The 57141-nt window shown below is 49.0% G+C and carries 52 protein-coding genes (1 of these 52 running past the window's edge); 25 read left to right on the top strand and 27 right to left on the bottom strand.

Annotation, left to right across the window (positions count from 1 at the left end):
* The 4 genes from pgl to pgi all read left to right on the top strand — a co-directional run.
* Positions 1–121 carry the final stretch of a 6-phosphogluconolactonase gene (gene pgl, locus HMPREF2871_RS01935; protein WP_049335412.1) on the top strand. The gene continues 575 nt to the left of window position 1, outside the view, so the window shows 121 of its 696 coding nt (coding positions 576–696); its start codon lies beyond the left edge, outside the window; it ends in the stop codon at positions 119–121.
* The gene (locus HMPREF2871_RS01930) at positions 102–1082 is read left to right on the top strand and encodes a glucokinase (protein ID WP_039861966.1); all 981 of its coding nucleotides are present in this window, start codon (positions 102–104) and stop codon (positions 1080–1082) included. The genes pgl and HMPREF2871_RS01930 overlap by 20 nt, the downstream gene beginning before the upstream one ends.
* Positions 1083–1159: 77 nt before the next feature.
* Complete coding sequence (gene hexR, locus HMPREF2871_RS01925) at positions 1160–2008, top strand: DNA-binding transcriptional regulator HexR (RefSeq protein WP_049344391.1); 849 nt, start codon at positions 1160–1162, stop codon at positions 2006–2008.
* Positions 2009–2151: 143 nt separating this feature from the next.
* The gene (pgi, locus tag HMPREF2871_RS01920) at positions 2152–3795 is read left to right on the top strand and encodes a glucose-6-phosphate isomerase (RefSeq protein WP_049344390.1); all 1644 of its coding nucleotides are present in this window, start codon (positions 2152–2154) and stop codon (positions 3793–3795) included.
* A gap of 51 nt (positions 3796–3846) precedes the next feature.
* Here pgi and HMPREF2871_RS01915 read toward each other — a convergent pair whose 3' ends face one another.
* From HMPREF2871_RS01915 to HMPREF2871_RS01890, 6 genes are all read right to left on the bottom strand, one after another.
* Positions 3847–4944, bottom strand: coding sequence for an NnrS family protein (locus tag HMPREF2871_RS01915; RefSeq protein ID WP_049344389.1), 1098 nt, complete (start codon positions 4942–4944; stop codon positions 3847–3849).
* Between the two features lie 120 nt (positions 4945–5064).
* Positions 5065–5679: a CadD family cadmium resistance transporter gene (locus tag HMPREF2871_RS01910; RefSeq protein ID WP_036491903.1), complete on the bottom strand. Its 615-nt coding sequence runs from the start codon at positions 5677–5679 to the stop codon at positions 5065–5067.
* A gap of 309 nt (positions 5680–5988) precedes the next feature.
* Positions 5989–6681 (bottom strand): ATP-binding cassette domain-containing protein, encoded by a 693-nt coding sequence (locus tag HMPREF2871_RS01905; RefSeq protein ID WP_009310824.1) that lies wholly within the window; start codon positions 6679–6681, stop codon positions 5989–5991.
* On the bottom strand, positions 6681–7478 hold the full coding sequence (locus HMPREF2871_RS01900; protein WP_049344387.1) for an ABC transporter permease: 798 nt from the start codon (positions 7476–7478) through the stop codon (positions 6681–6683). The genes HMPREF2871_RS01905 and HMPREF2871_RS01900 overlap by 1 nt, the downstream gene beginning before the upstream one ends.
* A gap of 212 nt (positions 7479–7690) precedes the next feature.
* On the bottom strand, positions 7691–8668 hold the full coding sequence (locus tag HMPREF2871_RS01895) for an ABC transporter substrate-binding protein (protein ID WP_049335420.1): 978 nt from the start codon (positions 8666–8668) through the stop codon (positions 7691–7693).
* Between the two features lie 57 nt (positions 8669–8725).
* Positions 8726–10645, bottom strand: a complete 1920-nt coding sequence (locus tag HMPREF2871_RS01890; RefSeq protein ID WP_049335422.1) for a TonB-dependent receptor — start codon at positions 10643–10645, stop codon at positions 8726–8728.
* 309 nt (positions 10646–10954) lie between these two features.
* Here HMPREF2871_RS01890 and fumC point away from each other — a divergent pair, with 309 nt between their 5' ends.
* Positions 10955–12343, top strand: a complete 1389-nt coding sequence (gene fumC / locus HMPREF2871_RS01885; protein ID WP_004519360.1) for a class II fumarate hydratase — start codon at positions 10955–10957, stop codon at positions 12341–12343.
* A 50-nt stretch (positions 12344–12393) separates the two neighbouring features.
* Here fumC and HMPREF2871_RS01880 read toward each other — a convergent pair whose 3' ends face one another.
* Positions 12394–12918 (bottom strand): hypothetical protein, encoded by a 525-nt coding sequence (locus HMPREF2871_RS01880; RefSeq protein ID WP_004519361.1) that lies wholly within the window; start codon positions 12916–12918, stop codon positions 12394–12396.
* Positions 12919–13085: 167 nt separating this feature from the next.
* Positions 13086–14465, bottom strand: coding sequence for an argininosuccinate lyase (gene argH / locus HMPREF2871_RS01875; protein WP_049344385.1), 1380 nt, complete (start codon positions 14463–14465; stop codon positions 13086–13088).
* A gap of 92 nt (positions 14466–14557) precedes the next feature.
* Here argH and HMPREF2871_RS01870 point away from each other — a divergent pair, with 92 nt between their 5' ends.
* Both HMPREF2871_RS01870 and acnB read left to right on the top strand, forming a co-directional pair.
* The gene (locus HMPREF2871_RS01870) at positions 14558–15595 is read left to right on the top strand and encodes a sensor histidine kinase (RefSeq protein ID WP_049344383.1); all 1038 of its coding nucleotides are present in this window, start codon (positions 14558–14560) and stop codon (positions 15593–15595) included.
* Between the two features lie 199 nt (positions 15596–15794).
* Complete coding sequence (gene acnB, locus HMPREF2871_RS01865) at positions 15795–18380, top strand: bifunctional aconitate hydratase 2/2-methylisocitrate dehydratase (protein ID WP_049344382.1); 2586 nt, start codon at positions 15795–15797, stop codon at positions 18378–18380.
* Positions 18381–18563: 183 nt separating this feature from the next.
* Here the strand turns inward: acnB and HMPREF2871_RS01860 are convergent, their stop codons facing one another.
* Positions 18564–19958, bottom strand: coding sequence for a DEAD/DEAH box helicase (locus HMPREF2871_RS01860; RefSeq protein WP_100066635.1), 1395 nt, complete (start codon positions 19956–19958; stop codon positions 18564–18566).
* A gap of 430 nt (positions 19959–20388) precedes the next feature.
* Here HMPREF2871_RS01860 and HMPREF2871_RS01855 point away from each other — a divergent pair, with 430 nt between their 5' ends.
* Positions 20389–20724: a hypothetical protein gene (locus HMPREF2871_RS01855; protein ID WP_004519367.1), complete on the top strand. Its 336-nt coding sequence runs from the start codon at positions 20389–20391 to the stop codon at positions 20722–20724.
* 208 nt (positions 20725–20932) lie between these two features.
* Here the strand turns inward: HMPREF2871_RS01855 and clpX are convergent, their stop codons facing one another.
* Entirely contained in the window at positions 20933–22198 is a 1266-nt protein-coding gene (gene clpX / locus HMPREF2871_RS01850) for an ATP-dependent Clp protease ATP-binding subunit ClpX (RefSeq protein WP_004519368.1), read from the bottom strand.
* 289 nt (positions 22199–22487) lie between these two features.
* Here clpX and HMPREF2871_RS01845 point away from each other — a divergent pair, with 289 nt between their 5' ends.
* Together HMPREF2871_RS01845 and HMPREF2871_RS01840 are read left to right on the top strand one after the other, a co-directional pair.
* Complete coding sequence (locus tag HMPREF2871_RS01845) at positions 22488–23420, top strand: serine hydrolase (protein ID WP_063068055.1); 933 nt, start codon at positions 22488–22490, stop codon at positions 23418–23420.
* A 108-nt stretch (positions 23421–23528) separates the two neighbouring features.
* Entirely contained in the window at positions 23529–24302 is a 774-nt protein-coding gene (locus tag HMPREF2871_RS01840; protein WP_004519369.1) for a M48 family metallopeptidase, read from the top strand.
* Positions 24303–24365: 63 nt separating this feature from the next.
* Here HMPREF2871_RS01840 and HMPREF2871_RS01835 read toward each other — a convergent pair whose 3' ends face one another.
* Positions 24366–24860, bottom strand: coding sequence for a DMP19 family protein (locus HMPREF2871_RS01835; RefSeq protein ID WP_039862028.1), 495 nt, complete (start codon positions 24858–24860; stop codon positions 24366–24368).
* A 113-nt stretch (positions 24861–24973) separates the two neighbouring features.
* On the opposite strand from HMPREF2871_RS01835, the gene HMPREF2871_RS01830 reads away from it, so the two are divergent.
* Positions 24974–25171, top strand: a complete 198-nt coding sequence (locus tag HMPREF2871_RS01830) for a zinc-finger domain-containing protein (RefSeq protein ID WP_003745781.1) — start codon at positions 24974–24976, stop codon at positions 25169–25171.
* A 3-nt stretch (positions 25172–25174) separates the two neighbouring features.
* On the top strand, positions 25175–25531 hold the full coding sequence (locus tag HMPREF2871_RS01825; protein ID WP_004519372.1) for a hypothetical protein: 357 nt from the start codon (positions 25175–25177) through the stop codon (positions 25529–25531).
* Between the two features lie 6 nt (positions 25532–25537).
* Here the strand turns inward: HMPREF2871_RS01825 and mutY are convergent, their stop codons facing one another.
* Positions 25538–26572: an A/G-specific adenine glycosylase gene (gene mutY / locus HMPREF2871_RS01820; protein WP_049335426.1), complete on the bottom strand. Its 1035-nt coding sequence runs from the start codon at positions 26570–26572 to the stop codon at positions 25538–25540.
* A 162-nt stretch (positions 26573–26734) separates the two neighbouring features.
* On the opposite strand from mutY, the gene HMPREF2871_RS01815 reads away from it, so the two are divergent.
* A complete protein-coding gene (locus HMPREF2871_RS01815) occupies positions 26735–27775 on the top strand; it encodes a zinc-dependent alcohol dehydrogenase family protein (protein WP_049335428.1) in 1041 nt (346 codons plus the stop codon).
* Positions 27776–27844: 69 nt separating this feature from the next.
* Here the strand turns inward: HMPREF2871_RS01815 and trmA are convergent, their stop codons facing one another.
* The 7 genes from trmA to HMPREF2871_RS01780 all read right to left on the bottom strand — a co-directional run bounded on the left by trmA (position 27845) and on the right by HMPREF2871_RS01780 (position 35981).
* A complete protein-coding gene (gene trmA / locus HMPREF2871_RS01810; protein WP_049335430.1) occupies positions 27845–28930 on the bottom strand; it encodes a tRNA (uridine(54)-C5)-methyltransferase TrmA in 1086 nt (361 codons plus the stop codon).
* 117 nt (positions 28931–29047) lie between these two features.
* Positions 29048–30550, bottom strand: coding sequence for a phosphate acetyltransferase (pta, locus tag HMPREF2871_RS01805; protein WP_049344381.1), 1503 nt, complete (start codon positions 30548–30550; stop codon positions 29048–29050).
* Between the two features lie 149 nt (positions 30551–30699).
* Positions 30700–31776, bottom strand: coding sequence for a peptide chain release factor 1 (gene prfA, locus HMPREF2871_RS01800; protein WP_049344380.1), 1077 nt, complete (start codon positions 31774–31776; stop codon positions 30700–30702).
* 155 nt (positions 31777–31931) lie between these two features.
* A complete protein-coding gene (locus HMPREF2871_RS01795) occupies positions 31932–33200 on the bottom strand; it encodes an Nramp family divalent metal transporter (protein WP_049344377.1) in 1269 nt (422 codons plus the stop codon).
* Positions 33201–33487: 287 nt separating this feature from the next.
* Complete coding sequence (locus HMPREF2871_RS01790) at positions 33488–34255, bottom strand: TatD family hydrolase (RefSeq protein WP_049344375.1); 768 nt, start codon at positions 34253–34255, stop codon at positions 33488–33490.
* A 13-nt stretch (positions 34256–34268) separates the two neighbouring features.
* Positions 34269–35252 (bottom strand): asparaginase, encoded by a 984-nt coding sequence (locus HMPREF2871_RS01785; RefSeq protein WP_049344373.1) that lies wholly within the window; start codon positions 35250–35252, stop codon positions 34269–34271.
* 66 nt (positions 35253–35318) lie between these two features.
* Complete coding sequence (locus HMPREF2871_RS01780; RefSeq protein ID WP_049344371.1) at positions 35319–35981, bottom strand: DedA family protein; 663 nt, start codon at positions 35979–35981, stop codon at positions 35319–35321.
* Between the two features lie 249 nt (positions 35982–36230).
* Between HMPREF2871_RS01780 and ubiD the strand changes: the two genes are divergently transcribed.
* Positions 36231–37709 (top strand): 4-hydroxy-3-polyprenylbenzoate decarboxylase, encoded by a 1479-nt coding sequence (ubiD, locus tag HMPREF2871_RS01775; protein ID WP_049344369.1) that lies wholly within the window; start codon positions 36231–36233, stop codon positions 37707–37709.
* A gap of 267 nt (positions 37710–37976) precedes the next feature.
* Here ubiD and HMPREF2871_RS01765 read toward each other — a convergent pair whose 3' ends face one another.
* Positions 37977–40070 (bottom strand): AsmA family protein, encoded by a 2094-nt coding sequence (locus tag HMPREF2871_RS01765; RefSeq protein WP_070588331.1) that lies wholly within the window; start codon positions 40068–40070, stop codon positions 37977–37979.
* Positions 40071–40248: 178 nt separating this feature from the next.
* Entirely contained in the window at positions 40249–40518 is a 270-nt protein-coding gene (rpsO, locus tag HMPREF2871_RS01760) for a 30S ribosomal protein S15 (protein ID WP_003679932.1), read from the bottom strand.
* Here rpsO and HMPREF2871_RS01755 point away from each other — a divergent pair.
* On the top strand, positions 40517–40726 hold the full coding sequence (locus tag HMPREF2871_RS01755; RefSeq protein ID WP_039861972.1) for a hypothetical protein: 210 nt from the start codon (positions 40517–40519) through the stop codon (positions 40724–40726). The two genes, rpsO and HMPREF2871_RS01755, sit on opposite strands and share 2 nt — an antisense overlap.
* Before the next feature lie 3 nt (positions 40727–40729).
* Here HMPREF2871_RS01755 and HMPREF2871_RS01750 read toward each other — a convergent pair whose 3' ends face one another.
* Together HMPREF2871_RS01750 and nirK are read right to left on the bottom strand one after the other, a co-directional pair.
* Entirely contained in the window at positions 40730–41485 is a 756-nt protein-coding gene (locus HMPREF2871_RS01750; RefSeq protein ID WP_003745813.1) for a formylglycine-generating enzyme family protein, read from the bottom strand.
* 173 nt (positions 41486–41658) lie between these two features.
* A complete protein-coding gene (nirK, locus tag HMPREF2871_RS01745; RefSeq protein ID WP_070629744.1) occupies positions 41659–42828 on the bottom strand; it encodes a copper-containing nitrite reductase in 1170 nt (389 codons plus the stop codon).
* A gap of 399 nt (positions 42829–43227) precedes the next feature.
* Here nirK and HMPREF2871_RS01740 point away from each other — a divergent pair, with 399 nt between their 5' ends.
* The 3 genes from HMPREF2871_RS01740 (at position 43228) to HMPREF2871_RS01730 (ending at position 47441) form a co-directional block, all read left to right on the top strand.
* On the top strand, positions 43228–45483 hold the full coding sequence (locus tag HMPREF2871_RS01740; protein ID WP_070607932.1) for a nitric-oxide reductase large subunit: 2256 nt from the start codon (positions 43228–43230) through the stop codon (positions 45481–45483).
* A 95-nt stretch (positions 45484–45578) separates the two neighbouring features.
* Positions 45579–46478 (top strand): 50S ribosomal protein L3 N(5)-glutamine methyltransferase, encoded by a 900-nt coding sequence (gene prmB, locus HMPREF2871_RS01735; RefSeq protein WP_004519392.1) that lies wholly within the window; start codon positions 45579–45581, stop codon positions 46476–46478.
* Positions 46479–46751: 273 nt separating this feature from the next.
* Entirely contained in the window at positions 46752–47441 is a 690-nt protein-coding gene (locus HMPREF2871_RS01730; protein ID WP_224783375.1) for a toxin-antitoxin system YwqK family antitoxin, read from the top strand.
* Between the two features lie 45 nt (positions 47442–47486).
* On the opposite strand, the gene HMPREF2871_RS01725 is transcribed toward HMPREF2871_RS01730, so the two are convergent.
* Entirely contained in the window at positions 47487–48047 is a 561-nt protein-coding gene (locus HMPREF2871_RS01725; RefSeq protein ID WP_049335447.1) for an adenine phosphoribosyltransferase, read from the bottom strand.
* Positions 48048–48215: 168 nt separating this feature from the next.
* Between HMPREF2871_RS01725 and gmk the strand changes: the two genes are divergently transcribed.
* The 3 genes from gmk (at position 48216) to HMPREF2871_RS01710 (ending at position 51355) form a co-directional block, all read left to right on the top strand.
* The gene (gene gmk, locus HMPREF2871_RS01720) at positions 48216–48833 is read left to right on the top strand and encodes a guanylate kinase (protein ID WP_049335449.1); all 618 of its coding nucleotides are present in this window, start codon (positions 48216–48218) and stop codon (positions 48831–48833) included.
* Positions 48834–48885: 52 nt separating this feature from the next.
* Complete coding sequence (gene rpoZ / locus HMPREF2871_RS01715) at positions 48886–49092, top strand: DNA-directed RNA polymerase subunit omega (protein ID WP_003682294.1); 207 nt, start codon at positions 48886–48888, stop codon at positions 49090–49092.
* A 106-nt stretch (positions 49093–49198) separates the two neighbouring features.
* Positions 49199–51355, top strand: a complete 2157-nt coding sequence (locus HMPREF2871_RS01710) for a RelA/SpoT family protein (RefSeq protein ID WP_049344042.1) — start codon at positions 49199–49201, stop codon at positions 51353–51355.
* A gap of 119 nt (positions 51356–51474) precedes the next feature.
* Here HMPREF2871_RS01710 and HMPREF2871_RS11840 read toward each other — a convergent pair whose 3' ends face one another.
* The 3 genes from HMPREF2871_RS11840 to HMPREF2871_RS01700 all read right to left on the bottom strand — a co-directional run bounded on the left by HMPREF2871_RS11840 (position 51475) and on the right by HMPREF2871_RS01700 (position 52981).
* Positions 51475–51636: a hypothetical protein gene (locus HMPREF2871_RS11840; protein ID WP_049344044.1), complete on the bottom strand. Its 162-nt coding sequence runs from the start codon at positions 51634–51636 to the stop codon at positions 51475–51477.
* 73 nt (positions 51637–51709) lie between these two features.
* Positions 51710–52171, bottom strand: a complete 462-nt coding sequence (recX, locus tag HMPREF2871_RS01705; RefSeq protein WP_049344046.1) for a recombination regulator RecX — start codon at positions 52169–52171, stop codon at positions 51710–51712.
* Positions 52172–52267: 96 nt separating this feature from the next.
* Positions 52268–52981, bottom strand: coding sequence for a phosphoglycolate phosphatase (locus HMPREF2871_RS01700; protein WP_049344048.1), 714 nt, complete (start codon positions 52979–52981; stop codon positions 52268–52270).
* Positions 52982–53422: 441 nt separating this feature from the next.
* Between HMPREF2871_RS01700 and HMPREF2871_RS01695 the strand changes: the two genes are divergently transcribed.
* The 4 genes from HMPREF2871_RS01695 (at position 53423) to HMPREF2871_RS01680 (ending at position 57087) form a co-directional block, all read left to right on the top strand.
* Entirely contained in the window at positions 53423–54688 is a 1266-nt protein-coding gene (locus HMPREF2871_RS01695) for a Glu/Leu/Phe/Val family dehydrogenase (RefSeq protein WP_049344050.1), read from the top strand.
* A gap of 160 nt (positions 54689–54848) precedes the next feature.
* Entirely contained in the window at positions 54849–55664 is an 816-nt protein-coding gene (locus tag HMPREF2871_RS01690; protein WP_049344051.1) for an FKBP-type peptidyl-prolyl cis-trans isomerase, read from the top strand.
* Between the two features lie 97 nt (positions 55665–55761).
* Positions 55762–56388 (top strand): phosphoribosylglycinamide formyltransferase, encoded by a 627-nt coding sequence (purN, locus tag HMPREF2871_RS01685; RefSeq protein ID WP_049344053.1) that lies wholly within the window; start codon positions 55762–55764, stop codon positions 56386–56388.
* A 30-nt stretch (positions 56389–56418) separates the two neighbouring features.
* Entirely contained in the window at positions 56419–57087 is a 669-nt protein-coding gene (locus HMPREF2871_RS01680) for a membrane protein (RefSeq protein ID WP_049344055.1), read from the top strand.
* Positions 57088–57141: the final 54 nt, after the last annotated feature.

The raw sequence follows: 57141 nt of genomic DNA, 5'->3' as shown, positions 1-57141 counted from the left end.
TCAAGGCGCAGAGAAAAAAGCAGTATTTGATAAAGCTGCCGCAAGGGCCGATACCGAATATCCGACCAGTCTGATTCTCAATCACCAAGGAATTAACTGCCATGTCTACTATGCACACTGAAGCTTATCCTCGTTTGGTTGCCGATATCGGCGGTACGAATGCCCGTTTTGCGCTTGAAACTGCACCACAAGTGATTGAAAAGGCTGAAGTCTTGCCTTGCCAGGATTACGACACCATTGTCGATGCCGCCAAAACTTATTTGGAACGCGCAGGCAGTCCGAAAGTTTTGCACGCCGCCTTTGCGATTGCCAATCCGATTTTGGGCGACTGGGTGCAGATGACCAACCACCACTGGGCATTCTCCATCGAAACCACCCGCCAGGCTTTGGGTTTTGAAACGTTGATTCTGTTGAACGACTTTACCGCCCAGGCTTTGGCGGTAACAAAAACCGATAAGAAAGACTTGATACAAATCGGCGGTCAAAAACCAATCGAATTTGCGCCTAAAGCCGTTATTGGTCCGGGTACCGGTTTGGGTGTCAGCGGTTTGGTGCACAGCGCTGCCGGCTGGGTAGCGTTGGCAGGCGAGGGTGGCCATACCAGCTTCCCGCCGTTTGACGATATGGAAGTATTGATTTGGCAATACGCTAAAAACAAATACGGCCATGTTTCTGCCGAGCGTTTCTTGAGCGGCGCAGGTTTGAGCCTGATTTACGAAGCATTGGCCAAACGCGACAACATCAAACAATGCCGTCTGAAGCCTTCTGAAATCACCGATAAGACATTGAGCGGAACATCGCCGATTTGCCGTCAGACTTTGGATATTTTCTGCGCCATGCTGGGTACGGTTGCTTCCAATTTGGCTTTGTCATTGGGTGCGCGCGGCGGCGTGTATTTGTGTGGCGGCATTATCCCGCGCGTGTTGGATTACTTTAAAACGTCTCCATTCCGCAGCCGCTTTGAAAACAAAGGCCGCTTTGAGGCTTATCTTGCCGCTATTCCCGTGTATGTCGTATTGAGCGAATTTCCGGGCATCGTCGGCGCGGCGGTCGCATTAGACAATCATTTAAATAACGTTTAAACACACAAACGGCGGTGCAGGGCAGGGTACGAAAATGTACCTTGTCCTGAACGTCAAAGAATCAAAGGGTAGAGTATATGTTAAGCAAAATCAGCGAATCATTGTCCAATCTCTCCGGCGCAGAACGTAAAGTTGCCGAATCTGCGCTGGCCGAGCCTAAATGGTTCGTTCATGCCGCTGTGGCGGAAATCGCCGAGCGTGCATCCGTCAGTCAGCCGACTGTAATCCGTTTCTGCCGCAGCTTGGGTTACAAAGGCTTGCCTGAGTTCAAACTCGCTTTGTCTGCCAGCATCGGCCACGAAGGCATGCCTTACGTTCATGAAGAGTTAAACGCCGATGACAACATGGGCAGCGTGGTCGAAAAAGTATTGGGCAATGCCGCAGCCTCCCTTTTGGGCGAGCGCCGCTTCCTGAAAGAATCTGAGCTTGAAAACGCGATTGCCATTCTGATGCACGCGCGACGCGTTGAGTTTTATGGTGTCGGCAATTCCGGCATCGTTGCCCAGGATGCGCAACACAAATTCTTCCGCTTCGGTATGTCCACCGTTGCCTATGTCGATACGCATACCCAGCTGATGGCGGCTTCCGTATTGACTGAGCAGGATGTATTGGTGGCGATTTCCAATACCGGCTCATCTATCGAATTGTTGGACGCGGCCAGTATCGCCAAAGAAAACGGTGCAGCCGTTATCGCGCTGACCCGCAATGATTCGCCGTTGGCCCAAATGGCCGACTGCGTATTGAGCATTGCCACTCAGGAAAATGCCGAGCTTTATACGCCTATGGTGTCCCGTCTTCTGCAGCTGGCCGTTATCGACATTCTTGCCATCGGCTTGGCCTTGCGTTTGGGCGACACTGCCAGCGCGCAACTGCAAAAAAGTAAAAAAAGCATACATAACAAACACATCGAATACGATAAAGATTGATTCTTCACTGATATCTTCAGACGGCCTCAACCCACATCAAGGCCGTCTGAAACCTCAAAAAACGGAAACCACCCCGTTCCCGTTTCAGACGACCTCACGGCCGTTTTCTCAACAAAACTGTCCACTATCCAGGAGAGCATCCGATGAAACACCTTCACGATTTACCAGCTTGGTCAAAATTATGGATACATTTTGACGAAACCAAAGAACAACACATGCGCGAAATGTTCGAGCAAGATCCCGAACGTGCCGAGCGCTACTGGCTGCAGGTTGGTGGCCTGACTTTGGATTATTCTAAAAACCGTATCAACGACGAAACCATGTCGCTTTTGTTCGAGTTGGCGCGTGAAGCAGGCGTACCGGAGCGGATGCAGCAAATGTTCCACGGCGAAAAAATCAATACGACGGAAAACCGCGCCGTACTCCACGTCGCCCTGCGCAACCGCACCAATGCCCCCATCGTCGTAGACGGTGAAGATGTGATGCCTAAGGTCAACCATGTCCTGCAACGCATGGGCGAGTTCGCGCATGAAGTCCGCAGCGGCAGCTGGTTGGGCTATACCAATCAAGTCATTACCGACGTCGTCAACATCGGTATCGGCGGCTCCGACCTTGGCCCTCTGATGATGTGTACCGCGCTCAAGCCTTTCGGCCATCCGCGCCTGAACATGCACTTCGTCTCCAATGTGGACGGCTCCCAACTGCGCGACGTATTGTCCAAAGTCCACCCTGAAACTACGCTGTTCATCATTGCGTCCAAAACCTTTACCACCCAAGAAACCCTGACCAACGCCCTGACCGCGCGTAAATGGTTCTTGGATCATGCAGGCGATGAAAGTGCCGTGGCCAAACACTTCGTTGCCGTATCGACCAACCAAAAAGCAGTTGCCGAATTCGGTATCGATACCGCCAATATGTTTGAATTTTGGGACTGGGTCGGCGGACGATACAGCCTGTGGTCGGCCATCGGCCTGCCGATTATGCTGTATCTCGGCGAAGAAAACTTCATCGAAATGCTCAACGGCGCGCATCTGATGGACCAACACTTCATCAATACGCCGCTAGAGCGCAATATGCCCGTCATCCTCGCCCTTATCGGCATCTGGTACATCAACTACTACGGCGGCGGCAGCCACGTTATCGCGCCTTACGACCAACATCTCCACCGCCTGCCCAAATTCATCCAGCAGCTCGACATGGAGAGCAACGGCAAACAAGTTACCCTTGACGGTAAACCGGTCGGTTACGAAACTTCCCCGATTATTTGGGGCGAAACCGGTATCAACGGCCAGCACGCCTTCTTCCAACTGCTGCACCAAGGTACGCACATCACGCCGATTGACCTCATCGCCTCTCTTGAAAAACGCAGCAATTTGCAAGGCCATCACGAAATCCTGTTGGCCAACGTCTTTGCCCAAGCCGAAGCCTTTATGCGCGGCAAAACGCCTGACGAAGTCCGCGCCGAGCTTCAAGCCCAAGGCATGGAAGCAGAGCGTATCGAAGAGCTGGTTCCGCACAAAACCTTCTCCGGCAACCGTCCAACCAACCTCATCCTCATGGACAAAATCAACCCGCGCAATATGGGCAGCCTGATTGCCATGTACGAACACAAAACTTTCGTTCAAGGCATTATTTGGGGCATCAACAGCTTTGACCAATGGGGTGTAGAACTCGGCAAACAACTGGCCAAAACCATTCTTGCCGAATTGACCGGCGAGACCGAAGTGCAAAAACACGACAGCTCCACTACACGCCTGATTAATCTTTATTTGAACGCCAACAAATAAAGCATTTATTTAAAGCAAAGGCCGTCTGAAATTTTCAGACGGCCTTTTGTTTTATTCCGGATCATCCGTAAACGCATTTTCCCGAAATATCGGTACAAACGTGAAAAGATACAGTACGAACACGGCGATGGTCAGAAGCGCAGGAACGGTAATGAAAAATATCGGGTTCACGTTCATCAAGAAAGCGCGCGAGACGGCAGTCATAAAGAGCAGGGGGACGGCAATGCGGCAGAGCTTAGGGTAGTCGAGTTTGGTAAAGCCACTGTGCCACAGTCCGGCGGTCAGCCACACCATCATCACGCCACCCATCATGCCACCGAGGGTAATCAGGTGTAATGGGGCGGAGGAGGGCAGATTTTGCAGTTTCTCCACGCCTGTCCACAGATAGCCTGCGGCGGCAAAGAGTTGGAGCAGGTAATAAGTGCGGACGTAGTGTTTGCGCAGGAGTTCGTGATGGTGAAGCTCACGCAGCTTGGCGAGCAGGATGAAGCCGACGGCAAGCGCGGTAAAACCGGCGGTTTGCGCGGGCAGCCAAAGTTCGGCGGCGGCGTGCAAGAGCAGGAAAGTAATGGCGATGTTTTTATAAACGATATTTGGAATAAAAACAGGGTCTTTCAGACGGCATTCTTTAAGGGCTTCCGCGCCCAAAAGAATGCTGACGCGGACGGATACAAACATGACCGCCGCCATGTTCAGATGTACTTGAACGCGCAGTAAGTTCAAATCGCCAGTTGCGGCGTAGGCCGTCTGAAAAATAGTAAACGCGGCAAGCAGCATTAAGAGGGCGAAGTTGTCAGTATTGCGGTCGAGCCAAATCAGCCAGGCGCAAAACAGCAGCAATACCAGCCAATAGGCGGCAACGAAAAACGAGGCAGTTTGCGGCGAAAAGGGCAGTATGGCAGATGCGGCGAGCAGTAATGCCGCCATCAAAGTAGCGACAGGTTTCAGACGACCTTTATAACCCGTCCATTCGAGCATGGCTGCAGTCAGGAAGCCGCCGTATGCCGCAGGCAGCATGAGTTCTAAGAAGATTTGGCGGTGCAAAATGACGGCACCGAGGCTGATGAAAAACACCAACGCGCCGAGTATGGCAAACACCGCCGCACCGACGAAAAACGGCCGCATGGGGTGGGTGAAAAACTTATTCATGATTTGGCTTGATTCTGCATGAAGATGCTTTCGGATATAGATTTATTGGGAGGACAGGGTTGTATCTTGTATTGAAGAAGCAAGCCGAAGGTTTGTCAGATACTCAAATGCCCGTATCATTCATATTATTGATATTATTGTTTGAATTGTATTATTTTCAATAATAATAAATAATCCTAAACCAATATAAATAACAGCCATTATCCAACGACTAAACTTCTCTACAATTTCACCAACACCTGAAATATTAGCCAATCTTTGTGCTGTATATACTAAAACAAAAATCAATATTAAAAATACAAGAAGAGTAACTAATAAGTCGACAAGATCTAAAGTCACAAAGTAAGGAACAAAAAGTCCAATATTATCTGCACCACAACTAGCAACTGTAACCAAAGCAACAATACCGACTAATTTTGACAACCCTTTTTCATCCAATTCTTTTTTAGCTCTTTTTTCGCCCTCACAATCGTCGTAAATAGCAACTTTAATACCTAAGTAAATCGGTATTAAACCTAATAAACCCAACACCCATTTTTCCGGAACATAATGCAAAACAAAAGCTAGAAATAAACTAACTAATATTAAAATTACAGAACCTAAATATTGTCCGATATAAATATCTCGATATTCTTTTCTAGTATTTGCTCTAGCAAAAAATATTAATAGTATTACCAACAAATCTACTGCTGTAGCAATATATAAAACAGCAGCAGTAATCACAGTCGAAAACATAAAGCACCTCATAATGAATCCCCTGCCCCCTTGGCACCACGGCTTTTTCAAAAACCGAATCGCGTTCGGATAACAGATTCGTATCTTTCGCTAAAGAGGCAAGCCTGCGGCTTGCTTACCCTCTCCCTAGCCATCTCCCACGGGGAGAGGGAATTGGGCTGTCGAGCCTGAACATTTTCAGGTTTACCTGACATCTGATTCCCAATTCTACGGCTCTCTGATTTTGAGAAACCTGATCCCCTTTCCCCGTGGGAGAGGGTTAGGGAGAGGGCAACGAACCGCAAGGTTTGTCAGAAATTTAAATTCCTATCACTCATAATAATGAATCCCCTGAAACTCTCTTGCCACCACGGCTTCTTCAAAAGCCGAATCGCGTTCGGACAGCGGCGTAGGCAGGGTAATCACGTTTTGCACGTTCATGCCCTTAGTGGAAAGCAGCATGATTTCATGGCTCAGGCGTGCGGCTTCGAAGCGGTCGTGCGTTACCAGCATACACGCCATGCCCTGCCGCTCGATTTTTTCTACCAGCATGGCGACCAAAATATCGCGCAAATCGCGGTCCAAACCGACGAACGGCTCGTCCAGCAAGGCAAGGTCGCAGCCGCACAGCAGCAGGCGCAAAAATGCTACCCGTTTCGCCATGCCGCCGGACAATTCGGTCGGATATTTGTTCAAATCGCCCGCAGTCAGCCCGACTTTCGCCGCCAGCGCGATGATTTCGCCTTCATCGGGTTTGTCCATAAAAATAGCGATATTCTGCATCGCGGTCAAGTTTCCCGGCAGGCGGTTTTCCTGAAATAGAAAACCCGTTTTGCGGAAAGTATTGCGTATCGTGCCCGATTTCGGCGTTTCCAAGCCCGCAATCAAACGCAAAACCGTCGTCTTGCCACAGCCGCTCGGCCCGAACAAAGCTTTCACTTCGCCATGTTGCAGGTTCAAACTGAAATCGCGCACGATGGGGTCGCGGAGAATTTCAAAACGCACGTTTTCAAGACAGAGCATCATCTCCTCCACGGCATAAACAAAATTTCCAAAGGTTTGGTAATCAGGTATTCAAACAGTGACACAAACACGATAACCAACACCACATAAGCCATCACCGTCGAAGTCTCCAGCATCGCCCTTGCGTCTGCAATCCGCGCGCCCACGCCTTCGCTCGCGCCCAAGAGTTCCGCCATAATCACCACCTTCACCCCCATCGCCACCGCCACGCCGACACTGGAAATCACATAACCCGTCAGATGCGGGATATACAGATAACGGATTTTTTTCAGACGGCCTAATTTATAAGCGTCAAACAATTCCTCATGCTGCTTGTTCACGCTCGCCATCCCGACCGCCGCACTCGCAAACGTCAGCGGCGCAACCAACACAATAATGGTAAACAACACGCTCGGATTGCCGAAACCGAACCAAAACAGAGCCATCACCACCCAAATAATCGGCGGCATCGCCAACAAAATCGTAATCACAGGCTTGAGCAACGCCATCGCCGTCTTAAAACTGCCTGCCACCAGCCCCGCCGCCAATCCTGCTACCAAAGCAATCGAAATCCCCACCACCGACCGCCACAGCGAAATCCCGATTTCGTTTTCCTGAAAATGTTTCAATAAAGCCAAAGATTTTTGAAACACCTCCACCGGCGCAGGCAGCATAAACTCGCCGAACACGGCACTGCCCCACGCCCACAACGCCACCACTACCATCGCCACGCCTAGACCGGCAAAGCCGCTCCAAAGGTAGTCGATGATGTAAAACAGCGCAGGCTGCGGTTTGCGGATTTTGTCGGTTTTAATCATGGTTTGGGTGTTGGTTTGTCGTTATGTTTTGGCAAGGATAGGCCGTCTGAAAAAAGTAGGTCGGATACTCGTATCCGACAGCCCCCATTTAGCCGAAATGTCGGATTCAAGAATCCGACCTACGCTGCTGATAATGTCCTAACAGGCCGTCTGAAAAATGATAAGTCAAATTTCAATGGCTTTCACTATTTTCAGACGGCCTCTCTCCTCTTTTAAGCTAAGAAGAACCCGTTATCCGGCAGCTTGCCGCCCAAGAGTTTCGGGTTGAACTGCATCAGGATTTCGTAAAACTTCAAAATCTCGTTCTTCACTTCGCTGCCTTTGGTTACCGTCAGCCGCGCGCCGTCCAAGCCCATGACTAGGGCGGGTTCGGGGGCGGGGAGGTAGTTTTTGCCGATTTTCGCGGCGCTCTGACGGTTGGCGAGTATCCAGTTGAGCGCGTTTTTCAAATCCTGATGGAAGATGTCGAACTGCGCTTTGTGTGCGTGGAAATATTCTTCGTTGGCGATGATGCCTGCCATCGGAATCAGCGGTTTGGTGTCAAACGCCTGTCCCCATGCTTTCACCAAGTCAAATCCACGCACGACGTTTACGCCCATGGTTTTGCCTTTAAGTAGGCTGGCGGTTGCCATCGGTTCGGGCAGGATGGCAGCGTGGTAGTCCTTGCTCAAAAACAGTCCGACTGCTTCCGGCGGCGTGGCGGTGTAAGTGATGCCGACTTTGTGCGCGTCGATTTTCAGTTTTTTCAGTAAGGCTTGCAGCACGATGTCGGGCATATCATTTTTAAACGGTACGAGGATTTTTTTGCCGACCAAATCCTGAGGCGAGGCAATCGCACTGCCTTTGCACATCAGCTGCGTGATGCCGTTGGTCAAAATATTGACCATGCCGACTTTCTGCCCTTGGTTGCGCAGGTTTACGCCGACATTGCTCGGGCTCATCATCACTTTAAATTGTCCGCTTGCTACGCCTGCGCGCAGTTGGTCGGGCGAACGCCAGATTTTCAGCGATACATCTGCCTGTTTCGCCAGCTTGCCTTGCAACGCCGCTACGGCAATGGTTACGCTGGGCATTGCCGGTGCGCCGTACACGGTAAATTGTTCTTTACCGGCTGCCAACAATGAAGGCGAAACGCCTGCGGCTGCCAGAGCGGCGGTCATTTTTAAGAAATCGCGTCTTTTCATGTCCATTTTTTATCTCCTAATTCTTAATAAGCCAGTGTAGGCATTCTTTCAGACGGCCTGATTTTAAAAAGCCGCATGCAAACTCAACCAATATGTCCTGCCCGGTGCATACACCACACTGGGCGACAGGGCGAGGACGTGGTCGCCGCTGATGTGTTCGGCGTATTTTTTGTTGAACACGTTGTTTACGCCCAAGCGCAAGCCGTATTTGTCTTTGATGTTTACGCCTGCGTAAAGGTCGGCAACGGTAAAGCCTTTGGCGGCTTCGCGTTTGTCTATGCCCAGACCTCTTGCCGCGTCAAAATCGCCGCGCGTTTGTTTGGCGACAAAGCGTGTTGCTGCGCCGATGTTGTAGCTGCCGTGGGCAAAGTAGTTTTTGTAGTCGGCTTGGACGGCGGCTTCAAACGGACGGATTTGATAGAGCGGCCTGCCGTCGGTTTCATTGTGTCCGTAGTTGTAGGTGGCTTTGATGCCTGCCGCCCAATGCGGATTGAAGTTGTAACGCGCGTAGGCTTGCGCGGTAAACAATCGTGCATCCACGTTGCGTGTGATGATGCCGCTGCCTTTGGAAGCCGTGCCGCTTTGTCCGTGTGCGCGGTCAAAAATAATCAGGTCTTTGACTTTGTCCGCCACAAGTGTGCCGCCCACGTTCCAGCCTGCGCCTGCCAACGAGTTCATATAGCCGTTGTAGTAGTCGTTGCGGCTGTCGGCGGTGAGCTTGATGCGGTTGTGTTTTTCGGTTTTCAGCAGGGGATTGCCTGCGATGGCGGCGGCTGGGTTTTGGTTCATCAGCATGCCGTTCATACGGTTTTGCACGATGGCGGCAAGCGAGTTGAAGCGTTCGGTGTTGTCGCCGATGCGTTCTAAGTGAGCAAGGGAAACGCCGTATTTTTGCGTTTCAGACGGCGTAAAATCGTATTTGAGTTCACCTGAAAAGGCATGACGGCGCACTTTGCCGTTGAAGTCGTAGCCGTAATGGGTTTTCCAGATTTGCTGCGATGAGGCGAAGGCAAGGTTGCGGTTCATCGGATGGGCGGGTTGCGCCGTATTTTTGCGTACGTCCGCTTTGTTGATTTCGTAGCTCAAACCCAAGCCCAGTTTGTGTCGGTCGTCAAACTTGTAAGACAAGGTATCGGCAATGCGCCAGCGGTCGAGGTGTACATCGGCGAAACGGTAGCCGTTGAGGAAATCGCGCATGGCGGTGTGGGCGTTGCGCTCGCCGTTTTGGCTGTCGTTGCGGTAGCTAACGGCGGCGGTGTTGTGGAATTTGCCGAAGTTCGCATCGTGTTTGAGCGAGAAGTCGTACACTTTGCGGTCAAGCTCTACGAATACTTGCTGCGGCGTATTGTTTTGGCGCAGGGAGTAATTGTCGGCATGGCGTTTGAGTTTGATGATGCCTGCTTCCGCGCTGACCGTATTGCTCAAATCGGCATTGCCCCAACGCGCGTTGAGTTTGGCGATGTGGCGTTCGGTATCCAATGCGTCGTTGACGAACTGCGGTTGGCGGTCGTTGTTGATGTCGTCGTGTAGGTAGGTGAGGCGGTATTCCTGATTTTCAGACGGCACGAAACCGAGTACCAAAGCTTGATTAAAACGGCTATATTTCCAATCGGTCTGATTGCTGTCGCCGTCTTTATAGCCGTTGGCCTTGGTGTGATTGAGGTTGACCACGCCGTACACTTTTGCTCCACGCGCTTGCGCGGTAACGGAATTGTAAAAACTTTTGCCGTAGAAGCCGCTGTTTGCTTTCAGCGGACGGAAGGCTTGGTCTATGTTTTCGGTAACAAAGTAATGATCGCTGCGGTCGGTGCGGTCGAATTGGTTTTCGGGGAAATAGCCTTGTGCGGCGGTTGGTGCAATCGGTTTGGGAGGGGAGAAGGTTTTGACAGGCTGGATTTCGTCTGGGTCTGCCAAGGTTTCGGCAAAGCCGTTTGCGGCGGCAAAACTGCTCATTAACAAGCAAATCAAATGGTTTTGTTTCATGATCTATATCCTGATAATCATTTTTATTTATTATGCTCTTAGAGAGAAGCAAAGTAAAGAAACGATAAGGTATTTATTGTCGATAAACACCTAGCGCAAAATACAAATCGGCAAGAAGGAGAATTTTTAGAAGAGGGGAGTGGCGGCGCAGGTTGTATTTGCTCCGAAATCGGGTTTTGTCTACTATTAATATTTCAGGGTAATAAAGCAAAAGGCCGTCTGAAAACCCCTCTCTTTTCAGACGGCCTTTTGCTGGGTATAATAAATTTAAGAATCATTATTATTTCTGTTTAAATATAGGAGAAACGCATGAGTACCCGTACCGAACACGACACCATGGGCAATGTCGAAGTCCCGTCCGAAGCCTATTGGGGCGCGCAGACCCAGCGCAGCCGCAACAATTTCAAAATCGGCGGCGAAACCCTGCCGCAGCCGTTGATTTATGCTTTGGCGCTGGTAAAAAAAGCCGCAGCCGCCACCAATGTTTCCCTCGGCAGGATTAAGCCCGAACAGGCAGATTTGATTACGCAGGCGGCAGATGATGTGTTGAACGGCAAGCTTGACGGGCAGTTCCCATTGGTAGTGTGGCAGACCGGCTCCGGCACGCAGTCCAATATGAACATGAACGAAGTGCTGGCGAACCGCGCCAACGAAATCGCTGGTACGGGTTTGGCAGCGTACCAGCCCGTCCATCCCAACGACCATGTGAACCACGCGCAATCGACCAACGATGCGTTCCCGACCGCCATCCACGTTGCCGCCGCGATTGAAATCAACCGCCACCTTATTCCGGCGGTAAAAGCCCTGCGCGATACATTGGACAAAAAAGCCAAAGAATTCGCCCCTATCGTCAAAATCGGCCGCACCCATTTGCAGGACGCGACGCCGCTGACTTTGGGACAAGAATTTTCCGGCTACGTTTCCCAGCTCGATCACGGTTTAGGCCGTCTGAACGATGCGCTTAAAGACTTGTATGAACTCGCTTTGGGCGGCACGGCGGTCGGCACGGGCTTAAACAGCCATCCCGAATACGCCGAAAAAGCCGCCGCCAAACTCGCCGAACTGTCCGGCCTGCCATTTGTCAGCGCGCCGAACAAATTTGAAGCCTTGGGCGGACGCGATGCCGCCGTTGCCGCTTCGGGCGCATTGAAAACGCTGGCGGCAAGCCTGAACAAAATCGCCAACGACATCCGTTGGCTGGCAAGCGGCCCGCGCTGCGGTTTGGGCGAAATCAAAATCCCCGAAAACGAGCCGGGTTCGTCCATCATGCCGGGCAAAGTCAACCCGACCCAATGCGAAGCAATGACCATGGTGTGCTGCCAAGTGTTCGGCAACGACGTCACCATCGGCATGGCAGGCGCATCGGGCAACTTCGAGCTGAACGTCTATATGCCCGTTATCGCTTACAACCTCTTGCAATCCATCCGCCTGTTGGGCGATGCGTGCAACAGCTTCAACGAAAACTGCGCCGTCGGCATCGAACCCGTACCGGAAAAAATCGATTATTTCTTGCACCATTCTCTGATGTTGGTTACTGCGTTAAACCGCAAAATCGGCTACGAAAACGCCGCCAAAGTCGCCAAAACCGCCTATAAAAACGACAAATCGTTGCGCGAAACCGCCATCGAATTGGGCTTGTTGACAGGCGAAGAGTTTGACGAATTGGTCGTTCCTGCCGATATGGTTCATCCGCGTTAAGCTTTAATAATGAAACATGCCGTCTGAAAATGTTTTCAGACGGCATGTTTTTATGCTGCGCTTGTCTTTTCTTCGAATAGGGCAAAAATCATTGGCGTCAGATTGACGACCATTAGAAATATTATTGAGCTCAAAAATGTACGCCAGGCGTAATGCCACGCATCCTTTCTATCTGCTTGGGGTAGGAGCGATGCAGAATAGCGGTTGTGTAGGGTTTTTGCGGTGTCACTGTTTTCTAAATAGTCCAACGAAAGTACCAATAATTTGCCCGTGTCCTTATGCTGTAAGAATTTGGCATGTTCAACCCAGATGCCCGGCTTGGCGTGTTCGCATAAAGATTCAATGCCGACGCAAGAGGCTAAGCTGTTTTGGTTGTTTTGCAAAATCGACAGCTCGTTTTTTTCAGCCTGCATGGTGGCGGCGGAGATTTGATGAAGGTATACGCTCATGCCGTTGCTCTCTATTGCTTGAAAATCATGGAGCTGGCTGAATCCGCCATTTTCCCAGGCAACGAATACGGCATAGCATCCGCAGCATAGGCAGATCATAACCAATTTTAAGACAATGTTTTTCATCCTTGCTCCTTTTGTTTGAAGATGGCGGCAAAGTCAGGAGGCGTGTTTTCTCGTTTGAAGGTAAGTTTAGGTTTATCTGTTTTTATTGTGCGGTTGAGTGTAACACGGGTAATCAAAAGGCCGTCTGAAAATTTTCAGACGGCCTTTTATTATGTATTTAGATGGGTTTAAGCCAACAATTCACGCCAGCGTTTAATTTGGAAACGGACTTGTTCAGGCGCGGTGCCGCCCAAGTGGTTGCGCGCGTTTAAGCTGCCTTCGGGTGTTAGCACGCTGTAAACGTCGTTGGTAATCAAACCGCTGAAACCTTGCAAGACTTCAAGCGGCAATTCGCTCAAATCAACGCCAGCTTCATCGGCATGGCGCACGGCTTGGGCAACAACTTCGTGGCTGTCGCGGAAAGGCATGCCTTTTTTCACCAAGTAATCCGCCAAATCGGTAGCAGTTGCAAAACCCTGCATTACGGCGGCGCGCATGTTGTCGGGTTTGACGGTTACGCCGCGCATCATGTCGGCGTAAATGCGCAGGGTGTCGATAAGCGTATCGGCAGTATCAAACAAAGGCTCTTTGTCTTCCTGATTATCTTTGTTATATGCCAAAGGTTGAGATTTCATCAGGGTAACCAGGCCGATCAGGTGGCCAATCACGCGACCGGATTTACCGCGCACGAGTTCGGGTACGTCGGGGTTTTTCTTTTGCGGCATGATGGACGAGCCGGTGCAGAAACGGTCGGCAATGTCGATAAAGCCGAAACGCGGGCTCATCCACAAAATCAATTCTTCGGAAAGGCGGCTCAGGTGGACCATAATCAGAGAAGCGGCGGCCGTGAACTCAATGGCAAAATCGCGGTCAGATACGGCATCGAGTGAGTTTTGGCAGATTTGCTCAAATCCCAGCAGCTCGGCGGTAATTTCGCGTTGAATCGGGTAGGTGGTACCGGCAAGGGCTGCGGCGCCGAGCGGCATACGGTTGACGCGTTTGCGGCAGTCGACCATGCGCTCGAAATCGCGGCCGAGCATTTCAACGTAGGCGAGCATGTGATGCCCGAAGCTGACCGGCTGGGCAACTTGCAGGTGGGTAAAGCCGGGCATGACGGTTTCGGCGTTTTGTTCCGCCAAATCAACCAAGGCCGTCTGAAGGTTTTGAATCAGGTCTTGAATGACGGTAATCTGGTCGCGCAGCCACAGGCGGATGTCGGTAGCGACTTGGTCGTTGCGGCTGCGGCCGGTGTGCAGGCGTTTGCCGGCATCGCCGATTTTGTCGGTGAGGCGGCGTTCGATGTTCATGTGGACATCTTCCAAATCCAGCGACCAGGAAATCGTTCCTTCCTTGATTTCTGCTATAATCTCGGCCATGCCCTGACGGATGGCAAAGAGGTCGTCTTCGCTCAAAACGCCCGACTGTGTCAGCATTTGCGCGTGTGCCAGCGAGCCTTGGATGTCCCATTCTGCCAGCCGTTTGTCAAAATCAATCGAGCCGGTATATTTTTTGACCAGATCGGAAACAGGTTCGTTAAAACGGCCTGACCAGGTTTTGTCCTTGCTCATATCAGCATCCTTAAAATATAAATAAAAAACAGGGTCTACGTCTTCAATATAGCAGACCCGTCTATACATTATGAAAGAAAACGGTTGAAATCATGTCTATTATACGTCAAATAAACCAGAATTTCGCAGTGCCGGATTTGCGCAATTCCGCAACTTTGGTGCGCCTGCTTATTGTTTTATTAATCAGTTTGTTTATCTTTCCGTTGATGACGGTATCGGGTGTGCCTTATCCGGAACAGATTTTCCAACATTTTTCATGGGCTTGCCCCGTCATCCTCTTAATTTTACTCAAGGTCTATTTCTTACAGGCATTTGCGCCTTCCCTGCTTCGCTCGCAGTACAGCGTTGTGGTTTCCTACGTCTCCAACCTGCTGATTTTCTTGTTTGTCGATCTAGTGATTTTGAAGACGGAAATTTGGCTGCTGATTCAACACTTCTTCTTGCTGACCTTTTTTTGTTTCAGTTTCATGTACATCGAAGCAGCCCGTCGCAATAGCCTTGCGCCTTCCATTTCCGAAGCCAGACTGAGAGCGTTGACAGCGCGTATCCGTCCGCATTTCTTGTTTAACAGCTTGAATGCCGCCATCAGCTTAATCCGTCTGCGTCCGTATGACGCGGAGACTTTGCTGGAAAATTTGGCCAACTTGTTCCGCGCACAACTGCGCGACGGTAGTCAAAACAGTACCTTAGGACAGGAAATCGAGTGGGCGCAGGAATATATTGCCATCGAGCAAATCCGCATGGGACATATGCGCGTACAGGTCATGTGGCAGCACCATGCGCCTGATGATGCGGAAACACCGCATCTGTTGTTGCAACCGCTTTTGGAAAATGCCGTATTCCATGGTGTCGAATCTATCCACCGTCCAGGGATAATTACGGTATTAACAAAATTGGAAAAATCATCTATTTTCATCAGTATCGAAAATCCGTGCGGAACGGAACCCAACGAAAATACCAAGCCGCATAAAGGTAATTCTATGGCCTTGCGCAATCTGAAAGAGCGCCTGACTTTGATGTATGACACCGACGCGAAAATCAGATATATCCAATCAGACGGCCTGTTCCGCGTTGAAATCATATTGCCGTACCGTAAAAAATCAGCCGAAGTTTCCCGTCTGTTTGGCTAAAACGCCTAGAATAGGGCAGCTTTAGATAATTAGACTATTAACACATTAAATAAAATAGTTTAAATTTATTACACTTAGTAACATAACTGTTCCCATTTTTTGAAAACTGGTCTATGATACTTAAAAGGATTGTTTACAATCCTTAATTGCAAATCATTTGCAATTGTCCAGAAGAAAAAACAGAAAAAGGAACAAAGAGATGTTAGAAGCCTATCGTAAAGCCGCCACCGAGCGCGCCGCCCTTGGTATTCCCGCCCTTCCTCTGACTGCTCAGCAGACTGCTGATTTGGTTGAGCTGCTGAAAAATCCACCTGCCGGTGAAGGTGAGTTCTTGGTTGAGCTGTTGGCTCACCGCGTACCACCCGGTGTGGACGATGCCGCCAAAGTTAAAGCCTCATTTTTGGCTGCCGTTGCCGAAGGCAGCGCATCCAGTCCGCTGATTTCCCCTGAGTATGCTACCGAGCTGTTGGGTACTATGCTTGGCGGTTACAACATTCATGCACTCATCGAACTCTTGGACAACGACAAACTTGCGCCTATCGCTGCAAATGGTCTGAAACACACTCTGTTGATGTTTGACTCTTTCCACGATGTTCAAGAAAAAGCCGAAAAAGGCAACAAATACGCGCAAGAAGTATTGCAATCTTGGGCAGATGCCGAATGGTTCACTTCTCGTGCCAAAGTTCCAGAAAAAATCACTGTTACCGTCTTCAAAGTCGACGGTGAAACCAATACAGACGACCTCTCTCCTGCACCTGATGCATGGAGCCGTCCTGATATCCCTCTGCACGCGCTGGCTATGTTGAAAAACCCGCGCGACGGCATCAATCCTGACAAACCGGGCGAAGTCGGTCCGATTAAATTGTTGGAAGAACTCAAAGCCAAAGGCCATCCGGTTGCTTACGTTGGCGACGTGGTCGGTACCGGTTCTTCACGTAAATCTGCTACCAACTCCGTGATTTGGCATACAGGCGAAGATATTCCGTTCGTACCGAATAAGCGTTTCGGCGGTGTGTGCTTGGGTGGCAAAATTGCTCCTATTTTCTTCAATACTCAAGAAGACTCCGGCGCATTGCCGATTGAAGTCGATGTATCTGCTCTGAAAATGGGCGATGTCGTCGATATCCTGCCTTATGAAGGCAAAATCGTGAAAAACGGCGAGATTGTTGCCGAGTTTGAATTGAAATCACAAGTATTGCTGGACGAAGTGCAAGCCGGTGGCCGTATTAACCTGATTATCGGTCGCGGTTTGACTGCCAAAGCGCGCGAAGCACTGAAATTGCCTGCTTCTACCGAGTTCCGTCTGCCTCAAGCGCCAGCTGAAAGCAAAGCCGGTTTCACATTGGCTCAAAAAATGGTTGGTCGCGCCTGCGGTTTGCCGGAAGGCAAAGGCGTGCGTCCGGGTACTTACTGCGAACCACGCATGACTACTGTCGGCTCGCAAGATACTACCGGCCCGATGACTCGCGACGAATTGAAAGACCTGGCTTGCTTGGGCTTCTCAGCAGATATGGTGATGCAGTCTTTCTGTCACACCGCGGCTTATCCAAAACCTGTCGATGTGAGAACTCATAAAGAATTGCCTGCTTTCATCTCTACCCGTGGCGGTGTATCCCTGCGTCCGGGTGATGGCGTGATTCACTCATGGCTCAACCGTCTGCTGTTGCCTGATACAGTCGGTACAGGCGGCGATAGCCACACCCGTTTCCCTATCGGTATTTCTTTCCCTGCAGGTTCGGGCTTGGTTGCTTTCGCAGCAGCCACGGGCGTAATGCCGCTTGATATGCCTGAGTCTGTATTGGTACGCTTCAGCGGCAAACTGCAACCGGGCGTCACCCTGCGTGACTTGGTAAATGCAATTCCGTTGTACGCGATTAAACAAGGTTTGCTGACTGTTGCCAAAGCCGGTAAGAAAAACATCTTCTCCGGCCGCATCCTCGAAATCGAAGGCCTGCCTGATTTGAAAGTGGAACAAGCCTTTGAATTGACTGACGCGTCTGCCGAACGCTCTGCTGCTGGCTGTACCGTGAAGCTCAACAAAGAGCCGATTATCGAGTACATGAAATCCAATATTGTGTTGATGAAAAACATGATTGCCGACGGCTATCAAGATTCACGCACTTTGGAACGCCGTATCAAAGCCATGGAAGCATGGTTGGCAAATCCTGAATTGCTCGAAGCGGATAAAGATGCCGAATACGCCGCCGTGATTGAAATCAACATGGACGACATTAAAGAGCCGATTATTGCTTGCCCGAACGACCCTGACGACGTGTGCTTCATGTCTGAACGCTCCGGCACCAAAATCGACGAAGTGTTCATCGGTTCTTGTATGACCAACATCGGCCACTTCCGCGCCGCCTCCAAACTCTTGGAAGGCAAGAGCGACATCCCGGTACGTCTGTGGATGGCACCGCCGACCAAAATGGATGCGAAAGAGTTGTCTGACGAAGGTCACTACGGTGTACTCGGCCGTGCAGGCGCGCGTATGGAAATGCCGGGTTGCTCATTGTGTATGGGTAACCAAGCGCAAGTACACGAAGGTGCGACTGTAATGTCCACTTCTACCCGTAACTTCCCGAACCGCTTGGGTAAAAACACCTTTGTTTACCTCGGCTCGGCTGAGTTGGCGGCAATCTGCTCCAAACTGGGTAAAATCCCGACTGTTGAAGAATACCAAGCCAATATCGGCATCATTAACGAGCAGGGCGACCAAATCTACCGCTACATGAACTTCAATGAAATCGACAGCTACAACGAAGTAGCCGAGAAAGTGAATGTTTAATATAGCAAGGTAAACCGATTTTCAGACGGCCTTAAATAATAAAGGCCGTCTGAAACGGAAAAATAAAGGGCGTGTTCATCACGTCCTTTTTATTTTTAGTTTAATAAAAGGCCGTCTGAAAGATAAGTTTCAGACGGCCTTTGCTTAGGATAAATAATCAGAAAACCGATTAATCAGCGTTGTTTACTTTACGCCAAAACCAGGTTGGAGCAGGGCGCAAGGCTGACGCTCGTGACGGCTGCGGCGTGTTCTGCCGGCAATTTTGCCGCAGACAATACCCGGATCGTTTTTCTCTTCTGCTTTTTTTGAGCTTTTATCTGATTTATTCGCGTATTCGTTGCGTTTGTTTCTATCTTCGCGGCGAGAGCGGCTGTCGTTGTGCTGAACCGGTTGTGCTTCAGCTTCATCTTGATTGTCGTTGCCCCACCAATACGGCTCAAAGCCTTCGATGCGTTCCACATTCAAATCGCTGCCGGTCAGCTCTTTAATGGATTCAAACATTTTCTGTTCGGTTTTATCCATCAAGGAAATGGCAACGCCGTCGGCACCGGCCCGGCCGGTGCGTCCGATGCGGTGGACGTAGTCTTCAGGTTGGGTTGGCAGCTCGTAGTTGATGACAAAAGGCAACTCGGCAATATCCAAACCGCGCGCAGCAACATCGGTGGCAACCAAAACGCGTAATGTGCCTTCTTTAAAGGCGTTGAGGGTTTCCAGTCGGCTTTGTTGGGATTTGTCGCCGTGGATGGATTGAGCGGCAATGTTGCGGCGGACGAGGTCGCGGGTAACTTGATCGACGCTTTGTTTGGTTTTGCAGAATACAATGACTTGATTCATATGCAAATCAACAATCAGACGTTCGAGCAGGTTGCGCTTTTTGAGTGCATCAACGGCGATGATGTGTTGCTCGACATTGGCGTTGGTGGTATTTTGCGCAGCCACTTCAACCATTTCGGGCGTGTGCATAAAATCTTGCGCAAGTTTGCGGATAGGCGGTGAGAAAGTGGCGGAAAAGAGCAGGGTTTGTCGCTGTTTGGGCAACATCTGCATGATTTTGCGGATATCGTCGATGAAACCCATATCAAGCATACGGTCGGCTTCATCGAGTACGACGATTTCAACTTTGTTTAAATTAATGTTTTTTTGTTTGACGTGGTCGAGCAGTCGGCCAACCGTAGCGACAACGATTTCACAACCAGCGCGCAAGTCGGCAGTTTGTTTGTCCATATTGACGCCGCCGAAGAGGACGGTATGGCGCAAAGGAAGATTTTTAATGTATGCCTGCACGTTTTGATCGATTTGATCGGCCAGTTCGCGGGTAGGGGTTAATACCAACATGCGGACAGGGTGCATGGCAGGGGAGGTGCTGGATGTGGCGTAGCGTTTCAGGCGTTCGAGGCTGGGCAGCATAAAGGCGGCGGTTTTACCTGTGCCGGTTTGTGCTGCGGCCAAAAGATCGTGTCCTGCCAAGGCTTTAGGAATCGCTGCGGCTTGGATAGGCGTCGGGTTTTCATACCCTTGATCGGTCAGGGCAGAGACTAATTCGCTGCCTAAACCGAGTGAAGAGAAAGGATTCATGATGGTGGCTTTCTGTTCAGACGGCTTTTTGAATGGTGAGGCCGTCTGAAAAATCTGATTCTGAAATGGATAAACCGCAGTATGATTTTGATTCTGCGGTTTGAAAAAAATGGGGAGCGGAATAATCCGTCAAGTAGCCCATTATGCCATAAAAAGATGGACTCCCCAAATGATGGTTGCGGCTAGAATTGACCAAGTTTTGATATTTTTACAGTTCAAAAACAGAAAAATTTACTGGCCTGCAAGGTTTTGAGTTTATTGAGGATTAAGCATTTGTCTTAACGTCAATAGAATTAATTTATCAAAAACTTACAGGCTGAAATGAAACTAAATTGTACTCACGTACTCAATATTGAGGTGCAGAGCTTGTTTTGTAGCCTGTATCTCCCGTTTAACGGTAAACCATAAAATCAAAATTTAGGAATATACAATTATGAAAACTTTATTGATCGCTCTTGCAACCGGTAGCCTGATGTTGGCAGCTTGTTCTTCTTCCAAACCTGCTGAAGAAGCGGCAGCGCCACGCGTCACTGTTGAAGAAGCAATGACCCAATGCCAACAGGCATCTGGTGAAAATGCTGACCGCGCTGTGTTTGACGCCTGCATGAAAGACAAAGGCTATCAACGTACCGCTGAATCAGCTGCTTCCGAGCCTGCTGCCTCTGAACCTGTAGCAGCGCCTGAGGCTGTTACTCCTGAAGCTGCCGCATCCGAGCCTGCTGCTAAAGCCGCTCCTGCAAAAAAAGCTGCTAAAAAAGCAAAAAAATAAGCTTCATAAAATTCAAGGAAGTCACTCTCATCAATACTCCGGATGAAGACAGACTTAGAGCAACTTGAAAACAAAGGCCGTCTGAATATGTTTCAGACGGCCTTTGTTTTTTTATGTATAAGGGCATTATTAGGAAATATGGTTTTGGTTTTATTAAGAAAATAAAAAAGACGTGTAACGGGTACACGTCTTTTTCGGAGAATAAACCTTATTGCTTATATTCGCTGCCGTCTTCACGGAAAAGTTTTGGCTGTTCGCCTTTTTCCACGACCTCTTTATTGATGACGACTTTTGCTACGTCTTTCAAATCTGGTAGAGTGTACATGGTGTCTAAGAGGCAACGTTCGACGATAGAGCGCAGGCCGCGCGCACCTGTTTTGCGTTCCATTGCTAGTTTGGCGATGCTGCGCAAAGCATCTTCTTCAAACTCAAGGCCGACATCTTCCATTTCAAACAAGGTTTGATATTGTTTGACCAAGGCATTTTTCGGCTCGGTCAAAATGTTGACTAAAGCATCTTCGTCCAATTCTGCCAATGTAGCAATCACGGGCAGACGGCCGATAAGCTCGGGAATTAAACCGAATTTAATCAAATCTTCAGGCTCGACTGTCTCAAACAGAGCTGAAATATCGGCGTTTTCATCTTTACTGTGCACCGCCGCACCAAAGCCGATACCGCCTTTTTCAGTACGTTGACGGATGACTTTTTCCAAGCCGGCAAATGCGCCACCACAAATAAAGAGGATGTTGGTGGTATCAACGTTGATGAATTCTTGGTTCGGATGTTTGCGGCCGCCTTGAGGGGGAACGCTGGCTACCGTGCCTTCAATCAGTTTCAGCAAGGCTTGTTGCACGCCTTCGCCAGATACGTCGCGCGTAATGGACGGATTGTCGCTTTTGCGTGAAATTTTATCGATTTCATCGATATAAACGATGCCGCGCTGGGCTTTTTCAACGTCAAAATCACATTTACCCAAAAGTTTGGTGATGATTTGTTCGACGTCTTCACCGACATAACCGGCTTCGGTTAAAGTTGTGGCATCCGCCATGACAAAAGGTACATCCAGTTTGCGCGCCAAAGATTGCGCCAACAAGGTTTTACCTGAGCCGGTAGGGCCGATGAGCAGGATGTTGGATTTGGACAATTCAACCTTGCCCTCTGCTTTTGGATGGCGCAGGCGTTTGTAGTGGTTGTAAACCGATACGGCCAACGCTTTTTTTGCGTGTTCCTGACCGATAACGTGGTCGTTGAGGTTGGCAACGATTTCGGCCGGGGTAGGCAGTTTTTTCTCGGTGTTTTCTTCTTTTGCTTTGGCAAGCTCGTTTTCAATTTCGCCGGATTCGTTGTCTTGCAGCATCATGCCGCAAGTTTCTACACATTCGTTGCAGATGAAGGCGTGTTCGCCTTCGATCAGATTTTTAACGTCGTTTTCGGACTTCCCGCAAAATGAACAGGTGCGTTTTTCTTCAGACATAATAATTTCTTCGTATGGTTGTATGGAGGCTGTGTTGTAAAGGGGGAACAGATATTTCGGGCGTATTGCCGGATTGAGGGAATGCCTCTGACAAGGGAGCCTAAGTATAATGACTATCTTGTGTTTTTTCAAATCAGAGCAGGCATTGCGCCGTATCGTCTAAGAAACAGATGAGGGCGCTGGATTTGAATATCTCGCAAACAAACGCAAAGTTTTCTCAACTCGCTTTACAATTAGCGAAAAATTTAACAGAATGTTGAATTAAATGTATTTTTTTGAATTGGCAGATATGAAATTCTATAAAACTTTAGGAATGGTATGGACAGGTGTGGCATTGGCTTTTGCTTCCGCGCCTGCCGTTGCCGATGATATGGATGTATTGGGACAATTTTTGGAGCAAAATTTCCCAGTGCAAAATGACCCGATGGAAGCTTTTGCGTTGAGTCATGCCGACCAAGTCGAAGCTCAAGCCGCTTTGGCCGGTCCTCTGCTTTCTTCGCAATCTGCTTTGATTTTCAATAATAAAACCGGTGAAGTGCTGTATCAGAAAAACCCTGATCGTGTCATGCCGATTGCTTCTATTTCCAAATTGATGAGTGCGATGGTGGTTTTGGATGCGCATCTGGATATGAACGAGCCGATCACGATTACCGAGGCTGAAATCGACCGTCTGAAAGGTACGGGCAGCCGCTTGAGCATCGGCACGACGCTGACACGCGGCGAATTGTTGCATTTGAGCCTGATGAGCAGTGAGAACCGTGCCACTCATGCATTGGGCCGTACTTATCCGGGCGGTATGAGCGCGTTTGTTGCGGCAATGAATGCCAAAGCGCAAAGCCTGGGTATGACCAGCAGCCGTTTCTATGAGCCTACCGGTTTGAATTTCCAAAACGTTTCAACTGCGCGTGATTTGAACCGCATGGTTGCGGCAGCCAGCAAATATCCGCTGATCCGTAAAAATTCGACTTCAAATTACGGCTCGGTTTGGACGGCAAACGGTCGTCAAAACTACAAAAACTCCAATGCCTTGGTGCGTGAGGGCAGCTGGAATATTGAATTGCAGAAAACAGGCTATATTCGTGAAGCAGGACGTTCTATGGTGGTTAAGGCCAATGTGCAGAATCAGCCGATTACCATTGTGTTGCTCAACTCTCCGTCTTCCACAACCCGCGTGAACGATGCGCGTAAGATTGAGTCTTGGATGCTGCAGCGCCGTTCTTAAATATTACGCTTAAAGGCCGTCTGAAACCGTTCAGACGGCCTTTTGTGTAAAGTGTATTAAATTTGGGTACAATGTCGTTACATTAACTTAAAAACACAGAGAGAAAACATGTTGAAAAAATGGAATAAAAAATATTGGGCCGGCATGGGCGTGATTTTGGCGTTGACCGGCTGTACTTCTGTAGCGGATATGGTTGGCTACGATACTGCGACTTTAAATGAAGACGCGGCTAAAAGTTATTCACAAGTCATTCAAAAAGCGCGTGGTCAAAAAGCTTTGGATGTTTCCTCTCCAACTGCTCAACGTGTTCAACGTGTGTTTGCACGTCTGCGTCCTCATGCTGAGCGCGCTAACAAAACCGGTGTGCCTTTCAATTGGCAGATGAACGTTATCCGCAGTGATGAAATGAATGCATGGGCAATGCCGGGAGGTAAAATGGCCGTGTACACCGGCATAGTAGAAAAATTGAAGCTGACGGATGCTGAAATTGCCGCCGTTGTCGGCCATGAAATGACCCATGCTCTGTTGGAGCACAGTAAAAAAGCTTTGGGCGGGCAAGTATTGACCGGCTTGGGTGGTTCGATTTTGGCCAGCTCAACCGGTGTAGATGGTGATTTGGTTGGCTTGGGAGCAGATTTGTTGGCAACCAAACCGTTCTCACGCCATCAGGAAAGCGAAGCGGATGCCGGCGGTGTGCGTTTGATGGCTGAAGCAGGCTACAACCCTGAGGCTGCGGTAAGCGTGTGGGAAAAAATGAACAAAGTACATGGCGGCAGCTCATTGTCTATTTTGTCGACCCACCCGACCAATCAGGCGCGTATCAATGCAATCCGCAAAATGTTGCCTGAAGTAATGCCGATTTATCAGAAAAACAAACGTTAATTCGATGTATTGATGATTTTGCCGGTTTGAACAGATGATTCAAACCGGCAAAGTTTTATGGTTTCAGCCTGACAGTTTGGCAAATTTATCCCAATTTGCCTGAACGTAGGCTGCCGCAATTTCCAAGTCTTCGTCGGCAACGTCATAATAATCGCCGTCAAGCTCTTCAAAATCGGGAAAAGCTTTGCGGATTTCGTCGAAATCCCTTTGCTCGTCTGCCATTTTTTCAATGGCTTCGCCGTGTTTTTCGTACAGGGCTTTGGCTTTGTCTAAGATTTTCGGTATCGGCTTGATGCGCCAGCAGCGCAGGCTGTCGGTAACAGGATTGCCAAAGATGTATTCTCCGTATCCTGAAGCGATAAGCTGTACGAAGCCGCCTTCTTGAACTTGGCTGTCGAGGTAGCAAAGGGCGGTCAATGTATGCTGTTCGTCGTTGAGGCCGGACATTTCCTCGTCGCCTGCCTGTTCGGTGTGATCCAAATAGGCTGCGCTGAGTGTATAAAGAAATGAAGCGGAATCGGAAGTATCGAAATCTTGAAGGCGGAGCAGGGTAGTCATCATCATCAAAGGCCGTCTGAAAAAAGTGATTATATAATGTTTTCAGTCTGAACCTATCGGCCGTTTTGCTTTACAATATTGGAAGATAAGAAAACATAGTGAGGAACCAAACCATGAGTACACAGTCTGAAAAAAACGTTGTAGTCATCAAGCCGCAGGATTTGCCGCTGCATTGCTCCGGCCCTAATCATGAAACATGGAACGGCCATCCGCGCGTGTTCTTGCCGATTCAGTCCAACAGTGAGATTGAATGCCCGTATTGCGGCACTTATTATCGTCTTGATGGCGAGATTCCGCATCACCATTACTGATCTATGCCTATGTTGAACAAAGTCATCTGCGCTTTGTGCCTGAGTTTGTGCGCTGCGTGCGGCTCGTATAAGGCCGTGCGCCCTGACGCGCCGTTACCAGTCATTGCACAGGCGCAGACGTATTCTGTCCGTTATCAATCCGCACAAGGTCGGACGATTACTGCAATTTATATCAACAGCCACAGCCCGATGATGGTTGAGCTGCGTGAAGGCAATACGGTTGAGAAACTGGTGCAAGTCCGCTTGCGCAGTCAGGGTGTCGAGTACGCCAATCCAAGCTCGCGTTGGCAGATTGGCGATGGGTTTGCCGTACTGATTCGCGGTGGGAAAGAAGTTGTATTTAAAGAGATTGTGGAATAGAGCGGTTTAGCCTTTAGCCAAATATTTGATTAAAGGTTTGGGCAAGCCATAATCCGCCAAATGTTCCGATGATACCCAAAGGCCGTCTGAAAGATGTTCAGACGGCCTTTGTTGCGTCTGAAAAGGGGTAATCATCAATAAGCGGTGGGTCAGGCGGTGGGTAAACGTGGATTGTTCTTCAAGGCCGTCTGAAACAATGCCGAAGCGCTCGGCATAAGCATACAAATCGTCTAATTTTTCAAAACAGGGCACGCAATACAGACCGCCCCAAATGCCTTTGGCAGGGCGTTTTTCAAGCAATAATGCGCCGTCAGTATTATGAATAATCAACCAGTAAAGCGGTAGGGTTTGCACTTCGGGAGCGGTTTTTTTACGGGGCAGCTCGTCAATGCGGTTTTGTTTTTTTGCTTCGCAGATGTCTGCCATAGGACATTGATGGCACAAAGGTTTTGTCCGTTTGCAGACGGTTGCGCCCAAATCCATCAGCCCTTGTGTATAGGCAGGCATATCGGCGTTTTCAGACGGCATCAGGCTTTCGGCAAGCGTCCAAAGCGAGTTTTCAAATTTTTTGTCTTGCGGATTGCCGTCTTGGGCAAAAACACGGCAGAGGACGCGTTTGACGTTGCCGTCCAAGATGGTTTCGCGTCGGTTGAAAGCAAAGGCAGAAATGGCGGCGGCAGTACTTCTGCCTACGCCGCAGAGCGTTTCCAAGTCTTTGCGTTCGGATGGAAAGATACCGCCGAATTGTCCGACGACTTGTTGCGCGGCTTTGTGCAGATTGCGTGCGCGGCTGTAATAGCCCAAGCCTGCCCACAAGGATAAAACCTCGTCTTGCGGCGCGGCGGCAAGCGATTGCACGGTTGGGAATTTGTCTAAGAAACGCGGATAGTAGTCCAATACGGTAGCAACCTGCGTTTGTTGGAGCATGATCTCTGAAAGCCAGACGGAATAAGGGTCTTTGACCTGCCAAGGCAAGTCGTGACGGCCGTGTTGGCGCTGCCAATCGATGAGTCGTCGTGCGAAGGATGTGGGTGTGTTCATTAATATTTACTTTTTAGTTATTTATTTTTAAAACAGCATGTTACAGCATAACATGCAAAATAATAATCAGGATTGACTTATCAGGTGGAGGGGTATATAAATATAGTTAATGTGGATTTACGCTGTATTGTTAAAGTTTATTAACCGCTCAAGGAGATTCACATGAAAGCAATGGTTTATCATGGCGCAAACGACATCCGTTTCGAAGAAAAACCCCGCCCTCAAATTATCGATCCGACCGATGCAGTCGTCAAAATCGTTAAAACCACGATTTGCGGTACTGACTTGGGTATTTGGAAGGGTAAAAACCCTGAAGTTGCCGACGGTCGTATTCTCGGTCATGAGGGCATCGGTATTGTAGAAGAAGTCGGCGACGCTGTAAAAAACATCAAAGTCGGTGATAAAGTCATTATTTCATGTGTCAGCAAATGCTGTACTTGCGACAACTGTAAAATCCAACTTTATTCACACTGCCGCAACGGCGGTTGGATCTTGGGCTATATGATTGACGGCACGCAAGCCGAATACGTCCGTACGCCTTATGCAGACAACAGCTTGGTTCCGCTGCCTGACAACGTCAACGAAGAAGTTGCTCTGCTGTTGAGCGATGCCTTGCCTACCGCCCACGAAATCGGCGTGCAATATGGTGATGTGAAACCTGGCGATACCGTATTCATCGCCGGTGCCGGCCCTGTCGGTATGTCTGCATTGCTGACTGCGCAACTGTATAGCCCTGCCGCCATCATTGTTTGCGATATGGACGAAAATCGCTTGAAACTGGCGAAAGAATTGGGCGCGACCCATACCATCAACCCTGCTTCCGGCGATGTGAGCAAGCAAGTTGCCGCTATCGTCGGCGAAGATGGCGTAGATTGCGCCATCGAAGCGGTCGGTATCCCTGCGACTTGGAATATGTGCCAAGACATCGTGAAACCTGGCGGCCATATTGCTGTGGTTGGTGTACATGGTCAATCCGTTGATTTTAAACTGGAAAAACTGTGGATTAAAAACCTTGCCATTACTACCGGCCTGGTTAACGCCAATACTACCGAAATGCTGATGAAAGCCATTTCCAGCAGCTCAGTGGATTACACCAAGATGATGACCCACCATTTCAAATTCAGCGAATTGGAAAAAGCTTACGATGTATTCAAACACGCTGCTGAAAACCAAGCCATGAAAGTGGTTTTGGAAGCGGATTGATTTGAAAATCACTTAATATGCCGTTAATTAAAGGCCGTCTGAACATTCAGACGGCCTTTTTGTATGGTTTTATTTTTTCTTCTTCAACCAAACGCCGCTTTCGATATGGTGGGTAAATGGGAATTGGTCGAACAGGGCGGCGCGTTCGATGGTATGGGTTTGACAGAGCGTGTCGAGGTTGGTGCGCAGGGTCTCAGGATTGCAGGAAATATAGAGGACGTTGTCGAATTGGGCAACTAATTTGAGCGTCTCATCATCAACACCAGCGCGTGGAGGATCAACGAAAATGGTTGAAAAATCATAGTTTTTCAAGTCGACGCCTTGTTCTTGCAGGCGGCGGAATTCACGGTTTTGCGTGTAGGCCTCGGTAAATTCTTCCGCAGACAGACGAGCGATTTTGAGATTGGTAATTTGGTTGGCTTCAATATTCCATTGGGCGGCGTTGACGGAAGTTTTGGAAACTTCGGTTGCCAGCACCTGATTGAAATGTTGCGAAAGCGGCAGGGTGAAATTGCCGTTACCGCAGTACAGCTCAAGCAGGTCTTTGCCTAAGTTTTGCGCGGCATCACACGCCCAAGTCAGCATTTTTTGGCACACTTGGGCATTGGGTTGGGTAAAGCTGCCCTCGATTTGACGATAGCGGAAGGTCTTGCCGTTGACTTCCAATGCTTCGGTCACAAAATCTTGGCTCAATACGATTTTTTGTCCGCGGCTGCGGCCGATGATATGAATGCCCAAATTGTGCGCCAGCTCTTGCGCGGCTTGTTGCCATGCGTCGTTCAGCTTCTTGTGGTAAATCATGGTCACCAGCATTTCGCCGCTTAAAGTGGATAAAAATTCGACGGCGTACCAGCGGTTTTTCAGTTCGGGATGATTGGACGCGGCTTCAATCAGTTTCGGCATCAAGGCATTGATGGATTTGGACGCGGCAGGAAATTGGTCGCAACGGATCAGGCTTGCCCCACTTGCCTTTTGCCCGCGCTCAAACATGGCATAAAACATTTCGCCGCCTTCATGCCAGATGCGGAACTCGGCACGCATTCTGTAATGCTGTTCCGGAGATTCAAAGACTTCGATTTCAGGAAAATCCAGTCCTTGGAAAAGTTGCTGAAGATATTGCTTTTTGTCGGCTAGTTGTTGCTGGTAGGCAGTCATTGGGGCAGTCTTTCAGAAAATAATGGCGAATTATAATATAGTTGGCGCAAATATACGAAAGGCCGTCTGAAACATCGGTTTCAGACGGCCTTTGATTTCAAAGCATCAGCTTGTCAATCAGCCTTGCATTTGTTTGGCTTGAACGGCAGTCAGGGCGATGGTGAAGACGATGTCTTCAATCAATGCGCCGCGGGACAAGTCGTTAACCGGTTTACGCAAACCTTGCAACAACGGGCCTACGCTCAGGACGTTGGCGCTGCGTTGTACGGCTTTGTAAGTACAGTTGCCGGTATTGAGGTCTGGGAAAACTAAAACGGTTGCTTGACCGGCAACAGCGCTGCCCGGAGCTTTGGATTGGCCGATAGATGGAACGGTAGCCGCATCGTATTGCAACGGGCCTTCGATGGCCAAATCAGGGCGTTTTTCATTAGCCAGTTTGGTTGCTTCTATCACTGCATCGACATCAGGGCCGCTGCCTGAGTTGATGGTAGAGTAGGAAATCATGGCCACTTTGGGATCGATACCGAAGGCTTTGGCGCTGTCGGCAGATTGGATGGCGATGTCGGCCAGTTGTTCCGGAGTTGGGTTCGGGTTAACCGCGCAGTCGCCGAATGCCAAAACTTGGTTAGGCAGCAACATGAAGAATACGCTGGATACAAGGCTTGCACCCGGAGCGGTTTTAATCAGTTGCAGGGCAGGGCGGATGGTGTTGGCAGTAGTGTGGACTGCGCCGGAAACCAAACCGTCTACGTCGTTTTGAGCCATCATCATGGTACCCAGTACGACGGTGTCTTGCAGCTGTTTGCGTGCATCTTCAGGAGTCAGGCCTTTGGATTTGCGCAATTCGCACATTGGTTCAACGTATTGTTCAACCAAAGTAGCTGGATCAATGATTTCCAAAGAATCGGGCAGGGAGATGCCGCGTTCTTTCGCTACGGCTTCAACTTCTTCGCGGGTCGCCAACAGTACGCAACGGGCGATGCCTTTTTCGTGACAGATAGCGGCAGCGGCGACGGTGCGTGGTTCTGCGCCTTCAGGCAGGACGATGCGCATATCGGCTTTGCGTGCGAAATCGATCAGGTTGTAACGGAATTGGGCTGGAGACAGGCGTTTGGCTTCGCGTTTGGCCAAAGCGGATACGTCTTGCAGTTTGTCGCTGGAGCCGAAGAAAGTCAGGCCGGTTTGCTCGGCAACTTGTGCGCCTAAAGCAGCGGCTGCGCCGTCAATGATAAAGCCTTCCAATAAGCCCGGGGAGTTGGTGTAGAGCTGTTTGGTGAGGTTTAATTGTTGGGCAACGGCGGCTGCGTCGGAGTTGTCGGATTTCAGCGCCAATACAACGCCTGCGTCCAAAGACAACGCCAATTCGACGTTTTTGCCTGCCAAGAACAATTTGTCCGCATCAGGAGTGATGCCTTCGATAACGAGGTTATCTGCGTTCAATGCTGCAACTTTACCGACAAGCGCGTCGAACCAGTCGTCGCTTTTGCCTTGAGCCAACAGGGTTTCTGTAGTGGAGTCAACGGCTTGGAAAACTTGCGCATTCAATGCCGCTGCAAATGCTTTTGCCGCTGCATCGGCGCTCAGGCCGGTAGATACCGGTGCGATCAGGATTTTTGCCATTTTGTGTCCTCTCTTTCGGTGATTGTAGAAGAGTGTTGCTGTTGTGCAGCTGGTGCTGCATTTTATCACTTTGGGATAACATATACACGGTCATATTGACATATGTCATCAGGCCGTCTGAAAAGTATAAACGCAATGGACCAAATCCATCAATCCCCCATTGCCGCCAAAAGCTCGGCTTGATGCTCGGCAATCAGGGCATTGGTGATTTCTTCCAAATCGCCGTCCATCACAAAATCCAGTTTGTGCAGGGTAAGGTTGATGCGGTGGTCGGTCACGCGGCCTTGCGGGTAGTTGTAGGTGCGGATGCGTTCGCTGCGGTCGCCGCTGCCGATCAGGGATTTGCGTTCGGCGGCTTCTTTGGCTTGGGCTTCGCGTTTTTGCGCGTCGTTTAAGCGGGCGGCGAGGACTTTCATCGCCTGCGCTTTGTTGGCGTGTTGGCTGCGGCCGTCTTGGCATTCGACTACCATGCCTGTCGGTAAGTGGGTAATGCGGACGGCGGAGTCGGTTTTGTTGATGTGCTGACCGCCCGCGCCGGATGCGCGGAAGGTGTCGATGCGCAGGTCGGCGGGGTTCAGTTCAATGTCTTCCAGTTCGTCCGCTTCGGGCATGACGGCAACGGTACAGGCGGAGGTGTGGATGCGGCCTTGGCTTTCGGTAGCAGGGACGCGTTGCACGCGGTGGCCGCCCGATTCAAATTTCAGACGGCTGTACGCGCCTAAGCCGATAATGCGGGCGATGACTTCTTTATAGCCGCCCAATTCGCTTTCGTTGGCGGAAACGATTTCAACCTGCCAGCGATTGCGCTCGGCGTAGCGGCTGTACATACGCAGCAAATCGCCTGCAAACAGAGCAGCTTCGTCGCCGCCGGTACCGGCACGTACCTCGATAAAGATGTTTTTATCGTCGTCGGCATCTTTTGGCAGTAGTAGTTTTTGCAATTCGGTATCGAGTTTGTCGATTTTGGCTTTGGCCGTTTCAATTTCTTCGGCAGCAAAGTCTTTCATTTCAGGGTCGGACAGCATTTCTTCGGCATCTGCCAAGTCGCTTTGCGCCAGCTGATAGTTTTGGAAGACTTCGACGACGGGCGTCAATTCGGCGTGTTCGCGCGTGAGTTTGCGGTAGTTGTCCATATCGGACGTGGCTTCAGGCTGTCCGAGCAAATGTGTGACTTCTTCTAGTCGGTCGCTGAGTTGTTGTAGTTTTTCTAAGATAGACGGCTTCATAAATTTTCCAAAATACGGATGCCGTCGGGTGGTCTGCAACGGCGAAATAAGGCGTTATTATAATGGGTTTGAATGAAAATTCAAAAAGATATGATGGATTGGAAAGGCCGTCTGAAACCTGTTTTTAAGTTTCAGACGGCCTTTTTTATATGGGCTTATTTAGGCGCAGCCAAGATGCCTGTTTGGTTCAGTAGGAATAAAACGGTAAAGCCGGTCAAATAAATCAAACCAATAATGGCGAGGAAGTTCATCCCCATGGTCAGTTTGTGGCGTTTGTCGCCTTTAACGAGGCGGTAGTTCAGCCAAGCGAATACAGGGGCGGCAACGAAGGCGGTAATCATGGCAAATTTGAGCAGTTCCGCCATTGCGCTGTTGAACCAGAAAATCACGGCCAAGCCTGAGCCTGCGACCCAGACGTTCCAAGCAAACAGTTCGACGTTGCCGGTTTTGTCTTTGCCGCGCAGCAGGCGTACCGGTTCGGCAATCGCGCGCGCGTAGCCGTCCACTACGGTAATGGTGGTGCCGTACATGCAGGCGAAAGCAATAAATGCCACTAATGGACGAGACCAGTCGCCGATGGTCACAGCGTACATATTAATCAGTTGGCCGACATATTTGCCGCCCGCCATTTGCACTTCTTCGCCGTTGCCGTATTGGACATATGCACCCAAGGCGAGGAAGACGACTGCCAAAATCGCGCTGGTAATGTAGCCGACGTTGAAGTCGAAAATACCGTCGCGGTAGCTGGAAGGGTTGATGCGTTGTTTTTCGGTAACCCACAAAGAGTTGATGGCGGAAATTTCAATCGGCGCAGGCATCCAGCCCATCAGCGCGATGAGGAAGCCCAAGCCTGCCAGTGTCCACGGGGTAGGCTCGATAAAGTCGGGTTTCATCTGCATGCCGCGAGACATGGCCACGGCTGCCGCGGCGACGGTGGCGATCGTCAGGCTGACGATGATGATTTTGGAAACGTTGTCCAATGCTTTATAGCGGCCGCTTGCCAAAATCAGCAGGCAGGAAACCATAATCATGACGGACACCATGCCGGCATCGAAAGTCAGCGACGGGATCGCCATTTTGACGATGGCGGCGGTAACGATGGCGACTGCACCGGCATTAATCGTTGCTGATGCAATACATAAAATCAAAAATACCCACAAATAAACGCGGCTTTTTTCGGCATAGCCCTCAATCAGGCTTTTGCCCGTGTCCAGCGTGTAATGTGCGCTGAAGCGGAAAAAAGGGTATTTGAACAGGTTGGTCAGAATGATAATCAGCGCAAGCTGCCAGCCGTAAAGTGCGCCTGCCTGCGTGGAGGCAATCAGGTGCGAGCCGCCGACAGCTGCCGAAGCCATCATAATACCCGGGCCGAGAGCATTGATTTTGCTCTTCCAGGTGGAAGCGTGTGTATGTTGTTCAGCCATAATTAGTTTCCGCCTTTTTCAGACGGCCTTATTATCAAAAAAAGGCATATTTTAACGTAAATAAAAAGTTTGCCCAATAATATGCGTAATACTTTTTATCAATCAAAGGGAAAATACGGTGTTAAAAAGCCGAGATGACGGAGTGAGCGATATTTTGTGCCAAAAACATTTTTTCAGACGGCCTTGTATCGCTTTTTATTCATGAATATGGGGTAGGGAGGGCAGAGTGTGTCGGTTTGGAAACGAAATGGCCGGGCGAGGCTTTTTGATGCCTTGAGGTCGGCATATCAAGGGGAAGTATGGAGCAGGGAATCCACGTTTTGCTCGGTTATTTCAGCCAGTTGTGTCAGCGGTATGCCGCGCAGTTCGGCGGCAATTTCGGCGATACGGCGGATGTTGGCTGGTGTATTGGTTTCATGGCCGAGCATAAAAGGGCTGTCGGTTTCGAGAACGAAATCCGTGTCGTCTAAGGCTTGTAAGGCGGCACGGACTTTTTTTGCATTGGGATTGAGCAGCAGCGAGCCTATGCCGATTTTGAAGCCGAGTTTCACCAAAATCCGCGCTTCTTCTACGCTGCCGGAGAAAGCGTGAACGATACCACCTCGTGTGAAACCGGCAGTTTTGACGGCGGCGGCAATGGCGGCGGCGGCTTTCAGATTATGAATGATGACGCGGCGGTTGAGGTGTTGGGCGAGGATAAGTTGGCGGATAAAGACGTCGGTTTGTGTGTCGCGTTGCGCTTGGGTTTGCTCTTTGCCATAAAAATCCAAGCCGATTTCGCCAACCCATGCTTGCGGATGCCGGATTAATTCTTTCTCTAACTCTTGGAATGCCGCTTCGTTGAGGCCGTCTGAAAACCACGGATGAATGCCCAAAGCGATATGGATGTTTTCAGACAGCCTTTCCAACTGCGCAACGGAGTGCCAATCCTTGGGGGACGTAGCCGGTACGATGAAACGCGCCACGCCGGCGGCTTGCGCTTCGGCAAGCACGGCAGGCAGCGTGTTGGCAAGTTTAGGGTCGGCAAGATGACAGTGGGTGTCGGTGAAAGTCATGTTAAATGGCGGTTTACAGCAGATTTAATTGTCGCAATTCTTGTTGCACCTTATCCGCATTCCAGTCATGGGATACGGCAAGGGTCATCAGCGCAGTGGCGGTTTCGAGATTGCATTTGCCACCGTTGATGATACCTGCCTGACGCAAAGCATCGCCTTGGGCATAGACGGCAGCGGCGCAACCTTGCGGTACTTGGCTGATGTTGAGCAGCAATTTGCCTTGTTGCGTAAAGGCTTGGACAGCTCGGACAAACGCATCGTTGCTCGGCGCATTGCCGTGGCCGTAGCTTTGCAGAATCAGGGCTTGGGCGCAAAGGTGGGGCAGGTCGTCTGAAAGTTCTTGCGCGGCATAACCGGGAATCAGCGTGCGGACGGAAACTTTGGCTTCAGGATTTGGAAGACGCGGATTGAGGTCGTTTGAATGTTGGGTCGGGGCGATACGGATATTGTGCCAACCTTTGTTTTCCTCCCATTCGGCGAGCGCGCCAAAATGCAGGTTGTCAAAACCAGCGGCAGTCTCGGTGCTGACTTTACTGCTGCCGACGGCGGGGAAGAGCTTGCCGTCAAAGGCAATCGCCACTTGTTTGAGCTTGAGCGAGAAAGCGGAAACGGCGGTGGCCAGGTTGCGTGGCGCATCGCTGTTGGCGGCATCGTAAGGCCATTGCGAGCCGGTCAGGATAACGGGTTTGTCCAAACCTTGCAGCGAAAGGGCGAAGAGGTTGGCGGTGTATGCCATGGTATCCGTGCCGTGCAACACCAAAATGCCGTCATAGTCAGGCAGTTTGGCGATAATAAGCTCCAGCCAGTCGCGTTGGTTTTGCAGCGTTACCGCGGAAGAATCGATGAGCGGCTGACAAACGTGCCATTCGAAATCAAGGCCGTCTGAAAAGGGGGCGAGGGCTTTATCGACGAGAGCGGTATCGGGACGCAGGCCGGCGCTGCTTTGGGTCATGCCGATGGTACCACCGGTGTAGAGGACGAAGATTTTTTGTTTCATGGTGTTTCTGATGAATGATTGAGGCCGTCTGAAAGCGGAGAAGTGTTTCAGACGGCCTGGAATGGTTTATTGATTGGTTTGTTTTTTTGCTTTTGCCGCGCGTTTTTCGTGTAATTTTTCACGGAAGAAGGTGTGGCGGCAGTGTTTTCTCCACCAAATCCAGCCGACGATGACTGCGCCGATGCCCAGTACGGTAAAGATACCGGATTGCAGGCTATGCATTTTTTTCATCAGCCAGTCGGTATTGCGTGCGCCGTATTCGCCCAGATAAATCCAAACCGGAACGGAAATCAGCGCGGCCAAGCCGTCCATCAGGATAAAACGTAGGTAGGAAACCTTGCGGCTGATACCAGCGGTCACGAAAACGGCAGTACGCAGGCCGGGCAGGAAACGGGCGACGAATAAAACCCAGTTGCCGTATTTGTCGAATTTTTCCTGTACTTGGGCATAGCGTTTGGGTGTCATCACGCGCGCAATCGGTTTGAATTTAAGGATTTTTTGTCCCCAAATCCGGCCGGCCGCAAACATAAAGCCGTCGCCTACCAATACGCCGAGCATGCCGACGGCAAACATAATATGCGAGTTGGTATAACCCAGGCCGGAAATCACACCGCCGGTTACCAGCGTCAAATCTTCAGGAATCGGCACGCCGAAGCCGCAAATAACCAAAACGAAAAACACGGCCGCATAGCCGTATTCAACGAAAAAAGATTCTAAAATTGCAAACATGGCCGCCGTCCCACGATAAATATTGATTGATGACTGGATTAAGTTGGAATTTTACCAAAGATAAGGCCGTCTGAAAGCAATCACAAGCAGATATTGTTTAAATTTGACGGTAGTTTGCAAAAAATCTAGAAATTCGGGCGTGGAAAGTTGGGATTTGAACAGATTTGGCAGGTACAATAGCCGCTGGTTTATCTTTCAAACCCGAAATGGCAGTCTGTTTTCAGACGGACTGTTCAGGAAAATGAAATCATGAAATACAGAGATCTGCGAGAATTTATCGCCGGATTGGAAGCTGATGGCAAACTCAAGCGCATTCAGCATCCGGTGTCGCCGCATTTGGAAATGACCGAAATCGCCGACCGCGTGCTGCGTGCCGAAGGGCCGGCGTTGTTGTTTGAAAACCCGATTAAGCCTGATGGTACGCGTTATGATTATCCCGTCTTGGCGAATCTGTTCGGCACGCCCGAACGCGTGGCACTGGGCATGGGTGCGGACAGTGTGTCCAAGCTGCGTGAAATCGGGCAGACGTTGGCGTATCTGAAAGAACCCGAACCGCCTAAAGGCATCAAAGACGCATTTTCTAAACTGCCGTTGCTGAAAGACATTTGGAGCATGGCGCCGAACGTGGTGAAAAATGCGCCGTGTCAGGAAATCGTGCGGGAAGGTGAGGACGTTGATTTGTATAAACTTCCGATTCAGCATTGCTGGCCGGAAGACGTTGCGCCACTGGTAACGTGGGGCTTGACCGTTACGCGCGGACCAAACAAAAAACGCCAAAATCTCGGTATTTACCGTCAGCAACTAATCGGCAAAAATAAGCTGATTATGCGTTGGCTGTCGCATCGCGGCGGCGCGTTGGATTATCAGGAATTCCGCAAACTCAATCCCGATACGCCGTATCCCGTCGCCGTCGTGCTTGGCTGCGACCCTGCCACCATTTTGGGCGCGGTAACGCCCGTTCCCGATACCTTGAGCGAATACCAATTTGCCGGACTGTTGCGCGGTTCGCGGACGGAGCTGGTGAAATGTATCGGCAATGATTTGCAAGTGCCCGCACGCGCTGAAATCGTGCTGGAAGGCGTCATCCATCCGAACGAAACCGCGTTGGAAGGCCCATACGGCGACCACACGGGCTATTACAACGAGCAGGACCATTTCCCCGTGTTCACGGTCGAGCGCATCACCATGCGCGAAAACCCGATTTACCACTCCACCTACACAGGTAAACCGCCCGATGAACCCGCCGTTTTGGGCGTGGCATTGAACGAAGTGTTCGTACCGCTTTTGCAAAAGCAGTTCCCTGAAATCACTGATTTTTACCTGCCGCCCGAAGGCTGCTCCTACCGCATGGCGGTGGTGAGTATGAAAAAACAGTACGCCGGACACGCCAAGCGCGTGATGATGGGCTGCTGGTCGTTCCTGCGCCAATTTATGTACACCAAATTCATCATCGTGGTTGATGACGATGTGAACGTGCGCGACTGGAAAGAAGTCATCTGGGCGGTCACCACGCGCATGGACCCTGTACGCGACACTGTTTTGGTAGAAAATACGCCCATCGATTATCTCGACTTCGCCAGCCCTGTCAGCGGACTCGGCGGCAAAATGGGTTTGGATGCGACCAACAAATGGCCGGGTGAAACCGACCGCGAATGGGGGCGTGTGATCAAAAAAGACCCTGCCGTTACGGCCAAAATCGATCAGATTTGGGAGCGTTTGGGTTTGTAGATGTCGGATTTATTGGAATTTCTACTTCAAATATTGATGGAAATAATTGGGTCTATGTTTGAGGGTACGGTAGAAATATTGAAGCTCGATTGGAGAAAAAGAAAACTCTCCAAAAAAGGCTTGATAATGTTGGCCATATGGTTTGCCATCATTGTTGCACTGATTGTGTATATGGTCATTCCCCAATAAACATCTTATTCTGACAATGTATCTGTTAAAAGGCCGTCTGAAACTTTTTGGGTTTCAGACGGCCTTTAATTTGAAAATTTAGCGTGGTTTGAGCCACTTCCATTGTTCTTGTATGGTTTCTTGCAGGGCTTTTTGTTTTTCTGCAGGTGTGTTCATGCCATTGGTTAAGCGGCTGTAATCGAGGGTAATGGAAGGGTTTTGTACGGTACCGCCGATTTTGAGGGGAATCGGTTTGTTTTTAGGTTGCAGTACGTTGCTTATAAGCAGGTTTTCCGATAGCTTTTGGGTATTTAAATCGGTATAGCCGCTGCTGACAACGTGCAGGCTGTCAGAAAACAGTTCGGTGTTGATATGATGGCTGATGCCTTTCTCGATTTCGCTATTGAGGATGAAATGATGGAAAGGGGTTTTGAGGTTGCTGTTGTCGATTTTTTCCGAAGAGATGCCGTTTTTCAGAATGCTGTCCATATCGATGCCGTGCCATGCACCGTTGGTAATATCGAGAAGCAGGCTGCCGTTTAAGGCTTGTATCATTTGGGCACGGTCATTGCCGGTAGTTTTAATGTCGATAACGGCGTCGCCGCTGCCGCTGAAGCTGTGGAAACCGAACAGGTCTTGCAGCAGCGGCTGAATTTGTATGCCTTTTGCGTTTTGCTGAAGGTGGTAGGAAGCAGGTTGGGTTGCCGCAATACTCAGGCCTCCCTCGGTTTTGCCGCCATAAAGCCCGGCTTTGAAACGGTGTAGGGCTATATGTTCTTTATCGGCGGTGAGCAGGGATTCGATGTTTTCTAATTGCAGACCGGCAGTTTGAATGCTGCCGATTTGGAGGTTGGCCTCAATGTCGGGCAACCAGGATTTGGCCAGCAGGGAAGGAAGATTCAGTGATGGCTGGGTTTTCAGATCTTCCAAGTAAGGGGTCAGATTGAGTTTTTGTAAGGCGATACCGGCGTCAAGGTGCGGGCGCGGCTGGGCATCGCGTTGGTATTTAAAGGCCAAGGCGAGGGCTTGTCTGTCAAATGCGCCTTTCAGACGGCCTTCCCATGTATTGAGGCTGAAATTGGCCTGTCCTTCGAGTGTACTGATGAATCGGGGGCGGGGAAGGCGGTTGATGGTGTCTTGCAGGGTGCTGAGGTGCAGTTTGGGCGCATCAATGCCTTTGCCTTTTTGCCAAACCAATGGGCTGGAAAAGGTAAAGTTGGTTTGGAGTCGGTCGTTTTTATGGCTGCCTTTGAGTTCAAAATTGGCGGCGGTCAAAACGGTTGCGTAGAGGTTGGCTTTGTCCAGTTTGAATGAACCGTCCCATTGGTTGTTTTCACTGCCGGCGGTCAATGCGCCGTTGAGTGTGTTGAGGTGCAAATAGCCGTTTTTAAACTGCAAGAGGGGCGAGCGTGCGTTGATATGCAAGTTTTGATAGCCGCTTTCAGCTTGCAGATTGAAGTCGCGGAAAAGGGCGGTTTGGTTTTGCCAATTAAGGCTGCCTGCGATTTGGGCATCCAGCTTGTTTTTGAGTAATACGGTTTGCAGGTTTAATTTGAGGGCGGGAACGCTCCAGCCGGCATCATCTTGTACAAGATGGCCGGCCCCTTGCCAACTGATGGGGTTGCCTATGTTTTGCAGTGTGCCGCTGATATCGAATGGACGGCCGTCTGAATCGGCTCTGCGCAGGGAAAATTGCAGATCGTTTAAGGCAATATCTTGTTCTTTATTGTGGTAACGGATGCTGCCGTTATTGATGATGATGCGGTTGAGCTGAAAACTTTCTTTTGACGATGGGTCTTGTTGCAGGCAGGCGGGCAGATGGTGTTTTGAGTCCAGTGTCAGTGTCGGGTTTAAAAGAATCCATTTCTCAAGTATGGGCGCATCCGACCATAGGCTGCTCCAACCAAAGCCCATTTCGGACTCAGCGATGTTCAGCGTCGGCGTGTCAGGTTCGGAAGAGGAAAGGCTGAGGTCTTTTAAAATCAGCGTAGGGCGCGGTAGCCATTTTCTGCTGATATTGGCGTTGTATTTGACTTGGCAGCCATGGGCAGAAAAGTTTTTCTGTATGAATGCGTCGATGTTTTCTGTATTGAATATGCGGAACATTAAGGCACTCAATACCGCCGCGAGGCATAAAAGCACGGCAATGCTGAAAACCAGGGATTTCAGCCAAAATTTTCCTGAGTGCAACATGGAATGAACAGACAATTCAGATTCTCGCTTTGATGGGAGCTTTAAGGAGTGATTGGAAGTTTAAGCCTTGCTGCTTAAGCGTGTGGAAGTATAACACAGAGCGTGGGCCTGTGTTTCAGACGGCATCGGTATGTTAATAAAAAACACCGCCCGAAGGCGGTGTTGATTTAAGCATAAATTATTTACGCAGACCCAGGCGGGTAATCAGTGTACGGTAAGTATCAGGCTGAGTACGACGCAGGTAAGACAATAGGCGACGACGTTGGCTAACCATTTTCAACAGGCCGCGACGGCTGTGGTGGTCTTTAGGGTTGGCTTTGAAGTGAGGAGTCAGGTCGTTGATGCGGAAAGTCAACAGAGCGACTTGTACTTCAGAAGAGCCGGTATCGCCTTCTTTGCGTTGGAAATCTTTAACAATTTGTGCTTTTTGTTCTACGGTCAATGCCATGATGGATAACTCCGAAAATAAAAGAACCTTTTCAGGTTCGGACAAGTTTGCCAAGCCAAACGACCTAAGCAAACTCCTAAGTGCCTTTTTAGAAAGACGGGCGGATTATGCCACAATTTGTCTTTGTGCGCCATATCTTTTCAGACGGCCAAAAAAAGCGGCGATACCTTTCAGTACCGCCAAAGCTGCTTTGGTGATAAAAAACTAAACTTTATTTGCTCGCACAGCGGAAGCCCAAGTTATTTAAAACATATTTGGACTGTAGGCTGGTGCGGATGCCGTAGCGTAAGAATGCTGCATAGTTGGACGGATCGCTTGAACCCACGGATGCGCCGCTACAGAACATTTGGGTGTTGGACGAACCGGCTGATAGTTGGCTGCTGTTGAAGTCTTCGGTCCATTCCCAAATCAGGCCGTGCATATCGTATACGCCCCAGTAGTTGGGTTTGTTTTTACCGATGTCGTGCAGGCCGTTGCGGCCGCCGTCTGCATACCAATCCAAGATGGTGCGGTTGTAGCCGGGTTCGGCAGAGCCGTCTTTTTGAGTGGCAGAAGCCAAGCCTGCAAATTCCCACTCGTCAATCGTCGGCAGGCGTTTGCCTTTGGAAACGCAGTAGGCATTGGCGGCAAACCATGAAACATTGGTTACCGGATGTTTGAGTTCGCTGGCTTTAGGCGCATAACTGTTGCTGCCGTTTTTTACCCAATGTTTCAGGTAAGCCTTTTCAGCTTGTTTGGAGCTGATTTTGTCTTTTTGCCATTGTGGATGTGTTTTCAAAAATTCGGCAAATTCGGCATTGGTTACAGGATATTTGTCAAGTTGGAAGGGCTTGACTTTAATAAGGGAAGTCTCTTTTTTGAGATAGAGAGGGCGATAACTGCCTCCTTCGATTTTTACCATTTCGGCTGCAAATGTATTGCCGCAGATTAAGGCACTGCCTAAGAGGAGGAGTCGTATGAGTTTCATGGTACGCCCTTATTATCGTTTGAAAACAGAAAATTCATTTTTAAGATAGCCTAATCATAACAAGGCCGTCTGAAAAATCAATCTGTCTGATTGAATGGGAAGGTTAATTGTGATGGAAGCCACTGCGACTCTAAGAGAAGAGCAGCAGTGGCTTGGCGTATTAAACTGAGGGATTATTTAGCGGCTTCAGAAGCAGCAGGTGCGGCAGACGCAGCAGCTGGGGCAGAAGCGGCAGCACCGGCAGGTTGGTAAGCAGTGTCGCTCAGTTTTTTGGTCATGATTTCAGGGTTTTCATCACCCTCAACTTTCAATTGACCCAAAGCACCTTTGTTGAACGCACGGAAGAGAGAGTGGTCAACCACAGTGTAGCTGCCTGGAACGTCGACTTTGAATTCGATCATGGCGGCGCCACCGGCAGGAATCAGGGTACTTTGTACGTTTTCGTTGATCAGTTTACCACCTTCAACATATACTTTGTCGAAGATTTCGCCGATAACGTGGAAAGAAGATACCAAGTTAGGACCACCGTTACCAACGTACATACGAACAGTTTCACCAGTTTTAGCTTTCAGAGCGTTGTCGCCGGCGATAGAGCCTACGTGACCGTTGAATACAACATATTCAGGTTGTTCAGCAATCGCTTTATCCATATCGAAAGGCTGCAGGCCTTGAGCACCTTTTTTACCTTTAGTATAGAAGTCGCCTTGTACGATGTAGAACTCTTTGTCCACTTTAGGCAGGCCTTCTTTAGGTTCAACCAAGATCAAACCGTACATACCGTTGGCGATGTGCATACCTACAGGAGCAACGGCACAGTGGTAGATGTACAAACCGGCTTGCAGTGCTTTAAAGCTGAAAGTAGAAGTGTGGCCTGGGGCAGTGAAGGAAGCTTCTGCACCACCGCCTTGACCGGTAGCAGCGTGGAAGTCAACGTTGTGAGGAACGGTAGAAGAAGGATTGTTAGAGAATTCTACTTCTACGGTATCGCCTTCGCGTACACGGATCATTTGGCCCGGAACGTCGCCGTTGAATGTCCAGTAGTGGTATTCAACACCGTCTTCCATGGTCATGGTTTTTTCGACGGTTTCCATTTTAACGCGTACTTTAGCCGGATGATCGCGATCGATTGCAGGTGGAACTTCCGGAGCGTGAGTTACGATGGCATCGACTACAGGCAATTCTGAAGAAGGAGTCTCGGCAGCAGCTTGTGAGTCAGAAGCAGCAGCAGGAGCTTCGGCAGAAGCGGTGGCAGCCGGAGTTTCAGCTGGTTTAGCAGCTTGTTCGCCGCATGCGGCCAGTGCAAATACAGAAGCGATAAGTGCAGCTAAGGTTTGGCGTTTCATGTTTAAAGTTTCCTTATTGTAAGAAAAGTTAAGTATCCTGATAGGATGGTTTGAAATTTTGTATGATTATGTAGGCGCTTGTTTGGGTATATTTTGACATAAATCAAATCGTTCAATGAATATGAATCTTTTAGTCCCTAAATACTCCTTTAGTAGTATAAAAAACTAAACCGAAAAGTTTATTTTTGTGTGAAAATGTTAGTGTAGGCTTAACACAAAATATAACAAAGGAGGAGTTATATAGGATAATAGGAATCAATATCATGTAAGTTAATGGTTTTAAAGGAATATTATTGACAAAATATTTCTTTACTTTTAAAACCGTGATACAATCTTTAACATTCATATTTAATGAATTAATACCCAACCACTTTTTACCAAAATCAAGGAGTACTCAAAATGGGACAGTACAAGAAGCTTTGGTACTTGCTGTTTGCCGTACTGGCAGTATGCTTTACCATTCTTGGTTATATGGGTAGCGAGGTCTATAAAAAGGCTCCGCCATACCCTGAACAAGTCGTTTCTGCATCCGGCAAAGTCCTGATGACCAAAGACGATATTTTGGCAGGTCAATCTGCATGGCAAACTACCGGCGGTATGGAAGTTGGCTCTGTATTGGGTCATGGTGCATACCAAGCTCCGGACTGGACTGCCGACTGGCTGCACCGCGAGCTGGTTGCATGGTTGGATCTGACTGCGCAAGAAACTTACGGCAAAAAATTTGACGAAGTTTCTCCTGAGGAGCAAGCTGTTCTGAAAACCCGTTTGGCTGACGAATACCGCAACCAAAGCCGTGTTAAGGAAGATGGTTCTGTCGTTATCAGCGATACCCGCGTGAAAGCGATCGAAAGCATTCTGCCTTACTACCACGGTGTGTACAGCGACGATCCTAAGTTCCAAACCACTCGCGAACACTTTGCAATGAAAAACAACACATTGCCAAGCCAAGAAGCGCGTGAAAAACTGTTCAACTTCTTCTTCTGGACTTCTTGGTCTGCTTCGACCAACCGTCCTGACGAAACTTTCACCTACACCAACAACTGGCCGCACGAGCCTTTGATCAACAACGTACCGACTACTGAAAACTACATGTGGTCTTTCACCAGCGTGGTATTGTTGCTGATGGGTATCGGCTTGCTGATGTGGGGTTACTCTTTCTTGACCAAACATGAAGAGGTTGAAGTACCTACTGAAGATCCTATCTCTAAAGTACAACTGACTCCTTCTCAAAAAGCGTTGGGCAAATATGTATTCCTGACTGTTGCGCTGTTTGTCGTACAAGTACTGTTGGGTGGTTTGACCGCTCACTATACTGTCGAAGGTCAAGGCTTCTACGGTATTGATACCGCACTGGGCTTTGAAATGGCCGACTGGTTCCCATATGCGCTGACCCGTACTTGGCACATCCAATCCGCTATTTTCTGGATTGCAACCGGCTTCCTGACAGCAGGTCTGTTCTTGGCTCCGATTGTGAACGGCGGTAAAGATCCTAAATTCCAACGTGCAGGTGTGAACTTCCTGTACATCGCCCTGTTCATCGTAGTTGGCGGTTCTTACGCAGGTAACTTCTTTGCTTTGACTCACATCATTCCGCCTGAGCTGAACTTCTGGTTCGGTCACCAAGGTTACGAATACTTGGATTTGGGTCGCTTCTGGCAACTTCTGCTGATGGTCGGCTTGCTGTTGTGGCTGTTTCTGATGTTGCGTTGTACTATCTCTGCCTTTAAAGAAAAAGGTACAGACAAAAACCTGTTGGCTATCTTCGTAGCTTCTATGGTCGGTGTGGGTGTGTTCTACGCTCCTGGCCTGTTCTACGGTGAGAAATCTCCAATCGCTGTGATGGAATACTGGCGTTGGTGGGTGGTTCACCTGTGGGTAGAAGGCTTCTTCGAGGTGTTCGCTACTGCCGCCTTCGCATTCATCTTCTACAACATGGGCTTTGTTCGCCGTAGTACTGCTACTGCTTCTACTCTGGCAGCTGCCGCCATCTTCATGTTGGGCGGTATCCCAGGTACATTGCACCACTTGTACTTCTCCGGCTCTACCTCTGCCTCTATGGCAATCGGTGCATGTTTCTCCGCTTTGGAAGTTGTGCCTTTGGTTCTGCTGGGTCGTGAAGCTTACGAACACTGGTCTTACCAACACCTGTCCGACTGGGCGAAACGTCTGCGTTGGCCTCTGATGTGCTTCGTAGCAGTTGCCTTCTGGAACATGATCGGTGCCGGTGTATTCGGCTTCCTGATTAACCCGCCGATTTCCCTGTTCTACATCCAAGGTCTGAACACTACTGCAGTTCACGCTCACGCGGCTCTGTTCGGTGTGTATGGTTTCTTAGCTCTGGGCTTCGTATTGCTGGTTGCACGCTACCTGAAACCTAATGTGCAATTTGACGACAAACTGATGACTTGGGGCTTCTGGCTGCTGAACGGCGGTCTGGTGGGTATGATTGCCATCAGCCTGTTGCCGGTTGGCGTGATTCAAGCTTACGCTTCTATCACTCATGGTCTGTGGTATGCACGTAGCGAAGAGTTCCTGCAAATGGAAATCTTGGATACCCTGCGTTGGGTTCGTACCGCTGCTGACTTGATCTTCATCGGTGGTGCTGTCTGCGTTGCTATCCAAGCTACCAAAATCGTATTCAGCCGCGATAAATAATCTTAAGCTGAATTAAATCGAAGGCCGTCTGAAAAGTTTTCAGACGGCCTTTCTGTTATAATTTCAACATTCTTAAATTGACAAGACAAAACATTATGTTCAACCAAGCTGCTCAAGAGCTGACTACTGTTCGCGATTTATTGCGTTTTGCCGTCAGCCGTTTTAATGATGCCGGACTGTTTTTCGGACACGGAAGTGATAATGCCCATGACGAGGCAGCCTATTTGATTTTGCACACTTTGAACCTGCCTTTGGATATGTTGGAGCCTTATTTGGATGCCAAATTGTTGCAAAGTGAGAAGGAGGAAGTGTTGTCCATTATCGAACGCCGCGCAGTTGAGCATATTCCTGCCGCGTATCTGACGCATCAGGCATGGCAGGGTGAGTTTGATTTTTATGTCGATGAGCGCGTTATTGTGCCTCGTTCTTTCATTTATGAATTGCTTGGCGACGGTATCCGTCCTTGGATTGAACACGATGAGTTGGTGCATCGAGCTTTGGATTTGTGTACCGGTAGCGGCTGTTTGGCTATCCAAATGGCGCACCACTATCCTGATGCACAAATCGATGCCGTTGATTTAAGCTTGGATGCGCTGGAAGTAGCCGCCATCAATATTGAAGATTATGGTTTGGAAGACCGCATCAGCTTGGTGCATACCGATTTATTCGAAGGTTTGGATGAAACATACGACTTAATTGTTTCCAATCCGCCTTATGTCGACGCGGAATCAGTGGAAGCGTTGCCTGATGAATACCTGCACGAGCCGGAATTGGCTTTGGGTAGTGGCGAAGATGGTTTGGACGCTACACGTCAAATCATTCTGCAAGCGGCGAAATATTTGAATCCAAAAGGTGTATTGCTGGTTGAAATCGGTCACAATCGTGAAGTATTGGAAGCGGCTTATCCCGAATTACCGTTTACTTGGTTGGAAACCAGCGGTGGCGATGGGTTTGTATTCTTGTTGACCCGCGAGCAATTATTGGGTGAAGAATAGATTATTTTGATATAAATAAAATAAAGGCCGTCTGAAAAAGTTTTAGACGGCCTTTGTTTTATAAAATTTTTAATATTTTAAGAAAATACAAATTCCTATGGTATGCCGAATATGAAATCCAAGCAGGCTTTGAAACTATGGCTTATAATATTTGTCATAGATTTAAATGCCGGTAGATTTTTATTACTGACTTTTTGTAGAACATATACTGCCAAACTCCATATTATGAATAATTATTTAAAATCAGGCCTGTTGGCTGCTGCTTTGTTCAGTATGCCCGTTGCCGCCTTTGCCCAGCAACATACCGTTTATTTCAATCAAAACGGTAAACTGACGGCGACCATGCCTTCGGTTGCTTATGTCCGCCAATACAAGATTGAGGCAGGTAAGGCACAGGTGCAGGATTTTTACTATCCATCGATGAAAAAATATTCTGATCCTTATGAAGTACCTGCCGGTCAGATTAAGGTTTTTGTGCCGGCGTTGGATAATGGCACATTAACCCTGTGGCATTTCAACGGTCAGAAAAAGATGGTTGGCAGCTATCGCAACGGCAAACCGCATGGCGAGTGGGTCAACTGGTATCCAAACGGCAAAAAATCCGCAGTAATGCCTTATCAAAATGGCTTGAGTGAGGGCGTGGGTTCGCGCTATTACCGAAATGGCGTGAAAGAAAGCGAAATTCAGTTTAAGCATGATAAAGCCAATGGCCATTGGAAACAATGGTATTCAGACGGCAGTCCGAAAACTGAAATGATGATGAGCAATGACAAACCGACGGAGATCATTAGTTGGGATGAAAATGGCCGCATCGTGTCTGAATTGAGTATTCGCAACGGTAAACGCAGTGGCATTATTTTGGATTGGTATGATGATGGTGCGAAGAAATCTGAGCTAGTTTATAAAGACGACCAGTTGGTGAAAAAAACTTTCTGGGATACGGACGGATACGTTCTCGAATAATTTTGATTATAAAAAACCGCAGGCTGATTAGCTTGCGGTTTTTTATTACATACAGCCTTTGTTTTGGCACAGGGTAAATAACGGCACGCCGCTTTCACGGATTTTTTTGCCGCCGTCCAAGTCGGTAAATTCCAGAATGGCAGCCGTTTCGATTACTTCGCCACCTAATTTGCGGATCAGCTCGACACCTGCCAGCATTGTGCCGCCAGTTGCCACCAAATCATCTACCAACAAAACGCGTGCGCCCGGCTTGATGGCGTCGGTATGGATTTCTACCGTTGCTTCGCCATATTCCAAAGCGTAACTTTGAGAAACCGTATCAAACGGCAGTTTGCCTTTTTTGCGGATGGGGACAAAGCCGACGTTCAGCTGATAGGCCAAAGCTGCGCCAATGATGAAGCCGCGCGCATCCAAGCCCGCAACGACATCAACTTTTTGCCCCATATAGCGGTAAACCAGTAAATCGACCAGCAGGCGGAAATATTCTGCGCTTTGCAAAACGGGAGTAATGTCATGAAACAAAATCCCTTTTTGCGGCCAGTTTTCAATTTTACGGATTTTGTCCGCCAAAGCCTCTACGCCCATTACTTCAGGATGAATCAACATCTTGACATTCCGAAATCAAAAAGTTTTTAACACGATATTGTAGCGGTCATATGCGGACTTGCCAAATTAATCGATACAATAGCCAAATTTTGCAACATGCCGTCTGAAATTCCGAGAAACATTGTGTTGTGTTATAATTTACAGGTACATACCATCGGCTGAACCACCATGCAAAATCATAAAAAAGGCAATATTTACATCATTTCTGCCGCTTCCGGCACAGGTAAAACGACCTTGGTGTCGCGCCTGTTGAAAAATCATGACGACATCCGTGTTTCCATTTCTCATACCACGCGCCAGCCACGTGAGGGTGAGACACATGGCGTGCATTACCACTTTGTTCCCAAAGAAGAATTTGAATCACTGATTGATCAAAGAGCCTTTTTGGAACACGCCAATGTGTTCGGCAACTATTACGGCACCAGCATTGCCGGCGTGAATTCGTTGAGCGAAGAGGGCTATGATGTAATTTTGGAAATTGATGTGCAAGGTGCGGCGCAAGTGCGTAAATCATTGCCTGAAGCCAGCAGTATTTTTATCCTGCCGCCTTCCTTTGAAGTATTGGCACAACGTTTGATCGGCCGTGGTACAGACAGCGAAGAAGTTATTCAAACACGTCTTTCAAAAGCCCGACATGAGATTGAGCAATCCGTTTTGTTCGATTACGTCGTCGTGAATGACGATTTGGATCGTGCCGAAGCCGATTTGTTCCACATTATTAAAGCAGGCCGTCTGAAAAAATCCTCTCAACAGGGATTTATTTCAAACCTGTTGGAAAATTCGTAAAAAACAGCGAAAATAACCGTTTATTTGAAACATAGAAAGAAAGCAAGCAAACATGGCCCGTATTACTACTGAAGACTGCACAGGTAAAATCCCTAACCACTTCGACCTTACCCTCGTTGCCGCCCGTCGCGCACGCCAGCTCGAAAACGGCAATACGCCTTTGGTTGACGACATCCGCAACAACAAACCAACCGTAACCGCCCTGCGCGAAATCGCTGCTGGACAAATCGGAACCGAGCTGCTGACCCGCAATAAGTAAACCAACCGGCAAACCGATAAAACCGCCGCGCGGACTGTATCGGTGCGATATAACAACCGATACAGTCTGACGGCTTAAAAAAATAGCCATAAAAGGCCGTCTGAAAATGCCAGCCCCACTGCCTACCGCCCCCTATGACCCGCTGACAGCAGAAGCGCGCGAGCTTCTGTTTCGCACCGCATCCTATCTCAATACCAATGAGCAGGCCGAGCTTGAAAGAGCCGTTGCCTACGCTTTCCACGCCCATGACGGACAAACCCGTAAAAGCGGCGAACCCTACATCACCCATCCTCTCGCCGTTGCCACGCAGCTTGCGATTTGGCATATGGATGTTCAAGGTCTTTGCGCGGGCGTTATGCACGATGTATTGGAAGATACGGGTGTAACCAAAGTCGAAATGGCGGCAGAATTCGGCGATACCATTGCCGAAATGGTAGACGGCCTCTCCAAACTGGAAAAACTCAAATTTGAAGATCATGCCGAGCATCAGGCGGAAAGTTTCCGTAAGCTTATCCTCGCCATGACTAAAGACGTGCGTGTTATCGTCGTCAAACTGGCCGACCGATTGCATAATATGCGCACCCTTGGCTCTATGCGTCCGGAAAAACGCCGCCGCATCGCCAAAGAAACCCTCGAAATCTATGCTCAAATCGCCAATCGCATTGGCCTGAACAATGCGTATCAAGAGCTTCAAGACTTATCGTTCCAAAACCTCCACCCAAGACGCTACGAAACCCTGAAAAAAGCCATGGACAACAGCCGCAAAAATCGCCGCGATGTTGTCGGCAAAGTGTTGCGTGCATTCGGTCAGCGTTTGGTCGGTGTCAATATTGAAGCCAAAATCAAAGGCCGCGAGAAAAACTTATACAGCATTCATCAAAAAATGCTGGCTAAAAAACTGCGTTTTGCCGAAGTAATGGATATCTACGGCTTTCGGGTCATTGTAAACAATATTCCTGCCTGTTATGCCGCGTTGGGTGCATTGCATAATTTATACCACCCCAAGCCCGGCCGTTTTAAAGACTATATCGCTATTCCGAAAAGCAACGGCTACCAAAGCCTGCACACGACTTTGGTCGGTCCTTACGGTTTACCGATCGAAGTGCAAATCCGTACGCGTGAAATGGACGCTGTGGCTGAGGGCGGTATTGCCGGCCATTGGATTTACAAATCCGGTGAAAATACTCCGGACCAAGCCGTCCTCCATATGAACCGATGGATGAAAAATATTCTTGACCTGCAGGCCAGCAGCTCAAATGCCATCGAGTTTCTGGAGCATGTCAAAGTCGATTTGTTCCCCAACGAAGTCTATATCGTTACCCCGAAAGGCGATATCCTTACCTTGCCTAAAGGTGCGACGCCGATTGACTTTGCCTATGCCGTTCACACCAATATCGGTCATAAAACCGTTGCCGCGCGTATCAATAACGTCATGATGCCGTTGCGCACCAAGCTGAAAACCGGTGATACGGTAGAAATCATTACTTCCGAACACGCCAAGCCTAATGTGGCATGGCTGAATTTTACCGTTTCCAGCCGTGCGCGCAGTGCCATCCGCCAATACATTAAAAATCTGAATCGTCACGATGCCGTTGTTTTGGGTGAGAACCTGCTGCAAAAAGCTTTATCCAGCCTGTTGCCTAAAGACATTCTGCTTTCAGACGACCTCAAAGAAAAATACCTTGCCGATTTGAATACCAAACAAACCTCGTTTGAAGAGGTCCTCTACAATGTCGGTATGGGGCATACTTTGCCGGTACACGTTGCCATGCACATTGCCGAGTTGGCAGGCCAACATTTTGGCAGTACAGTCAAACTCAGCCCGATCAAAGTCAACGATCAGGAAACCGGCCGGATTCATTTTGCCGAATGTTGCCATCCGATTCCAGGCGATGCGATCCGCGCCTTATTGGTTAAAGACAAGGGTATGATTATCCACCGTGATACCTGTCAAACTTTGGTCAAAGCCGATCCGGAAGAGCAACTCGATGCCGGTTGGGACAGTATGCGCAATCAAACGTACCGCACCATCCTCAATGTCAAATCCGAAGATGCGCATGGTTTGCTCGCCTCAATGGCGCAAGCGATTTCCAATTCCGGTGCGGATATCGAATCTGTCGATACGCCAACCAAAGCGCAAGCAGGAACGGAAGGTTTTGTGGAATTTAAATTCACAATTAAAGTCAAAGACTTGGATCAGGTTAATCAGATTATTCATGCAATGCATGCCAATCCGAATATCCGCAAAGTGATTCGAGGATAATCTCGTTATAAGCAAAGGCCGTCTGAAAGTGTTTTCAGACGGCCTTTTTGATGTTTGCAAATAAAAGCTGTTGGCTTCTTTTTAAGAGGGTTTATGGCTTTTTTGTAATTGGATTGGGTTTAATTCAACCAAAAACGGAAAACCAAGAAGAAAACCAAGGCCAAAACGCCTGCCCAAACCAGCAACATGAATCCGGCTACTGCCTGACCCAAGCGGTAAACAGGATTTTTGCGTTCGTCTTCGAGTAGGGGATTAGGTGTATCGTGTGGTTTGTCGGACATGATGAAGCTCTGATAATTATCGAATAAAAGCGTAAGGGTACGCCGATAGAAGCAAAGATTCAAGTGGGAATGATTATTGATAGAAGTCTTCGTCTTCATTCCACGCGGTTTTTAAGGCCGTCTGAATGGTGTCAGCACCAAAGCCACGATAGGCAAGGAAACGCGCTTGTTTTTGTTTTTCTTTTAAATCTTGAGCTTCTTGCTTGAATTTTTTACGTAAGACGGAAATGGCGGTTTGCAGCTCGTCCTCCCTATCGGGTAGGAACTCCTGACAGTCGTCTGCATCGATACCTTGTTGCGCCAAGGCTTGCTTGAGGCGGAGCGTGCCGTAACGGTTGCTCTTGCTGTGAATATAGGCTTCTGCGTAACGTTGGTCGGATTGCCAATTTCGTTCGGCGAATTCGTCCAAAACCTTTTCCAATTCTTCTTCGCTTTCAGCGTGTGGGGCCAGTTTACGTTTCAAGCCGACACGGCTGACTTCCTGACGGGAAAGAATATCCAAGGCGCGGGCACGTAAGGTTTTAGGGGGTCTCATGGGATATGGTGGAGGTGAAGTGACTACATTGAATTACATTTTCAGACGGCCTGATTGGAAAAATAGCCGAAAAGGCCGTCTGAAAATAAAGCCGAATTATTCTTCGTCTTTATTTTTTTGCGGTTGTAGATTTTCGTAGATTTCAGGCAGGGCGCGAATCAACAAATCAGGTTTGGTCGCTTTATCTTGAGAGAGCAAGGTCATGTCGCCGTAGCCGAATGTTACGCCGACGCTGAAGCAACCGGCCGCTTTGGCGGCAATAATGTCATTTTTGGAGTCGCCCACCATCAGCATATTGGCAACGTCGATGCCCAAAACTTCGGCCGCATGTTGAAGCGGCAATGGGCTGGGTTTTTTCTCAGTCAGGCTGTCGCCGCCGAGAACCAGGCTGAAGTAGCCGTCGAGATTAAGCTTTTTCAGCAGCTCAGCAGCTAGAATTTCATTTTTGTTGGTAATGACAACCAATGGAATACCCAAGGACTTGAGCAGGCCGAGGCCGGCTTCGGTTTCAGGGTAGGGGCGGGTAAAGTCGCTCAAGTGCTTGCGATAATATTTCATAAAGAAAACAAAACCTTTTTCCCAGATTTCAGGATCGGCTTCTTTTTCACGATCATTGGTAATGACACGATGAACCAACTTGCTGATGCCGTCGCCGACATAACTTTCAACCGTTTGGGTAGGTAAAACAGGTAAACCCAAGTACGCACACATGGCTTGGGCTGCTGCGGCCAAATCGGGAACGGAATCACATAAGGTACCGTCCAAATCAAAGGCAACGGCTTGAACGTGTTCTAAAGCAGCAGTGGTCATTGAGTAGCTTTCTGTCATATTATTTGAGCGGTTATTTTAACTTTGAGCGGTTATTTTAACATTGTTTGCCTGATTTGCCGATGTTTTGCTGATTCTTTAAAAGGGATATTTGTTTAAATTGTTAACAATTTTTGCTGGTGTAAGGCTGTCAGCCTATTGGGAATGTGAAAGGGATTTTGTCAACAAAAAGGGTGATTTGGTAGGCATTAAAAAACAAAGGGTTTGTGTGCTTTTTTGAATAGTTTGATGAGCATTTATACTGGGCCGTCTGAAAATTTTTTGGTCGGCGTGCCGATATTTTCAGACGGCCTCAAACTAAATTTATATATAAATGAATAGATTTGCTTTTTATCGACTACATGCTATTACATTTTTTCCTGTTTTTGTATATAGTAACAAGTATGGCTCTCGTCTAATCATGTGTATGAAAAGGAAAAATACATGTCCGCATCTGCTGTTAAAGAAACACTGAATCCGTTTGAAATTGCACAAAAACAAGTGAAAATTGCCTGCGATCGCCTGAATGCCGACCCAGCAGTATTTGAAATCTTGAAAAAGCCGCAACGTGTTTTGGAAGTCAACTTCCCTGTCAAACTCGACAACGGTACAGTAGAAAACTTCACCGGCTACCGTTCACAACACAATAATGCCGTCGGCCCTTACAAAGGCGGCGTGCGTTTCCACCCTCATGTGAATATGGACGAGGTTAAAGCCCTGTCTATCTGGATGACCATCAAATGCTGCGTGGCCGGTATTCCTTACGGCGGTGGTAAAGGCGGTATCACTTTGGATCCGCGTAACTATTCCGAAGCGGAATTAGAACGCATCGCCCGCGCTTATTCCGAAGCTATTTCTCCGTTGATCGGCGAGAAAATTGATATTCCTGCCCCTGATGTGAACACCAACGGCAAAATCATGTCTTGGATGGTTGATGCCTATGAAAACGTGGTAAAACATTCCGCACCGGGCGTGTTCACCGGCAAACCGGTTGAGTTTGGCGGTTCCTTGGCGCGTACTGAAGCCACCGGTTACGGCGTAAACTTCGCCGCCGTCCAAGCTTTGGAAAAACTGGGCAAAGACGTGAAGGGTGCCACTTATGCCATTCAAGGTTTCGGTAATGTGGGCTACCACACCGGTTACTATGCACACAAAGCCGGTGCGAAAATCGTTGCCGTATCTACTGTTGACGTTGCCATCTACAACGAAAACGGCTTGGATATGGAAGCAATCATTAAAGAATTCCAAACCAAAGGTTTCATCACCAATGAAGCCGGCTACGGTAAAGAAATCAGCAATGCCGAACTTTTGGCTTTGGATGTGGACGTACTCGCCCCTTGTGCATTGGAAAATCAATTGACTTCCGAAAATGCAGGCAAAGTCCGCGCGAAAATCGTGGTTGAAGGTGCAAACGGTCCGACTACTCCAGAGGCCGACGTTATCCTGCGTCAAAACGGCGTATTGGTTGTTCCTGACATTTTGGCAAACTGCGGCGGCGTGGTTGTATCTTATTTTGAATGGGTACAAAACCTGCAAGGCTACTACTGGGAGTTTGACGAAGTTCAAGAGAAAGAAACCGTTGTCCTGCGCCGTGCGTTCCGCGATATTTGGAACTTGGCTCAAGAATACGATGTCGACCTGCGTACTGCTTCTTACATGATGAGTATCCGTCGTGTTGAGAAAGCAATGAAACTGCGCGGCTGGTATTAATCGTTTGACCAATAGCTAAGAGTAGGCCGTCTGAAACCTGTTTTCAGACGGCCTTGATGTTTTTGATAAGAGCCTTTACAAATTTTAATCCACCTTGATTCCATTTCAATCAAACTCAGCTATAATCCCCTTTTTTGACCTTTCCGGAAAAGACATAATCATGAACAAAACTTTCAAATTCAGCGCATTGGCTTTGTCTGCTTTGTTGGCACTGACTGCTTGCAACCAAAAAGACACTGCCGCTAAAGATGCCCCAGCTGCTTCCGCAGCTTCAAGTGCGACTGCAGATGCTTCTGCCATCGGTTCTACTGCCCAACAAGCCAGCTACGCAATGGGTGTGGACATCGGCCGTTCATTGAAACAAATGAAAGACCAAGGTACGGAAATCGATTTGAAAGTCTTCACCGAAGCCATGGAAGCCATGTTTGAAGGTAAAGAAGTCAAAATGACTGAAGCCCAAGCTCAGGAAGTGATGATGAAATTCCTGCAAGAGCAACAAGAAAAAGCTACTGCCAAACGTGCTGAAGATGCCAAAGTAAACTTGGAAAAAGGCGAAGCGTTCTTGAAAGAAAACGCGACTAAAGAAGGCGTGAAAACCAGCGCTTCCGGTCTACAATACAAAATTACCAAAGAAGGCGAAGGTAAAAAACCAACTAAAGACGACATGGTTACCGTTGAATACGAAGGCCGTCTGATTGATGGTACCGTATTTGACAGCAGCAAAGCCAACGGCGGCCCAGTCAGCTTCCCTGTAAGCCAAGTGATTCCAGGTTGGACTGAAGGTATCCAACTCTTGAAAGAAGGCGGCGAAGCAACATTCTACATCCCGGCCAAATTGGCTTACCGCGAAGTGGGCGCCGGCGATAAAATCGGCCCGAACGCCACTTTGGTATTCGACGTGAAACTGGTTAAAGTCGGCGCGCCTGATGCCGCTGCACAACAACCTGTACAAGTTGACGTACAAAAAGTTCAATAATCCGAATCAAGGCTTACGCCCTTAAACAACGGATAATAGGCCGTCTGAAAAAATTCCGTTTCAGACGGCCTTCGTTCCAAACTAACAAGGAATTATGATGAAAAATATCGTCATCCTTATTTCCGGACGCGGTAGCAATATGCAGGCGATTGTGAATGCTGATATTCCCGATGCCAACATTGCAGCCGTATTGAGTAACAGCGAGACCGCAGCCGGATTGGCATGGGCGGCAGAGCGCGGTATTGCCACCGACAGTTTGAACCATAAAAACTTCGACTCGCGTCTGGCATTTGATCAGGCCATGATGGAGAAAATCGATGCCTATCAGCCAGATTTGGTTGTATTGGCGGGCTTTATGCGCATTTTGACTCCAGAATTCTGCGCCCATTATGAAAACCGCCTGATCAATATCCATCCGTCCATCCTGCCTTCTTTCACCGGTCTGCACACCCACGAACGCGCATTGGAAGCAGGTTGCCGAGTGGCAGGCTGCACCATCCATTTCGTAACGCCCGAGCTGGATTGCGGCCCGATTATTTCTCAAGGCATTGTTCCTATTTTGGACGGCGATACCGCTGACGATGTTGCCGCACGCGTGCTGACGGTTGAACACCAGCTTTTCCCGCAAGCCGTTGCTGACTTTGTTGCAGGCCGTCTGAAAATCGAAGGCAATCGCGTTTTGAATGCACAACGCAATGCCGCCGGTCAAAGCCTGTTGGCTTAATTAAAACACCATACACACAAGGAAAACATCATGAAACCGATTAAAACAACCTTATTGACACTTTCCCTGCTCACTACCTCTATCGGCGCACAAGCCGCCGAATTGCCGCAATCTGCCGTTTTGCAATACTCAGGCAGCTACGGTATTCCTGCGACCATGACCTTCACACGCAGCGGCAGCCAATACAAAATCGTTTCTACCATCAAAGTACCGCTTTACAATATCCGCTTTGAATCCGGCGGCAGCATCAACGGCACGACCCTGCATCCGTCTTACTACAAAGATGTACGTGGCGGTAAATTGTATGCCGAGGCCAAATTCTCCGGCGGCAACATCACTTACGGCAAAGCAGGTGATTTGAAAACTGAAAAATCCGGTCCGGCCATGGACTTGTTCACTTTGGCATGGCAACTGGCCGCCAATGACGTGCGCCTGCCGTCAGGTTTGAAAATTACCAACGGTAAAAAACTGTACACCGTCGGCAGCATGAACAAAATCGGCAGCGAAAGCTATAAACTGAACGGCGGTACAACGCCGGTGAGCAAATATCGCGTCCGCCGCGGCGACGATACCGTTACTTACTCGTTTGCTTCCGATATCGACAATATCCCTGCGCAAATCAGTTATACCGATGACGGCAAAACCTACAACCTGAAACTGACTTCCGTTAAAATCAACGGTAAAGTAGTGAAACCGTAATCTTTATTTACTCAAACAAGAAGGCCGTCTGAAAAGTTTTCAGACGGCCTTTTA

The organism is Neisseria sp. HMSC067G12, from assembly GCF_001812725.1.
GTDB classification, from domain to species: domain Bacteria; phylum Pseudomonadota; class Gammaproteobacteria; order Burkholderiales; family Neisseriaceae; genus Neisseria; species Neisseria perflava.
This window is presented reverse-complemented; position numbering and strand designations above follow the sequence as displayed.

Bases quoted from the DNA above. Each gene is read 5' to 3' on its own strand.
- HMPREF2871_RS01830 (WP_003745781.1), top strand. From the start codon at position 24,974: ATGAGTACACAGTCTGAAAAAAACGTTGTAGTCATCAAGCCGCAGGAT.
- recX (WP_049344046.1), bottom strand. From the start codon at position 52,171: ATGAGACCCCCTAAAACCTTACGTGCCCGCGCCTTGGATATTCTTTCC.
- argH (WP_049344385.1), bottom strand. From the start codon at position 14,465: ATGAGCAAGGACAAAACCTGGTCAGGCCGTTTTAACGAACCTGTTTCC.
- HMPREF2871_RS01725 (WP_049335447.1), bottom strand. From the start codon at position 48,047: ATGTTGATTCATCCTGAAGTAATGGGCGTAGAGGCTTTGGCGGACAAA.
- rpoZ (WP_003682294.1), top strand. From the start codon at position 48,886: ATGGCCCGTATTACTACTGAAGACTGCACAGGTAAAATCCCTAACCAC.
- prmB (WP_004519392.1), top strand. From the start codon at position 45,579: ATGTTCAACCAAGCTGCTCAAGAGCTGACTACTGTTCGCGATTTATTG.
- HMPREF2871_RS01870 (WP_049344383.1), top strand. From the start codon at position 14,558: ATGTCTATTATACGTCAAATAAACCAGAATTTCGCAGTGCCGGATTTG.
- HMPREF2871_RS01835 (WP_039862028.1), bottom strand. From the start codon at position 24,860: ATGACTACCCTGCTCCGCCTTCAAGATTTCGATACTTCCGATTCCGCT.
- HMPREF2871_RS01825 (WP_004519372.1), top strand. From the start codon at position 25,175: ATGCCTATGTTGAACAAAGTCATCTGCGCTTTGTGCCTGAGTTTGTGC.
- HMPREF2871_RS01765 (WP_070588331.1), bottom strand. From the start codon at position 40,070: ATGTTGCACTCAGGAAAATTTTGGCTGAAATCCCTGGTTTTCAGCATT.
- HMPREF2871_RS01730 (WP_224783375.1), top strand. From the start codon at position 46,752: ATGCCCGTTGCCGCCTTTGCCCAGCAACATACCGTTTATTTCAATCAA.
- HMPREF2871_RS01695 (WP_049344050.1), top strand. From the start codon at position 53,423: ATGTCCGCATCTGCTGTTAAAGAAACACTGAATCCGTTTGAAATTGCA.
- HMPREF2871_RS01880 (WP_004519361.1), bottom strand. From the start codon at position 12,918: ATGAAAAACATTGTCTTAAAATTGGTTATGATCTGCCTATGCTGCGGA.
- acnB (WP_049344382.1), top strand. From the start codon at position 15,795: ATGTTAGAAGCCTATCGTAAAGCCGCCACCGAGCGCGCCGCCCTTGGT.
- HMPREF2871_RS01910 (WP_036491903.1), bottom strand. From the start codon at position 5,679: ATGTTTTCGACTGTGATTACTGCTGCTGTTTTATATATTGCTACAGCA.
- clpX (WP_004519368.1), bottom strand. From the start codon at position 22,198: ATGTCTGAAGAAAAACGCACCTGTTCATTTTGCGGGAAGTCCGAAAAC.
- HMPREF2871_RS01750 (WP_003745813.1), bottom strand. From the start codon at position 41,485: ATGAAACTCATACGACTCCTCCTCTTAGGCAGTGCCTTAATCTGCGGC.
- mutY (WP_049335426.1), bottom strand. From the start codon at position 26,572: ATGAACACACCCACATCCTTCGCACGACGACTCATCGATTGGCAGCGC.
- pgi (WP_049344390.1), top strand. From the start codon at position 2,152: ATGAAACACCTTCACGATTTACCAGCTTGGTCAAAATTATGGATACAT.
- HMPREF2871_RS01710 (WP_049344042.1), top strand. From the start codon at position 49,199: ATGCCAGCCCCACTGCCTACCGCCCCCTATGACCCGCTGACAGCAGAA.
- HMPREF2871_RS01785 (WP_049344373.1), bottom strand. From the start codon at position 35,252: ATGAAACAAAAAATCTTCGTCCTCTACACCGGTGGTACCATCGGCATG.
- fumC (WP_004519360.1), top strand. From the start codon at position 10,955: ATGAGTACCCGTACCGAACACGACACCATGGGCAATGTCGAAGTCCCG.
- HMPREF2871_RS01680 (WP_049344055.1), top strand. From the start codon at position 56,419: ATGAAACCGATTAAAACAACCTTATTGACACTTTCCCTGCTCACTACC.
- HMPREF2871_RS01780 (WP_049344371.1), bottom strand. From the start codon at position 35,981: ATGTTTGCAATTTTAGAATCTTTTTTCGTTGAATACGGCTATGCGGCC.
- HMPREF2871_RS01815 (WP_049335428.1), top strand. From the start codon at position 26,735: ATGAAAGCAATGGTTTATCATGGCGCAAACGACATCCGTTTCGAAGAA.
- HMPREF2871_RS01890 (WP_049335422.1), bottom strand. From the start codon at position 10,645: ATGAAACAAAACCATTTGATTTGCTTGTTAATGAGCAGTTTTGCCGCC.
- HMPREF2871_RS01840 (WP_004519369.1), top strand. From the start codon at position 23,529: ATGTTGAAAAAATGGAATAAAAAATATTGGGCCGGCATGGGCGTGATT.
- HMPREF2871_RS01915 (WP_049344389.1), bottom strand. From the start codon at position 4,944: ATGAATAAGTTTTTCACCCACCCCATGCGGCCGTTTTTCGTCGGTGCG.
- HMPREF2871_RS01740 (WP_070607932.1), top strand. From the start codon at position 43,228: ATGGGACAGTACAAGAAGCTTTGGTACTTGCTGTTTGCCGTACTGGCA.
- gmk (WP_049335449.1), top strand. From the start codon at position 48,216: ATGCAAAATCATAAAAAAGGCAATATTTACATCATTTCTGCCGCTTCC.
- HMPREF2871_RS01755 (WP_039861972.1), top strand. From the start codon at position 40,517: ATGATGGATAACTCCGAAAATAAAAGAACCTTTTCAGGTTCGGACAAG.
- HMPREF2871_RS01895 (WP_049335420.1), bottom strand. From the start codon at position 8,668: ATGGACATGAAAAGACGCGATTTCTTAAAAATGACCGCCGCTCTGGCA.
- HMPREF2871_RS01790 (WP_049344375.1), bottom strand. From the start codon at position 34,255: ATGACTTTCACCGACACCCACTGTCATCTTGCCGACCCTAAACTTGCC.
- pta (WP_049344381.1), bottom strand. From the start codon at position 30,550: ATGGCAAAAATCCTGATCGCACCGGTATCTACCGGCCTGAGCGCCGAT.
- HMPREF2871_RS11840 (WP_049344044.1), bottom strand. From the start codon at position 51,636: ATGTCCGACAAACCACACGATACACCTAATCCCCTACTCGAAGACGAA.
- HMPREF2871_RS01700 (WP_049344048.1), bottom strand. From the start codon at position 52,981: ATGACCACTGCTGCTTTAGAACACGTTCAAGCCGTTGCCTTTGATTTG.
- nirK (WP_070629744.1), bottom strand. From the start codon at position 42,828: ATGAAACGCCAAACCTTAGCTGCACTTATCGCTTCTGTATTTGCACTG.
- HMPREF2871_RS01795 (WP_049344377.1), bottom strand. From the start codon at position 33,200: ATGGCTGAACAACATACACACGCTTCCACCTGGAAGAGCAAAATCAAT.
- HMPREF2871_RS01845 (WP_063068055.1), top strand. From the start codon at position 22,488: ATGAAATTCTATAAAACTTTAGGAATGGTATGGACAGGTGTGGCATTG.
- ubiD (WP_049344369.1), top strand. From the start codon at position 36,231: ATGAAATACAGAGATCTGCGAGAATTTATCGCCGGATTGGAAGCTGAT.
- prfA (WP_049344380.1), bottom strand. From the start codon at position 31,776: ATGAAGCCGTCTATCTTAGAAAAACTACAACAACTCAGCGACCGACTA.
- HMPREF2871_RS01930 (WP_039861966.1), top strand. From the start codon at position 102: ATGTCTACTATGCACACTGAAGCTTATCCTCGTTTGGTTGCCGATATC.
- HMPREF2871_RS01900 (WP_049344387.1), bottom strand. From the start codon at position 7,478: ATGATTAAAACCGACAAAATCCGCAAACCGCAGCCTGCGCTGTTTTAC.
- HMPREF2871_RS01690 (WP_049344051.1), top strand. From the start codon at position 54,849: ATGAACAAAACTTTCAAATTCAGCGCATTGGCTTTGTCTGCTTTGTTG.
- HMPREF2871_RS01855 (WP_004519367.1), top strand. From the start codon at position 20,389: ATGAAAACTTTATTGATCGCTCTTGCAACCGGTAGCCTGATGTTGGCA.
- purN (WP_049344053.1), top strand. From the start codon at position 55,762: ATGAAAAATATCGTCATCCTTATTTCCGGACGCGGTAGCAATATGCAG.
- HMPREF2871_RS01905 (WP_009310824.1), bottom strand. From the start codon at position 6,681: ATGCTCTGTCTTGAAAACGTGCGTTTTGAAATTCTCCGCGACCCCATC.
- rpsO (WP_003679932.1), bottom strand. From the start codon at position 40,518: ATGGCATTGACCGTAGAACAAAAAGCACAAATTGTTAAAGATTTCCAA.
- trmA (WP_049335430.1), bottom strand. From the start codon at position 28,930: ATGACTGCCTACCAGCAACAACTAGCCGACAAAAAGCAATATCTTCAG.
- hexR (WP_049344391.1), top strand. From the start codon at position 1,160: ATGTTAAGCAAAATCAGCGAATCATTGTCCAATCTCTCCGGCGCAGAA.